54 protein-coding genes (2 of these 54 only partly in view) are annotated in these 55,346 nt (G+C 74.8%); 29 read left to right on the plus strand and 25 right to left on the minus strand.

Annotated elements, in window-relative coordinates; genetic code table 11:
• Window positions 1-661, plus strand: partial view of an SDR family NAD(P)-dependent oxidoreductase gene (locus tag ACF08D_RS05055; RefSeq protein WP_392221110.1) — the 3' end only. 806 nt of this gene lie to the left of the window's left edge; 661 of the gene's 1,467 nt are visible here — the last part of the coding sequence; the start codon falls outside the window, past its left edge; it ends in the stop codon at window positions 659-661.
• 271 nt (window positions 662-932) lie between these two features.
• On the plus strand, window positions 933-1,103 hold the full coding sequence (locus ACF08D_RS05060) for a hypothetical protein (protein WP_392221111.1): 171 nt from the start codon (window positions 933-935) through the stop codon (window positions 1,101-1,103).
• A gap of 162 nt (window positions 1,104-1,265) precedes the next feature.
• Here ACF08D_RS05060 and ACF08D_RS05065 read toward each other — a convergent pair whose 3' ends face one another.
• Genes ACF08D_RS05065 through ACF08D_RS05075 form a run of 3 tightly spaced genes read right to left on the minus strand, consistent with a single transcriptional unit; the run spans window position 1,266 to window position 4,190 of the window.
• The gene (locus ACF08D_RS05065; RefSeq protein WP_392221112.1) at window positions 1,266-2,678 is read right to left on the minus strand and encodes a lipase maturation factor family protein; all 1,413 of its coding nucleotides are present in this window, start codon (window positions 2,676-2,678) and stop codon (window positions 1,266-1,268) included.
• Between the two features lie 22 nt (window positions 2,679-2,700).
• Window positions 2,701-3,234, minus strand: coding sequence for a DUF1990 family protein (locus ACF08D_RS05070; protein WP_392221113.1), 534 nt, complete (start codon window positions 3,232-3,234; stop codon window positions 2,701-2,703).
• A complete protein-coding gene (locus ACF08D_RS05075; RefSeq protein WP_392221114.1) occupies window positions 3,231-4,190 on the minus strand; it encodes a YndJ family protein in 960 nt (319 codons plus the stop codon). The genes ACF08D_RS05070 and ACF08D_RS05075 overlap by 4 nt, the downstream gene beginning before the upstream one ends.
• Before the next feature lie 154 nt (window positions 4,191-4,344).
• On the opposite strand from ACF08D_RS05075, the gene ACF08D_RS05080 reads away from it, so the two are divergent.
• The 4 genes from ACF08D_RS05080 (at window position 4,345) to ACF08D_RS05095 (ending at window position 10,448) form a co-directional block, all read left to right on the plus strand.
• A complete protein-coding gene (locus tag ACF08D_RS05080) occupies window positions 4,345-5,688 on the plus strand; it encodes a DUF6777 domain-containing protein (RefSeq protein WP_392221115.1) in 1,344 nt (447 codons plus the stop codon).
• Between the two features lie 50 nt (window positions 5,689-5,738).
• On the plus strand, window positions 5,739-7,898 hold the full coding sequence (locus ACF08D_RS05085) for a SpoIIE family protein phosphatase (RefSeq protein WP_392221116.1): 2,160 nt from the start codon (window positions 5,739-5,741) through the stop codon (window positions 7,896-7,898).
• A 234-nt stretch (window positions 7,899-8,132) separates the two neighbouring features.
• Complete coding sequence (locus tag ACF08D_RS05090; protein WP_392221117.1) at window positions 8,133-9,512, plus strand: wax ester/triacylglycerol synthase family O-acyltransferase; 1,380 nt, start codon at window positions 8,133-8,135, stop codon at window positions 9,510-9,512.
• A 57-nt stretch (window positions 9,513-9,569) separates the two neighbouring features.
• On the plus strand, window positions 9,570-10,448 hold the full coding sequence (locus tag ACF08D_RS05095; protein ID WP_392221118.1) for an Fpg/Nei family DNA glycosylase: 879 nt from the start codon (window positions 9,570-9,572) through the stop codon (window positions 10,446-10,448).
• Between the two features lie 29 nt (window positions 10,449-10,477).
• On the opposite strand, the gene ACF08D_RS05100 is transcribed toward ACF08D_RS05095, so the two are convergent.
• Window positions 10,478-11,134, minus strand: a complete 657-nt coding sequence (locus ACF08D_RS05100) for an anti-sigma factor family protein (protein ID WP_392221119.1) — start codon at window positions 11,132-11,134, stop codon at window positions 10,478-10,480.
• Window positions 11,135-11,280: 146 nt separating this feature from the next.
• Between ACF08D_RS05100 and ACF08D_RS05105 the strand changes: the two genes are divergently transcribed.
• The 5 genes from ACF08D_RS05105 to ACF08D_RS05125 all read left to right on the plus strand — a co-directional run bounded on the left by ACF08D_RS05105 (window position 11,281) and on the right by ACF08D_RS05125 (window position 15,865).
• On the plus strand, window positions 11,281-12,024 hold the full coding sequence (locus ACF08D_RS05105) for a LytR/AlgR family response regulator transcription factor (protein WP_392221120.1): 744 nt from the start codon (window positions 11,281-11,283) through the stop codon (window positions 12,022-12,024).
• Window positions 12,025-12,205: 181 nt separating this feature from the next.
• Complete coding sequence (locus tag ACF08D_RS05110) at window positions 12,206-12,592, plus strand: hypothetical protein (RefSeq protein ID WP_392221121.1); 387 nt, start codon at window positions 12,206-12,208, stop codon at window positions 12,590-12,592.
• A gap of 15 nt (window positions 12,593-12,607) precedes the next feature.
• Window positions 12,608-14,368, plus strand: a complete 1,761-nt coding sequence (locus ACF08D_RS05115; RefSeq protein ID WP_392221122.1) for a cation acetate symporter — start codon at window positions 12,608-12,610, stop codon at window positions 14,366-14,368.
• Window positions 14,365-15,588 (plus strand): sensor histidine kinase, encoded by a 1,224-nt coding sequence (locus ACF08D_RS05120; protein WP_392221123.1) that lies wholly within the window; start codon window positions 14,365-14,367, stop codon window positions 15,586-15,588. The genes ACF08D_RS05115 and ACF08D_RS05120 overlap by 4 nt, the downstream gene beginning before the upstream one ends.
• A 55-nt stretch (window positions 15,589-15,643) precedes the next feature.
• The gene (locus tag ACF08D_RS05125) at window positions 15,644-15,865 is read left to right on the plus strand and encodes a DUF6296 family protein (protein WP_392221124.1); all 222 of its coding nucleotides are present in this window, start codon (window positions 15,644-15,646) and stop codon (window positions 15,863-15,865) included.
• Between the two features lie 18 nt (window positions 15,866-15,883).
• On the opposite strand, the gene ACF08D_RS05130 is transcribed toward ACF08D_RS05125, so the two are convergent.
• Both ACF08D_RS05130 and ACF08D_RS05135 read right to left on the minus strand, forming a co-directional pair.
• Window positions 15,884-16,384 (minus strand): hypothetical protein, encoded by a 501-nt coding sequence (locus ACF08D_RS05130; RefSeq protein WP_392221218.1) that lies wholly within the window; start codon window positions 16,382-16,384, stop codon window positions 15,884-15,886.
• Between the two features lie 204 nt (window positions 16,385-16,588).
• Window positions 16,589-17,128 carry a sigma-70 family RNA polymerase sigma factor gene (locus tag ACF08D_RS05135; RefSeq protein ID WP_392221125.1) on the minus strand — a complete coding sequence of 180 codons (540 nt, stop codon included), beginning with the start codon at window positions 17,126-17,128 and terminating at the stop codon, window positions 16,589-16,591.
• A 285-nt stretch (window positions 17,129-17,413) separates the two neighbouring features.
• On the opposite strand from ACF08D_RS05135, the gene ACF08D_RS05140 reads away from it, so the two are divergent.
• Complete coding sequence (locus ACF08D_RS05140; protein ID WP_392221126.1) at window positions 17,414-18,628, plus strand: CapA family protein; 1,215 nt, start codon at window positions 17,414-17,416, stop codon at window positions 18,626-18,628.
• 18 nt (window positions 18,629-18,646) lie between these two features.
• On the opposite strand, the gene ACF08D_RS05145 is transcribed toward ACF08D_RS05140, so the two are convergent.
• A complete protein-coding gene (locus ACF08D_RS05145) occupies window positions 18,647-20,107 on the minus strand; it encodes an amino acid permease (protein WP_392221127.1) in 1,461 nt (486 codons plus the stop codon).
• 174 nt (window positions 20,108-20,281) lie between these two features.
• Between ACF08D_RS05145 and ACF08D_RS05150 the strand changes: the two genes are divergently transcribed.
• On the plus strand, window positions 20,282-21,145 hold the full coding sequence (locus tag ACF08D_RS05150) for a polysaccharide deacetylase family protein (RefSeq protein WP_392221128.1): 864 nt from the start codon (window positions 20,282-20,284) through the stop codon (window positions 21,143-21,145).
• 30 nt (window positions 21,146-21,175) lie between these two features.
• On the opposite strand, the gene ACF08D_RS05155 is transcribed toward ACF08D_RS05150, so the two are convergent.
• Window positions 21,176-21,838, minus strand: a complete 663-nt coding sequence (locus ACF08D_RS05155; RefSeq protein WP_392221129.1) for a class F sortase — start codon at window positions 21,836-21,838, stop codon at window positions 21,176-21,178.
• Between the two features lie 321 nt (window positions 21,839-22,159).
• Here ACF08D_RS05155 and ACF08D_RS05160 point away from each other — a divergent pair, with 321 nt between their 5' ends.
• Complete coding sequence (locus ACF08D_RS05160) at window positions 22,160-22,645, plus strand: hypothetical protein (RefSeq protein WP_392221130.1); 486 nt, start codon at window positions 22,160-22,162, stop codon at window positions 22,643-22,645.
• A gap of 130 nt (window positions 22,646-22,775) precedes the next feature.
• Here the strand turns inward: ACF08D_RS05160 and ACF08D_RS05165 are convergent, their stop codons facing one another.
• The 3 genes from ACF08D_RS05165 to ACF08D_RS05175 form a co-directional block, all read right to left on the minus strand.
• Complete coding sequence (locus tag ACF08D_RS05165; protein ID WP_392221131.1) at window positions 22,776-23,336, minus strand: hypothetical protein; 561 nt, start codon at window positions 23,334-23,336, stop codon at window positions 22,776-22,778.
• A gap of 180 nt (window positions 23,337-23,516) precedes the next feature.
• Entirely contained in the window at window positions 23,517-24,287 is a 771-nt protein-coding gene (locus ACF08D_RS05170) for a hypothetical protein (protein ID WP_392221132.1), read from the minus strand.
• 65 nt (window positions 24,288-24,352) lie between these two features.
• Entirely contained in the window at window positions 24,353-24,925 is a 573-nt protein-coding gene (locus ACF08D_RS05175) for a hypothetical protein (protein WP_392221133.1), read from the minus strand.
• A 207-nt stretch (window positions 24,926-25,132) separates the two neighbouring features.
• Here ACF08D_RS05175 and ACF08D_RS05180 point away from each other — a divergent pair, with 207 nt between their 5' ends.
• From ACF08D_RS05180 to ACF08D_RS05190, 3 genes are all read left to right on the plus strand, one after another.
• Window positions 25,133-26,185, plus strand: a complete 1,053-nt coding sequence (locus tag ACF08D_RS05180) for an SCO0930 family lipoprotein (RefSeq protein ID WP_392221134.1) — start codon at window positions 25,133-25,135, stop codon at window positions 26,183-26,185.
• A 424-nt stretch (window positions 26,186-26,609) separates the two neighbouring features.
• The gene (locus tag ACF08D_RS05185; RefSeq protein ID WP_392221135.1) at window positions 26,610-27,422 is read left to right on the plus strand and encodes an SAM-dependent methyltransferase; all 813 of its coding nucleotides are present in this window, start codon (window positions 26,610-26,612) and stop codon (window positions 27,420-27,422) included.
• Window positions 27,419-29,587 carry a putative bifunctional diguanylate cyclase/phosphodiesterase gene (locus ACF08D_RS05190; RefSeq protein WP_392221136.1) on the plus strand — a complete coding sequence of 723 codons (2,169 nt, stop codon included), beginning with the start codon at window positions 27,419-27,421 and terminating at the stop codon, window positions 29,585-29,587. The genes ACF08D_RS05185 and ACF08D_RS05190 overlap by 4 nt, the downstream gene beginning before the upstream one ends.
• Before the next feature lie 51 nt (window positions 29,588-29,638).
• Here the strand turns inward: ACF08D_RS05190 and ACF08D_RS05195 are convergent, their stop codons facing one another.
• A complete protein-coding gene (locus tag ACF08D_RS05195) occupies window positions 29,639-30,550 on the minus strand; it encodes a LysR family transcriptional regulator (RefSeq protein WP_392221137.1) in 912 nt (303 codons plus the stop codon).
• Between the two features lie 93 nt (window positions 30,551-30,643).
• Between ACF08D_RS05195 and ACF08D_RS05200 the strand changes: the two genes are divergently transcribed.
• From ACF08D_RS05200 to ACF08D_RS05220, 5 genes are all read left to right on the plus strand, one after another.
• A complete protein-coding gene (locus tag ACF08D_RS05200) occupies window positions 30,644-31,348 on the plus strand; it encodes a succinate dehydrogenase (protein WP_392221138.1) in 705 nt (234 codons plus the stop codon).
• Window position 31,349: 1 nt separating this feature from the next.
• The gene (locus ACF08D_RS05205) at window positions 31,350-33,296 is read left to right on the plus strand and encodes a fumarate reductase/succinate dehydrogenase flavoprotein subunit (RefSeq protein ID WP_392221139.1); all 1,947 of its coding nucleotides are present in this window, start codon (window positions 31,350-31,352) and stop codon (window positions 33,294-33,296) included.
• Complete coding sequence (locus ACF08D_RS05210; protein ID WP_392221140.1) at window positions 33,293-34,045, plus strand: succinate dehydrogenase/fumarate reductase iron-sulfur subunit; 753 nt, start codon at window positions 33,293-33,295, stop codon at window positions 34,043-34,045. Before ACF08D_RS05205 ends, ACF08D_RS05210 begins: the two co-directional genes overlap by 4 nt.
• A gap of 311 nt (window positions 34,046-34,356) precedes the next feature.
• Complete coding sequence (locus ACF08D_RS05215; RefSeq protein ID WP_392221141.1) at window positions 34,357-34,770, plus strand: tyrosinase cofactor; 414 nt, start codon at window positions 34,357-34,359, stop codon at window positions 34,768-34,770.
• Window positions 34,771-34,799: 29 nt separating this feature from the next.
• Complete coding sequence (locus tag ACF08D_RS05220; protein WP_392221142.1) at window positions 34,800-35,627, plus strand: tyrosinase family protein; 828 nt, start codon at window positions 34,800-34,802, stop codon at window positions 35,625-35,627.
• Here the strand turns inward: ACF08D_RS05220 and ACF08D_RS05225 are convergent.
• Both ACF08D_RS05225 and ACF08D_RS05230 read right to left on the minus strand, forming a co-directional pair.
• Window positions 35,609-37,993 (minus strand): ATP-binding cassette domain-containing protein, encoded by a 2,385-nt coding sequence (locus ACF08D_RS05225; RefSeq protein WP_392221143.1) that lies wholly within the window; start codon window positions 37,991-37,993, stop codon window positions 35,609-35,611. The two genes, ACF08D_RS05220 and ACF08D_RS05225, sit on opposite strands and share 19 nt — an antisense overlap.
• Before the next feature lie 10 nt (window positions 37,994-38,003).
• Window positions 38,004-39,095: an MsnO8 family LLM class oxidoreductase gene (locus ACF08D_RS05230; protein WP_392221144.1), complete on the minus strand. Its 1,092-nt coding sequence runs from the start codon at window positions 39,093-39,095 to the stop codon at window positions 38,004-38,006.
• 62 nt (window positions 39,096-39,157) lie between these two features.
• Between ACF08D_RS05230 and ACF08D_RS05235 the strand changes: the two genes are divergently transcribed.
• Window positions 39,158-39,646, plus strand: a complete 489-nt coding sequence (locus ACF08D_RS05235; RefSeq protein ID WP_392221145.1) for a hypothetical protein — start codon at window positions 39,158-39,160, stop codon at window positions 39,644-39,646.
• 89 nt (window positions 39,647-39,735) lie between these two features.
• On the opposite strand, the gene ACF08D_RS05240 is transcribed toward ACF08D_RS05235, so the two are convergent.
• Entirely contained in the window at window positions 39,736-39,960 is a 225-nt protein-coding gene (locus ACF08D_RS05240; RefSeq protein ID WP_392221146.1) for a dodecin, read from the minus strand.
• Between the two features lie 250 nt (window positions 39,961-40,210).
• Between ACF08D_RS05240 and ACF08D_RS05245 the strand changes: the two genes are divergently transcribed.
• Window positions 40,211-41,482 carry an extracellular solute-binding protein gene (locus ACF08D_RS05245; protein WP_392221219.1) on the plus strand — a complete coding sequence of 424 codons (1,272 nt, stop codon included), beginning with the start codon at window positions 40,211-40,213 and terminating at the stop codon, window positions 41,480-41,482.
• A gap of 93 nt (window positions 41,483-41,575) precedes the next feature.
• Here the strand turns inward: ACF08D_RS05245 and egtD are convergent, their stop codons facing one another.
• Genes egtD through egtA form a run of 4 tightly spaced genes read right to left on the minus strand, consistent with a single transcriptional unit; the run spans window position 41,576 to window position 45,922 of the window.
• Window positions 41,576-42,541 (minus strand): L-histidine N(alpha)-methyltransferase, encoded by a 966-nt coding sequence (gene egtD / locus ACF08D_RS05250; RefSeq protein WP_392221147.1) that lies wholly within the window; start codon window positions 42,539-42,541, stop codon window positions 41,576-41,578.
• Entirely contained in the window at window positions 42,538-43,296 is a 759-nt protein-coding gene (gene egtC / locus ACF08D_RS05255) for an ergothioneine biosynthesis protein EgtC (protein ID WP_392221148.1), read from the minus strand. Before egtC ends, egtD begins: the two co-directional genes overlap by 4 nt.
• A complete protein-coding gene (gene egtB / locus ACF08D_RS05260; protein WP_392221149.1) occupies window positions 43,296-44,609 on the minus strand; it encodes an ergothioneine biosynthesis protein EgtB in 1,314 nt (437 codons plus the stop codon). The genes egtC and egtB overlap by 1 nt, the downstream gene beginning before the upstream one ends.
• Window positions 44,606-45,922 (minus strand): ergothioneine biosynthesis glutamate--cysteine ligase EgtA, encoded by a 1,317-nt coding sequence (gene egtA / locus ACF08D_RS05265; RefSeq protein ID WP_392221150.1) that lies wholly within the window; start codon window positions 45,920-45,922, stop codon window positions 44,606-44,608. The genes egtB and egtA overlap by 4 nt, the downstream gene beginning before the upstream one ends.
• 124 nt (window positions 45,923-46,046) lie before the next feature.
• On the opposite strand from egtA, the gene ACF08D_RS05270 reads away from it, so the two are divergent.
• The gene (locus tag ACF08D_RS05270) at window positions 46,047-46,943 is read left to right on the plus strand and encodes a TIGR02452 family protein (RefSeq protein ID WP_392221151.1); all 897 of its coding nucleotides are present in this window, start codon (window positions 46,047-46,049) and stop codon (window positions 46,941-46,943) included.
• Between the two features lie 33 nt (window positions 46,944-46,976).
• Here ACF08D_RS05270 and ACF08D_RS05275 read toward each other — a convergent pair whose 3' ends face one another.
• Window positions 46,977-47,675, minus strand: a complete 699-nt coding sequence (locus tag ACF08D_RS05275; protein ID WP_392221152.1) for an alpha/beta fold hydrolase — start codon at window positions 47,673-47,675, stop codon at window positions 46,977-46,979.
• A gap of 158 nt (window positions 47,676-47,833) precedes the next feature.
• Here ACF08D_RS05275 and ACF08D_RS05280 point away from each other — a divergent pair, with 158 nt between their 5' ends.
• The 3 genes from ACF08D_RS05280 (at window position 47,834) to ACF08D_RS05290 (ending at window position 50,519) form a co-directional block, all read left to right on the plus strand.
• Window positions 47,834-48,871, plus strand: coding sequence for a LacI family DNA-binding transcriptional regulator (locus tag ACF08D_RS05280; protein ID WP_392221153.1), 1,038 nt, complete (start codon window positions 47,834-47,836; stop codon window positions 48,869-48,871).
• A gap of 37 nt (window positions 48,872-48,908) precedes the next feature.
• The gene (locus ACF08D_RS05285) at window positions 48,909-49,163 is read left to right on the plus strand and encodes a hypothetical protein (protein ID WP_392221154.1); all 255 of its coding nucleotides are present in this window, start codon (window positions 48,909-48,911) and stop codon (window positions 49,161-49,163) included.
• A 165-nt stretch (window positions 49,164-49,328) separates the two neighbouring features.
• Window positions 49,329-50,519 carry a thiolase family protein gene (locus ACF08D_RS05290; RefSeq protein ID WP_392221155.1) on the plus strand — a complete coding sequence of 397 codons (1,191 nt, stop codon included), beginning with the start codon at window positions 49,329-49,331 and terminating at the stop codon, window positions 50,517-50,519.
• Between the two features lie 45 nt (window positions 50,520-50,564).
• Here the strand turns inward: ACF08D_RS05290 and trxA are convergent, their stop codons facing one another.
• Window positions 50,565-50,939 carry a thioredoxin gene (gene trxA, locus ACF08D_RS05295; RefSeq protein WP_392221156.1) on the minus strand — a complete coding sequence of 125 codons (375 nt, stop codon included), beginning with the start codon at window positions 50,937-50,939 and terminating at the stop codon, window positions 50,565-50,567.
• A gap of 118 nt (window positions 50,940-51,057) precedes the next feature.
• Between trxA and ACF08D_RS05300 the strand changes: the two genes are divergently transcribed.
• Window positions 51,058-52,488 (plus strand): dihydrolipoyl dehydrogenase family protein, encoded by a 1,431-nt coding sequence (locus ACF08D_RS05300; RefSeq protein ID WP_392221157.1) that lies wholly within the window; start codon window positions 51,058-51,060, stop codon window positions 52,486-52,488.
• Window position 52,489: 1 nt separating this feature from the next.
• On the opposite strand, the gene ACF08D_RS05305 is transcribed toward ACF08D_RS05300, so the two are convergent.
• The 4 genes from ACF08D_RS05305 to ACF08D_RS05320 all read right to left on the minus strand — a co-directional run.
• A complete protein-coding gene (locus tag ACF08D_RS05305; protein WP_392221158.1) occupies window positions 52,490-53,032 on the minus strand; it encodes a potassium channel family protein in 543 nt (180 codons plus the stop codon).
• Complete coding sequence (locus tag ACF08D_RS05310; RefSeq protein WP_392221159.1) at window positions 53,029-54,450, minus strand: chloride channel protein; 1,422 nt, start codon at window positions 54,448-54,450, stop codon at window positions 53,029-53,031. Before ACF08D_RS05310 ends, ACF08D_RS05305 begins: the two co-directional genes overlap by 4 nt.
• A 34-nt stretch (window positions 54,451-54,484) precedes the next feature.
• Window positions 54,485-54,952: a hypothetical protein gene (locus ACF08D_RS05315; protein ID WP_392221160.1), complete on the minus strand. Its 468-nt coding sequence runs from the start codon at window positions 54,950-54,952 to the stop codon at window positions 54,485-54,487.
• 78 nt (window positions 54,953-55,030) lie between these two features.
• Window positions 55,031-55,346, minus strand: the end of a protein-coding gene (locus ACF08D_RS05320) for an alkaline phosphatase D family protein (protein ID WP_392221161.1). 1,310 nt of this gene lie beyond the right edge of the window; the window shows 316 of its 1,626 coding nt (coding positions 1,311-1,626); its start codon lies beyond the right edge, outside the window; its stop codon occupies window positions 55,031-55,033.

Genomic DNA, 55,346 nt, shown 5'->3' on the forward strand with positions numbered 1-55,346 from the left:
CACCTTCGGCAGCGGCGCGGTGGAGACGATGGCCGCGCTGCCCTCGCCGCGCGGCGGGGACACGCTGACCGCCCAGGACGTCACGGACCTCGCCCTGGTGAGCGGCTCGGCCACCCCGGCGCGGATCGCGGCCGGCACGGCGATCGACGCCGGCGGTCTGGTGCCCGACCTGCACGACACCAACAGCTGGATCCAGACCGTCTCCGAGGTCGACCCGGTCGAGCTGCTGGAGGTGCAGCTCTGCAACTCCACCGCGCCGTTCATCCTCATCAGCCGGCTCCGCCGGTCCATGGCCGCCTCCCCGGCCCGGCGCACCTACGTGGTGAACGTCTCCGCGATGGAAGGCGTCTTCAGCCGCGGCTACAAGGGCGCCGGGCACCCGCACACCAACATGGCCAAGGCCGCGCTCAACATGCTGACGCGCACCAGCGCCCAGGAGATGTTCGAGGCCGACCGCATCCTGATGACCGCCGTCGACACCGGCTGGATCACCGACGAGCGCCCGCACCCGGACAAGATGCGGCTCGCCGAGGCGGGGTTCCACGCCCCGCTCGACCTGGTCGACGGCGCGGCCCGGGTGTACGACCCGATCGTCCGCGGCGAGATGGGCGAGGACCTCTACGGCTGCTTCCTGAAGGACTACGCGCCCTCCAAGTGGTGACACCGCGGCCGGCACGGAGATCACCCGCCGCCTGACCGGAAGCGGGTGACGTGTCCGGAATCAGACTGTGTGACGCGTTCCATCGAGCGGAAAACCGCTCATTTGGTTAACCTGGGGCGAACGGTCCGCCGTCAGGGATTCACAAATTCCCTGCGGGCGGACCTCGGGGACAAGCCTGCCACCAAGGCTGCGTTTCCGCCCGAGTACCGGCGCCACCGCGACCGAACGGCAGTCCATGTCCTTACAGGTTCGCGACACGAAGGAGTGCGCGGTGACACCAGAACTCATGCAGCAGGAAGAGCGTCCGTCCGATACCGGGGAGCGGCCCGCCGGCCCCGAGACCCTCGGCAGCCTCGACGTGTGGGCCCGCTCCGCCCCGATCCGCCTGGCCGGTTACGAGGACGACCTCGCCGAGCCGCACATCCTGCCCGGTATCGACTGATCCCGTCCCGGAAGCGATCGACGGCGCCGTCCTCGCGACCCCGCGCGCGCTCCGTGCCCTCCGCCCGCCGGCGGGGGGCACGCGCCGTTCCGGACACGCGACACTCCACACGCGATCCGCGATCCGCGACACACGGCACGCGATCCGCGGCCCGCGGCCGGATCAGGTCAGACGGGTGGGCGGCAGGAACTCCCGGACGTAGGTCCGGTGCCACCAGGCGCCCGTCTCCCGCAGCTCGCCCGGGGTGGTGAAGCGGTAGCGGTACAGCCGGGCCCGGACGTGCCGGGGCGGGGCGTCCGGGAAGGGGTTGTGCCGCAGCAGCCGCAGCGTGTTCCGGTCGCCTTCGAGCAGCCGCTCCACGAAGGGCGCGAACCAGCCGCGGGCGTACGCCGGTGAGAGCGCAGCGAACCACATCATCCAGTCCAGCCGCAGGTGGTACGGGGCGAACTGGCGGGGCAGCCGCCGTACGTCGCCGGGCTTGCCCCGGAACTCGTACTCCCGCCACACCGTGCCCGGGTGGACGGCCGGCTCGTCGGTGCCCTCGATCACGATCTCGTGCCGGACGCGGCCGACCGAGCCGAAGGCCCCGTAGGTGTTGACCAGGTGCAGCGGGTCGAAGGACCGGTTCATCGCCTGGTGCCGGGAGAACAGGTTGAGCACGGGCCGCCGGCTGAGGACCAGGACCAGCGCGGTGACGGCGATCACCAGCACGCCGTACCAGAGCGGGGGAGCGGGCAGGTCGGGCGGGGTGGCGACGAGGGAGCCGTCCACGGCCGGCAGCGCGAGGACGATGGTGATCCAGTTCAGCCAGGAGAAGTTGCCCGACAGCACCAGCCAGAGCTGCGTCAGCACGACGAGGCCCGCCGCCGCGCTCGCCACCGGCTGCGGGGTGAAGAGGAGGACCGGGACCACCAGTTGCGTCACATGGTTGGCCGCGGCCTCCACCCGGTGCAGCGGCCGGGGCAGGTGGTGGAAGAACCAGCTGAGCGGCCCGGGCATCGGCTGGGTCTCGTGGTGGTAGTACAGGCAGGTCAGATCGCGCCAGCAGGCGTCCCCGCGCAGCTTGATCAGCCCCGCCCCGAACTCCACCCGGAACAGCAGCCAGCGCAGCAGGAAGAGGATCAGTACGGGCGGCGCGGTGTCGTCGTTGCCGAGGAAGACGGCGAGGAAGCCGGTCTCCAGAAGCAGCGATTCCCAGCCGAAGCCGTACCACGTCTGCCCGACGTTGACGATCGACAGGTACAGCGCCCAGAGCACCGCCCACAGCAGCATGGCCACCGCCAGCGGCACCGCGTCGCCCGCGCCGGCGGCCAGGGCGAGCGCCAGTGCCGCCCCGGTCCAGGCGCACAGGGCGAAGAACCGGTCCGAGTAGTGCAGGCGGAAGACGCCGGGCGCCGCCCGGGCCGGGACGCGCCGCAGATGGTCCGGGACCGGGAGCATCCCCCGCTCGCCGATCAGCGCCCGGAACTGCAGGGCGGCGCAGACGAAGGCGACGAGATAGACCCCGGCGAGAGCCCGCTGGAAGACCAGCCGGCTCAGCCAGTAGTCGGACGAGGTGAACCAGAACCACTCCATCGGTCCCAGTATCGGCCCGTGATCACCCCGTGGCGATCTTTCGCAGCACCCGGCCCAGCCATCGGGCGTAACAGCGCTGGAGGACCGGGACGACCGGGCCGGCGAGCCGGGTGTACCAGCGGCCGGGGCGGCTGAAGGCCGTCACCGTGAACCACACGCTCCCGTCCGCCCGCAGGTCCACCACGAACGACTCCTCGCCGCACTCCGGGTGCCCGGGCAGGGTCCCGTAGGCGAAGCCGGTCCGGTCCGCCTCGTACGCCGTCCACACCACCTCGCAGGGGACGGCGATCGTGAAGGGCCCGAGCCCGGCGGCGACCTCGACCCGCGCGCCGGGCTCCGCCCGTACCGCCCCGGTCCGGATCCGCGCGCCGGACCTCCGGTGCAGCGCCCAGGTGGTGACCGCCGCGCCTGCCGCCTCGAAGGCGTCCCGGCCGTGGCCGACCGGGGTCGAGTGGCGCAGGTGGTGGTAGCCGGCCGGGAGCGGCGCGGTCCGGGTGGCGCCGACCTCCGGGTAGGTGAAGCGGCCGTGCGGGGCGGGGGCCGGTCCTGTCGTCATGCCGGGGTCTCCTTCAGTCGTCGCCAGGCCAGCACCGAGCAGAGCGCGAAGCCGAGGGCGTTGCCGAGGCCGTGGGTCGCGGCCATCCAGGTCAGGGTGGGGTGGGGCAGTCCGGTCGCCTCGCCGAGCGCCCAGCTCACGGCGAGCAGCATGGTCGCCACCAGGACGGCGGCCGAGACGGCGAGCAGGGCGCGGGTGGCCGGGTCGTCCTGGGCGCGGGCGATCTCGCGCCAGGTGAGCCGGGCGACGGTCCACATGCCCGCCGTCAGGACCAGTGTCCCGGCCAGCTCCACCCAGTCGTCCAGGAAGTAGCCGAGGAGGACGAGGAGCGTTCCGGCGGGCACGCTGTACGCGGCGAACCGGGCGGCGGGCCGGTCCACCGTGCGGCAGACCAGGCCGGCGACCAGTGCGGCGGCGAATCCGGCGAAGTGGAAGTGCGGCACGGTCAGCGCCAGGATCTCCAGGTCGAAGCCGAACAGCCCGTGCCCGAGCCGCTCGGCGACCAGCGCGAGGGCGGCGATCGCGGGCCCGGCCAGCGCGGTCAGCACGGCGACGTCAGCGGCCGGCGGGACGGCGGGCGGCGGCGCGGCGGGCGAAAGGGTGGCGGCCGGCGGGACGGCAGGCGCTGGGGCGGCGGCGGGCGGCAGGGCGGAGGCCGGCGGCTCGGCCGGGTGCCGCCGGTCCCGGCCGCCGGGGGAGGAGCGCCCGGCCCCCGCCGTACGGAGCAGCCGGCGCGGGATGTGCAGGGCGAGCAGCACGGTGCCCAGCGCGTAGCACCCGGCGAGCGCCCCGGCCGGGAGCCCGCGCGGCAGCCAGAGACAGACGGCGCCCGGTACGGCGAACAGCGGCCACATCCGGCTCAGCCGGGCGAGTCCGGGCAGGTCCATCAGCCGGAGCCCCATCGGGACGATCACCAGCATGCCCAGCGTGACGATCACGCCGACCAGTACCGACATCGGTGTCCCTCCCCCTCGTTCGAACGTGTTCAATTCTTCGTGCGGCTGAGCCTAGACGCTTTTTTGAACGTGTTCAAGCAGGGTGTCGGGCGCCGCCTCCGGTTGCGGGGCCGAGCAAGATCCGGCAGACAGGAACCACCGGAAGGAGGACCGCGTGCGCTCACCGACAGCCCGCCGCCGCCCGGGTGCCGCCGCCCTCGCGGCGCCGGTCGCGCTGCTGCTGGCCGCCTGGCTCCTGACCGGCTGCGGCGGCGAGGACGACGCCGGCCGCGGCGAGGCCGGGGCGCGCGCGGTGACCGACCTGGGCGAGGCCCGCCTCGAACCGGCGGGGGCACGCGGCGCCCACCCCTTCACCGAGTCCACCGTCCGCCGGGCCCAGGGCACCCGCGCGGCGCCGCCGCCGGCCGTACTGCCCGGATCGGAGGGCCCGTACGCCGTCGTCGGCTCGGCGCCCGGCCTCTACGGCGGCACCCGCTCCGTCCCCAGCTGCGACGTCGAGCGGCAGATCCGCCTCCTCACCGAGAACGACACCCTGGCGCGCGCCTTCGCCCGGGCGGCGGGCATCGGCCCGGCCGCCATCGCGCCCTGGCTGCGCGGCCTCACCACGGCGGAGCTGCGCGCCGACACCCGGGTCACCTCGCACGACTACCGCGACGGCGGCGCCGAGCCGCACCAGGCCGTCCTCCAGGCGGGCACCGCCGTACTGGTCGACCCGTACGGCGCGCCCCGGGTCCGCTGCCGCTCCGGCAGCCCGCTGCGCACCCCGGTCCTCGACCGGCCGTCCGGCGGCGACCGGGGCGCGGGAGGAGCCGCCCCCGCCGCCGGGGGCGCCGGTGCCGCCGTTGCCGCGAAGCCCTGGGCGGGGCACCACCCCGGCCGGGTCGTGATCGTCACGCCCACCGAGCAGGTGGTCACCGGCCTGCTGATCGTGGACCTCCGCGACAACACCTGGATCGAGCGCCTGATGGGTGGCGGAGGCGCCCGCGACCGGCGGCCCGCCTCGCCGCCCCGCTACGCCCCCGGCGACCGCCCCCTGGCCGTCGCGGCCGTGCCCCGGGCGCCGAGCGCGGCCGGGACGGTGGACCCGGCCGACTGCCCCACCTCGCTCGACGGCGGCGGTACGGTCCCGCCCGGCTGCCCCACACCGCCCCCGTCCCCGCCGCCCCCGGCCGACCCCGCGACCGACGCGCCCGTCGTGCCGGACGCGCCCGAGCCCCGTACGCCCGAGGGCCCCGCCGAACCCGCCGAACCCGCGCAGCCCGCCGAGCCGGCGGTCCCGGACGGGCCGGGCGCCGCCGACGGCAGCGGCCTCCCGGACGCCGCCGGGGAGGCGGAGGGCGCGCCGTCCGGAGCCGTGCCCGAGGTCGTCCCGGAAACCGTGCCCGAGCCCGAGCCTGCACCGGATGCCGTGCCCGAGGGTGCCCCGGAGACGGTGCCCGACGCCCTGCCCGAGATCGTCGCCGAGGCGGGCCCCGAGTCCGCGTTCTCCGACGGCTGACGGTCCGGCGCACGGTCGAAAAAGCGGACAAATGATGACAGAGTGGCTCCATGGTTGATCCGGCGGCGGATGCCCTGTCGCTCCCCGAGGACTGGCCCGTCCACCCGGATCAGAGCCTCGCCCTCAACCGCATGGGCAGCTTCGACTGGGACCTCGACACAGGGCTCATGCACATGGACCGGACCGCCCTCGACGTGTTCGGGATGGACGTCACCGAGTACGACGGGCGGCCCGAGAGCCTCGCCTCCCGCGTCCCGCCCAGCGAGTCGGTCCGGCTCGACGGGATGGTGGCGCAGGCCCTCAAGAGTGGGGGAGCGCACTACGGCGCGTACTTCCGCGTCCGCACCCGCGACGGCGACCTGCGCTGGACCCACACCCAGGGCTTCATCCGGCGCGACGAGACCGGCCGCCCCCGCCGCATCATCGGCATCGTCCGCGACGCCACCATGGAGCTGGCCGAGTCCAGCGCCCGGCGCGAGGTCGACGAGGAGCGCCGCCGCCAGACGAGCGTCGTGGAGTCCACCACCGCCGCCCTCGCCCACGCCCGCACCGTCCAGGACGTGATCGACGTCCTGAAGGACTCCCGCGGCCTGGAACACCTCGGCGCCACCAGCCTGGTCATGGGTCTCCTGGAGGCCGGCCGCATCCACCTCGTCGCCGACGGGCCCCGGGGCTCCTTCGTCCCCGGCACCCGCTACACCCGGGTGGACGAGCAGTACCCGATGAGCGAGGTGGTGCGCACCCTCGCCCCCCGCTTCATCGAGTCCCCCGAGGACTTCGCCGCCTCCTACCCCGTCCTCTGGCCCCACATCAGCGGGCTCGGCATCACCGCGGCGGCCTACCTGCCGCTGATCGCCCAGGCCCGGCCGATCGGCGCCCTCGGCCTGCTCTACAGCGGCAAGGACGGTTTCCCGCCCGAGGATCGCAACGTCCTGGTCGCCCTCGGCAGCAGCATCGCCCAGAGCCTCCAGCGGGCCATGCTCTTCGACCAGGAGCACGACCTCGCCGAGAGCCTCCAGCAGGCCATGCTGCCGCGCCGCATCCCCGAGGTGCCCGGCGCGCAGATCGCCGTCCGCTACCGCTCCGCCCGCCTCGGCCGCGACATCGGCGGCGACTGGTACGACGTCATCCCCCTGCCCGGCGGCCGGGTCGGCGCCGTCATCGGGGACGTCCAGGGCCACGACACCCACGCCGCCGCCGTGATGGGCCAGCTCCGCATCGTGCTGCGCGCGTACGCGGCCGAGGGCCACACCCCCGGCACCGTGATGGCGCGCGCCTCCTCCTTCCTGTACGAACTGGACACCGACCGCTTCGCCACCTGCACCTACCTGGAGGCCGACCTGGCGACCGGTGTGGTGCAGGTCGTCCGGGCCGGCCATGTCGACCCGCTGCTGCGCGACACCGACGGGAGCTGCCGCCCGGTGCCGGTGCAGGGCGGGATGCCGCTGGGCCTGTCCGCCGAGTTCGGGCAGCTCGACTACCCGGTGGGCCTGCTGGAGCTGGAACCGGGACAGGCCCTCCTGCTCTACACCGACGGCCTCGTCGAACAGCCGGGCGCCGACCTCGACGACGGGACGCGCCGGGTCGCGGAGCTGGTGCGCACCGGTCCGCAGGACCTCCAGCGCCTCGCCGAGCACCTGTGCGACGTGGTCGACGAGCGCGGCGGGGACGACGACGTGGCCGTCCTGCTGCTGCGCCGCCGGGGCGGCCGGGTCCCGGCCGGCGGGACCCGGCTCCAGCAGCACGTCGCCCAGAGCGATCCCGAGGCGCTGCGCTCGGCCCGCCACATGATCAGGGCGGCGGTACGGTCCTGGGGCGCGGCCGACCGGGCCGACGAGATCGAGCTGGCCGCCGACGAACTGGTGACCAACGCGCTGCTGCACACCGACGGCGGGGCCATCGTCACCCTGCGGATGCCCGACGGGCGGGGGCGGCGGCTGCGGGTCGAGGTCGAGGACCGCTCCAGCGCCCTGCCGCGCCGCCGGGAGGCGGGCCTGTCCGGCGTCACCGGCCGCGGCCTGCTGCTGGTCGACCGGCTGGCCGACGCCTGGGGCGTGGAGTCACGGGGCGCCGGGAAGTGCGTCTGGTGCGAGTTCACCGTCCCCGGGCCGGACGGCGACCCCGCCGCCGACCGCCGCGAGAGCCACGGCCGCGACCGCCGCCGGGGCCGCGACCGGCGCCGGACCCAGCGCCGCGACCCCGGGCCCTGACCCCGGGCCCTGACCGGGACACCCGGCGCCCGGACACCTCCCCGCAACCAGAAGTTGACCATCCGTGCACAAGCCGTGCTTGACCGTGACCGACCGGCGGCGATTGACTGCCCGTACCGCCGCCCTTCCCGGTGCGCGCCGCGCCCACCGCCGTACACCCCCCGATCCCGGACGCCCGTACCCTCCGGACGCCCGAGCACCCTTCCGAACCACTCCGCACGACATGGGGACCCCGTGAGCAGTGAGCTGCTGGCACCTCTCGACCTGGCCTTCTGGCACCTGGAGACGGCCGACCACCCCATGCACCTGGGGGCCCTGGCCCGCTTCGACCCCGGGCCCGGCCGCTCCGGCGGCCCCGGCGGGCCCGAGGAGATCCTCGCCCTGCTCGCCGGGCGCGCCGCGGCCGTCCCGCGCCTGCGGATGCGGGTGCGCGACGTCCTCCTCCCGGTCGGCGGCGCCGCCTGGCGCGCCGACCCGGACTTCGACGTGGACCGGCACGTCCGGCACATCCCGCTCACCGGCGGCGGCCACCCCGGCGGTTTCGCCGCCGAAGCCACCCGGACCGCCGCCGAACTGATGGAACGCCCCCTCGAACGCGGGCTCCCGCCCTGGGAGATGTACCTGCTCACCGGAGAGCCCGGCGGGCCGTTCGCGGTGCTCGTCAAACTGCACCACGCCCTCGCCGACGGGATGCGGGCGGTCGCCATCGGGGCCGGGATCTTCGACGAGATCGCCGGCGCCCGTCCGGCCGGCCGCCGCCCCCGCCCGGTGCCGCCCCGCTCCTGGCTGCCCGGCCCCGCGCGGGTCGCCGGACTGGCGGACGCCGCCCGCGACCGGATCGAGGAGCTGGGCCGCGCGCTGGGCGTCGGCGCCTCCGTCGTCCGGGCCGGCCGCCTCGACCCGCCCGGCACCCCCGCGCTCACCGCCGGGTCCAGCGGAACGCGCCGCCTGGCCACCGCCGACCTGGACCTGGAGGAGGTCCGCCGGGTCCGCCGGACCACGGGCGGCACCGCCAACGACGTCCTCCTCGCGGTCGTCGCCGGAGCGCTGCGCCAGTGGATGCTGGAGCGCGGCGACCACCTGCCGGCCGACGACCCGCGCGCGCTCGTCCCGGTCTCCCGGCGCCGCCCCGGAGGCGCGCCCGGCCCCGGCAACACCTTCTCCGCGTACCTCCTGGACCTGCCCGTCTCCGACCCCGACCCGCTGAACCGGCTGGTCGCCGTACGCCGGGCCATGGACCGCAACAAGGCGGCGGGCCCCACCCGGGGCGCCGGCGCCCTCACCGTGCTCGCCGACCAGCTGCCGCCGCTCGCCCACCGGTTCGGCGCGCCGCTCGCCCAGGGCGCGGCCCGGATGCTGTTCGACGTGCTGGTCACCAATGTGCCGCTGCCGCGCTCCAGCCTCTCCCTGGGCGGTCACCCGCTGCGCGCCCTCCACCCCATGGCCCCGCTCGCCCGCGGCCAGGCGCTGGCCGTGGCGATGTCCCCGTACGACGGACGCGTCCACATCGGGCTCGTCGCCGACGGCGAGGCGCTGCCGGACGTGGACCGGCTCGCCACCGCGATCGGCGACGAACTCGCCGGGCTGGTCAAGCTCACCGGCGACCCGGACTGACCGTACGGCGGGCCCCGCCCCCGCGCGTTCCGGGCGGCCCTGCGGCAGGCTGGAGGCATGCCCGAACTGCCCGAGGTCGAGGCCCTGCGCGCGTTCCTCGACGAGAACCTGACCGGCAAGGAGATCGCCCGCGTCCTGCCGGTCGCCATCAGCGTCCTCAAGACGTACGACCCGCCGCTGGCCGCGCTCGACGGCGGCACCGTCACCGCCGTCGGCCGGCACGGCAAGTTCCTCGACATCGAGACCGGCGGCCGGGGCGGCGAGCCGCTCCACCTGCTGATCCACCTCGCCCGGGCGGGCTGGCTCCAGTGGCGTGACGTCCTGCCCTCGGGGCCGCCGCGCCCCGGCAAGGGGCCGCTCGCGCTGCGCGTCGCGCTCACCGGCGGGGACGGCTTCGACCTCACCGAGGCCGGCACCACCAAACGCCTCGCCGTCCACCTCGTCCGTGACCCCGCCGACGTCCCCGGCGTCGCCCGCCTCGGCCCCGACCCGCTCGCCGGTGACTTCGACCGCGACGCCTTCGCCGCCCTCCTCGCCGGCGCGAAGGGGCGCCAGGTCAAGGGCGCCCTGCGCGACCAGAGCCTGATCGCGGGCATCGGCAACGCCTACAGCGACGAGATCCTGCACGCCGCCCGGATGTCCCCCTTCAAGCCGGTGGGCAACCTCACCGACGACGAGACGACCCTGCTGTACGAGGCGACGCGCACCACCCTCACCGACGCCGTGGAGCGCTCGCACGGGGTCGCCGCCGGACGGCTCAAGGCCGAGAAGAAGAGCGGGCTGCGCGTCCACGGCCGCACCGGCGAGGCGTGCCCCGTCTGCGGCGACACCGTCCGGGAGGTGTCCTTCAGCGACTCCTCGCTCCAGTACTGCCCCACCTGCCAGACCGGCGGCAAGCCGCTGGCCGACCGCCGCCTCTCCCGGCTCCTGAAGTAGCTCCCGCGGCGGCGGTCACGGCGCGGGCGTCAGGGCCGTACCGCCACCAGCCGCTCGCCTTCCACCGACCGCACCTCCAGCCGGTCGATCTCGCCCGGCCGCAGCGCCGTGCCGCCCTCCATGAACGGCTCGTCGCCCGGGTCCGTCGCCCAGGTCATGACCGGCCACGACCGGCCGTCCTTGCCCACCACCACCAGCTCGCACACGTGCGGGCCCTTCACCCCGGCCACCCGCAGCGCCACTTCGGTGCCCCACTCCCGCTCCCGCAGCGACACCGAGGCCGACGCCCCGGTGCCCGCGTCCGTCGCCGCCGCCCGCAGCACGCCCGGCTCGCCGCCGCCCGGCGAGGGCGCCGTCAGCAGCACGGCACCCGGCACCGCCACCGCCAGCGCCGCGGCCACCCCGACGGCCCGCACCCGCCACCGCCGCGCCGGCACCCCCGCCGCCCGCCGCCGGCCGCGCCGCCGCCCCACCGGGCCGCCCGGCACCCGCGCCGGGCCCGGGGGCCGCAGCGGTTCCCGGTCCGTGAGCTGGGCCAGCGCCGACGCGGTGAACGCGAAGTCCGCGAGACCGGCCGCGCAGGCGGCGCACCGTGCCAGGTGCTCCTCGCACGCCAGGGCGTCCGCGGGCTCCAGCACACCCAGCGCATAAGCGGCGACATGGTGATGCCGCTCCCGCAGACTCATGGGGTCGTCCTCATTCCCGCGCGGCGCGTGCGCGTCCGTGTGCCGGGCGCTTCCCCGAAGCCCCGGCGCTGCCTGGTGTCCCTGTGACCACCAGTACGCATCCGAGCTGTTTCTCGCTCAATCGCCGCGCCCCTACACTCCGCTCCATGGTGCGCGTACTGGCCGTCGACGACGAGAAGCCCGCCCTCGAGGAGCTGCTCTACCTGCTGCGCGCCGACCCCCGGGTGCGCAGCGCCGAGGGGGCCACCGACGGGACCGAGGCACTGCGCCGCATCGCCCGCGCGCTGGAGGCCGGACCGGACGGCGAGGACGCCATCGACGTCGTCTTCCTCGACATCCACATGGCCGGGCTGACCGGACTGGACATCGCCCGGCTGATCGCCGGCTTCGCCCGGCCGCCGCTCATCGTGTTCGTCACCGCCCACGAGGGCTTCGCGCTGCAGGCGTTCGACCTCAAGGCCGTCGACTACGTCCTCAAACCGGTCCGCAGGGAGCGCCTGGCGGAGGCGGTACGCCGCGTCCGCGACCTCGCCGAACCCGCCGCCCCGCCCCGGGCGGCCGAGCAGATCCCGGTCGAACTCGGCGGCGTCACCCGGTTCGTGTCCATCGACGACATCGCGTACGTCGAGGCGCGCGGCGACTACGCCCGGCTGCACACCGACGAGGGCAGCCACCTGGTCCGCGTCCCGCTGTCCACGCTCGAGGAGCGGTGGGCCCCGCGCGGCTTCGTCCGCATCCACCGCAGCCACCTCGTCGCCCTGCGCCGCATCGACGAGATCCGCCTCGACGCGGGCACCACCACCGTGCGGGTCGGCAGCGCCGAGCTGGCCGTGAGCCGGCGCCACGCCCGCCAGCTGCGCGAGCTGCTGATGCGCCAGGCGCGCGGCTGACCCGCCGGCCGGCCACCCGGCGCGCGGTACGGGCCGTCCCCGCGCACCCACGCCCCGGCCGGGGAGCCGCCCCCCGGGGCCCGGCCGCCGGGGGCTACCCCCGGAAAACGGTTCTGCGTAGACTCCACCCTCCGGACCGGCCGTCCCGCCGGCCCCTCCCGCCCGCCGACCCCGGACGCCGATGCCCGCAGAGCCCCCCGCCGCCCGCCGGCCGCGCCGCGAGACGGTCACCGGAGTGCCGCGCGCCACCCGCCGCCCGCCCGGCCACGCGCCCGCCCGCTCCGAGATCACCGAGCAGACCACCCTCGGGCACACCTACGTCCGGTCCCTGATGCGCAGTCAGCTGCGGGCCGCCCTCCGGGCACTCGCCGCCCTGGCCCTGCTCATCGGCTCGCTGCCGCTGCTGCTCACCCTCCCCGCCGCCCTCGGCCGCGGCGACGCCGGGCCCCTCGTCTGGGTGGCCCTGGGCGTCGGCGCGTACCCCGTGCTCTGGCTCATCGCCCGCCGCTACGTCCGCCGCGCCGAACGCAACGAGCGCGACTTCACCGGCCTGGTGGAAGGCCGCTGACCCGGTGGGCCGCACGTGAACCAGACCTACGCGGTGGCCGCCGTCGGCGCGGTCGTCGCCGCCACCGTGCTCATCGGCGCGCTCGGGCTGCGCGTCTCACGGACGACGTCCGACTTCTACGTCGCCTCCCGCACCGTGGGGCCGCGCCTCAACGCCGCCGCCATCAGCGGCGAGTACCTCTCGGCCGCCTCCTTCCTCGGCATCGCGGGACTGGTCCTCCTCCAGGGCCCCGAGATGCTCTGGTACCCGGTCGGCTACACCGCCGGATACCTGGTCCTGCTGGTGCTGGTGGCCGCGCCGCTGCGCCGCTCCGGCGCGTACACCCTCCCCGACTTCGCCGAGGCCCGGCTCGCGTCGCCCGCCGCGCGCCGGCTGGCCGGGCTGTTCGTCCTCGGCATCGGCTGGCTGTACCTCCTGCCGCAGCTCCAGGGCGCCGGGCTGACCCTGGAGATCCTCACCGGCGCGCCCGAGTGGGTGGGCGGGCTGGTGGTGGCGGTGGTGGTGACGGGGGCGGTCGCCGCGGGCGGCATGCGCAGCGTCACCTTCGTCCAGGCGTTCCAGTACTGGCTGAAGCTCACCGCCCTGCTGGTGCCGGCGCTGTTCCTGGTCGCCGCCTGGTGGGGCGACGGCACCCCGCGCGCCCGGTTCGACGCCCCGGCCGTGCTGCGGGAGCACACCACCGTCCGGGTCGACGACACCGTACGCGTCGACGTCGCCGCCCCGCTCACGCTCACCGTCACCGGCCGGGTGGACTCCACCGCGTACGACGGGGACCGGGTCACCCTCGCCGAGGGCGCGCACCGGGTCGAGGCCGGCACCACCCTGGGCCTGCCGGAGGGCGCGCACGTCCCGGAGCGGGCGCCCGGCGGCGACGACCCGCTCGGCTGGTCGCAGCCGCTGGCGGGCGGGGGCGACGGCCACCGGCTCTACGCCACCTACGGGCTGATCCTCGCCACCTTCCTCGGCACCATGGGCCTCCCGCACGTCGCCGTGCGCTTCTACACCAGCCCCGACGGGCGCACCGCCCGCCGCACCACCCTCGCCGTGCTGGGCCTGGTCGGCGCCTTCTACCTGCTGCCCCCGGTGTACGGGGCGCTCGGCCGCGTCTACGCGCCCGAACTCACCCTGACCGGCGCGGCCGACGCCGCCGTGCTGGTGCTGCCCGACCGGGTGGTGGGCGGCACGGCGGGCGAGCTGCTGGGCGCGCTGCTCGCGGGCGGGGCGTTCGCCGCGTTCCTGTCCACCGCGTCGGGGCTGACCATGTCGGTCGCGGGGGTGCTCAGCCAGGACGTGCTGCCCTCGCGGGGGCTGCGGCACTTCCGGCTGGCCGCCGTGCTCGCCGTGGCCGTCCCGCTGGCGGCCGGCACGGTGGCCACCGACGTGCCGGTCGCCGACGCGGTGGGCCTGGCGTTCGCGGTCTCGGCGTCCTCGTTCTGCCCCCTGCTGGTGCTGGGCATCTGGTGGCGGCGGCTCACCCCGCCCGGCGCGATGGCCGGGCTGGTGGCGGGCGGCGGGGCGGCGCTCACGGCCGTGATGGCGACCCGCGCCGGGCTCGCCCCGGAGGGCTGGCCGCACACCCTGATGGCCTGGCCCGCCGTGTGGTCGGTGCCGCTGGGCTTCCTCACCATGGTGGGCGTCTCGCTCGCCACACCGCGCCGGGTGCCGCCCGGCACCGCGGCCGTCCTCGCCAGGCTGCACCTGCCCGAGGACCTGGCGGCCGGCCGGCCCGCCGCGGCGCCCCCGGTGCCGGGCCGGCGCGAGGGGGCCGGCCGGTGAACGGGGCGCTGCTCGCCGCGGCGGCCGTCCTGCTCGCCGCCGCCGTGCTCACCGCCGGGTTCGCGCTCGGGCGGCTCACCGCGCGCCGCGCCGGGCGGGACGCCGCGGACCTGGGCACCCCCGTGGAGCGCGCCACCTTCCACACCCTGCACACCGCGTCCCTCGCGGCCCCGCCGCTGCGCGCCGGGCTCACCGAGGACACCGCCCGCAAGGCCGCCCGCGGGCTGCGCCCGCTGCTGGGCACCGAGGCGCTCTGCCTCACCGGCCGGACCGGGGTGCTCGCCTGGGACGGTCCCGGCGGCGACCACCACCGGGCGCAGGTGATGGAGCGGGTCGCCGAGCTGCTGGACTCCGGGCGGGGCCAGAGCGTGCGGGCCGTGTGCGACGAGCCGGGCTGCCCCCTGCGCTGGGCGGTGATCGCCCCGCTGACCGGCGAGGAAGGGGTGCTCGGCGCCCTGGTGGCGTACGGCTCGCGCGAGTCCGCGGTCCTCGCGCGGGCCGCGACGGAGGTCGCCCGCTGGGTCTCCGTCCAGCTCGAACTGGCCGAGCTGGACCGGTCCCGCACCCGGCTCATCGAGGCGGAGATCCGCGCCCTGCGCGCCCAGATCTCCCCACACTTCATCTTCAACTCGCTCGCCGCGATCGCCTCCTTCGTCCGCACCGACCCCGGGCGGGCGCGTGAGCTGCTGCTGGAGTTCGCCGACTTCACGCGCTACTCATTCCGGCGGCACGGCGAGTTCACCCAGCTCGCCGACGAGCTGCGGTCCATCGAGCAGTACCTGGCGCTGGCGGGCGCGCGGTTCGGCGACCGGCTCCAGGTGACGCTCCGGGTGGCGCCCGAGGTGCTGCCGGTGACGCTGCCGTTCCTGTGCCTCCAGCCGCTGGTGGAGAACGCCGTCAAGCACGGCCTGGAGGACTCCCGCACCACCTGCCGGGTGGTGATCACCGCCGAGGACGCGGGCGCGGAGGCGGTCGTGACCATCGAGGACGACGGCGTCGGCATGGAGCCGGACGCCCTGCGCGCCCTGCTGTCCGGCCGGCGCCCCGCGTCGTCCGGCATCGGCCTGTCCAACGTCGACGAGCGGCTGCGCCAGGTGTACGGGGACGACTACGGCCTGGTCGCCGAGACCGGCGTGGGCGCGGGCATGAAGGTCACCGTCCGTGTTCCCAAGTATCGCGCGGGTGTGCACCGCGATCCGCCCGCGCCCGTGAAGGAATGAAATCTCCCGGTATGGCTACGCGGGTGCGTGGCGGAGAACCTACCGGGAGGCAGCCATGCGGATACACGAGCACTACGAGCTGGACTTCGGGCGCGAGGACGTGGTGCGGGTGCACCGCACCCAGCGCACCGGGGCGGGCGGCCACCCGGTGTACGCGGACGACACCGGCATCGTCCTCGCGGAGATCAGCGACCGGGGCGAGGTGCGGATGCTCGCCAGCGGCGGGCACCAGGACCTGCCGCCGAGGGTCCGCGCCCGGCCCGTCCAGCCGCACTGAGCGCCCGCCGGGGGCGGCTCAGTACAGCCGGAGCGCCAGGTGCCCCAGCGGGAGCCCCAGCCGCCAGGACGGCATCCAGACCGCCTCCGACTCGTCGACCACCACACCGGACGCCGGCCCCGCCGACAGCGCGCCCAGGTCGGTGGCGAGCAGATGGGTCCCCTCCAGCCGCTCCCAGGTCTCCCGGGCGAGCGCCAGGCCCTCGTCCCCGTCGCCGTCGCGCGCGCTGCGCCCGGCCAGCCGCTCGCGCACCCAGTCCTCCCAGGGGTGGCCGTGCGAGGTGCGGGTCAGCCACTCCTCCAGCCGGTCCCCGGTGCCGGCGGCCGGCGAGCCGTCGGTGCCGTCGCCGAGGTAGACGGTCAGGGCGAGCGTCCGGCGGCCCGCCAGGTACTCCAGCGAGCCGGGTTCGACCAGGCCGCCGGCTCTCAGCAGTTCGTCCGCGACGTACTCGGCGCACAGCCACGCCATGGGGACGGCCAGCCCCCCGCCGCCGGTGCCGTTCGTGCTCTCGGGCCGCAACGTTCCCACCTTCTCCCGGACGTCCTGCGTGTGCGTGCGGTACGCGACGGCGCGCCCGCCGTCGTCAGGCACGAGCCTCTACCGTCAGGCACGGCCCGGGACCGCTGTTTGCTCAACTCGGCGGTGTGGTGTCGCCAACATTCCGGCCCGGACCGTGACACGGGTGCGGCGGCGCGCCGGGTGGGGGCGCTGGGGCGGGTGGGGTCAGGCCGGGACCCGGCGGGGGAGCGGCCTGCTGTACCCCGGCAGGCGGTGGCCGAGGGCCCGCAGCGCGTAGTGCGAGCGCGACTTGACCGTGCCGGGCGGTATGCCCAGGTCGGCGGCGGCCTCCTTCACGGACAGGCCGTCGAAGTAGATCCGCACCAGCACCGCGCGGTGCTCCGGGCTGAGCGCGCGCACCGCCGCCCGGACGTCCACGGCGGCGACGGCGCTCTCCGTGGCGTCGGAGGGGTCGGGCGTGCCGGCGAGGGCGCCGTCCCCGATCTCGGCGGGGCGCGCCAGCCGGGACCGCTGGGCGTCGATGGCGAGCCGCCGGCCCACCGTGAACAGCCAGGGCCGCATCGACGCGTACGGGGCCTCGAAGGCCTCGGGGTGCTGCCAGGCCCGTACCAGCGTCTCCTGGAGCAGGTCCTCGGCGCGCTGCCGGTCGCCGTAGGTCAGACCGAGCAGGAAGCTCAGCAGCGCGGGCCCGTGGTCCCGCTGGAGCTCCTCCAGGGCTCTCTCGTCGGTGGTCGCCGTCCTCATCGTCACACCTTCCCCGTGCCGTGCTTCCGCCCTCGACGCGTATCCGAACGCATCGGCCCCCGGAGGGACAGGCAGCGCACCGGAGTGTGCGACGAGCGGTCGCACCGAGCGGCGAGTGGTGCGGTGAGCGGTCACCGGACGGACGCCCGCGGGACCACCCGCCCCGTATGCCCGCATGCGGATGATTTTGCATATTTAAGGATTGACTGATCCTCATTTCCCGTAGGGATGCAGGGGAGCACCCCCGCTCCGCCCATGCCCCCGAAGCCCCACGGAGCCCGGCCGATGAGCACCACACCCCTGAGTCGGACCGCGCTGGCGGCGGCCACCGTCCTCCTCGCCGCCGCGGCGGGCTGTGCCGGTGCGCCGTCCGGCCCGCGCACCGCGACCGCCCCGGCCGGACAGGCCCGGCCGGCCGACCCGCCCGCGGCCACCTCGGCGGGCGGCCCGGCCGCCGCCGCGCCCCCGCGCGGCTTCACGCTCGTCGCCACCGGCGACGTCCTGCCGCACGCCTCGATCATCCGGCAGGCACAGGCCGACGCCGGCGGCACCGGCTACGACTTCCGCCCGATGCTCTCCGGCGTCAAGCCCGTCATCTCGCGGGCCGACCTGGCCATCTGCCACATGGAGACGGTGTACGGCAAGGACGGCGGCCCCTACACCGGCTACCCGGCCTTCAAGTCGCCGCCCGAGGTCGCCACCGCCCTCGCCGTCACCGGCTACGACTCCTGCTCCACCGCCTCGAACCACACCCTGGACGACGGCGCCGCCGGACTCGGCCGCACCCTGGACGCCCTCGACAAGGCGGGTGTCCGGCACGCCGGTTCGGCCCGCACCGCCACCGAGGCCGCCCGCCCCACCCTGCTCAAGGCCGGCGGCGCCACCGTGGGCCACCTGGCGTACACCTACGGCACCAACGGCTTCCCGCTGCCCGAGGGGCGGCCCTGGGCGGTCAACCTCATCGACGAGAACAAGATCCTGGCCGACGCGCGCGCGGCCCGTGCGGCGGGCGCCGACGTCGTGGTGGTCAGCCTGCACTGGGGCACCGAATGGCAGACCGCCCCCGACCAGCGGCAGCTCTCCCTGGGCCGGAGCCTCACCGCCGCCCGCACCGGGAACCGCCCCGACGTCGACCTGATCATCGGCACCCACGCCCATGTCCCGCAGGCGTACGAGAAGGTCAACGGCACCTGGATCGTCTACGGCATGGGCGACCAGATCGCCGGCGACATGATCAACTACAACGGAGCCTTCGACCCCCGGGGCAACGAGGGCACCATCGGGCGCTTCACCTTCGCACCGCCCGCCGAGGCCGGCGGGCGGTGGGACGTGACGAAGGCGGAGTTCCTCCCGCAGTGGTTCAACACCGGGACCGGCCGGGTGGTCGACCTCAACGCCGCCATCAAGGGCGGCCAGAACCTCACCGCCGTCCGCGACCGCATCCGGGAGGTCGCCCTCGGCCGGGGCGCGGCCAAGGACGGCCTGGTGATGGGGGAGTAGCGGACCGCCGCCCCGGCGTCAGGGCGCCGGCGGCCCGTCCTTCCGCGCCGGCCCGCCGCCGTCCGCCGCGGCCCCGGCCCTCGCCAGGTTCGACCGCCGGTACGAGTAGGCGAAGTAGACCACCAGCCCGAGCGCGAACCACACGGCGAACCGCGCCCACGTCTGCCACTGCAGGAAAGTGATCAGCCAGAGCGAGAACACCACGCCGATCGCCGGGACCACCGGCATCCCCGGCGTACGGAAGGTGCGCGGCAGGTCCGGGCGCCGGTAGCGGAGCACGATCACCGCCACGCACACCACCACGAACGCCAGCAGGATGCCGATGTTCGTCAGCTCGGCCGCCTCACCGATCGGCAGGAACCCGGCGATCACCGCCGACGCCACACCCGCGATCCACGTCACCCGGGTCGGCACGTGCCGGGTGGGGTGGGTCTTGGCGAACCAGCGCGGCAGCAGCCCGTCCCGCGACATGCTGAACCAGACCCGTGTGACACCCAGCATGAACGTGAACATCACGGTGAGGATGCCGATGATCGCGCCCACCGCGATGACGTCCGCGAGCGCGTCCAGCCCCACCGACTTGAACGCCGTGGAGAAGCCGCTCTCCGGGTCGACCTCCGTGTAGTTCTGCATGCCCGTCAGGACCAGGCACGCCAGGACGTACAGCACCATCGAGATGGCGAGGGAGTACAGGATCGCCTTCGGCATGTGCCGCTGCGCGTCCCGGGACTCCTCGGCCGCCGTCGACATGGCGTCGTAGCCGAACACCGCGAAGAACACCGTCGCCGCACCGGTGAAGGCGCCGCCCACGCCATAGGGGAAGAACGGCGTGTAGTTGTCGGAGGTGATGTGGAAGAAGCCCACCACGATCACCAGCAGCACCACCGCCACCTTCAGGATCACCACCACGGTCTCGAAGCGCGCCGCGTTCCTGATGCCGAGCGTGAGCAGATACGCGATCAGCAGGCACAGCACCGCCGCGAACAGGTCGACCCGGTGCCCCTCGCCGGTCCCCGGCGCCCCCAGCATCCAGGCCGGCAGCTCCGCCCCGAACTCGCCCAGCAGGAAGTTGAAGTAGCCCGAGATCCCGATGGCGACCACCGCCACGATCGCGGTGTACTCCAGCAGCAGGTCCCAGCCGATCAGCCAGCCGACCAGCTCGCCCAGCACCGCGTACCCGTAGGTGTACGCCGACCCCGCCTTCGGGATCAGCCCGGCGAACTCCGCGTAGCTGAACGCCGCGGCGGCGCTGGCCACCCCCGCGATCAGGAACGACACCAGCACCGCGGGCCCGGCCGTGCCGTTGGCGACCGTACCGGCCAGGGTGAAGATGCCGGCCCCGATGATGCCGCCGACCCCGATGGCGGTGAGCTGCCACAGCCCCAGCGTCCGGGTGAGGCGCTCCTCCTCGCCGCCCTCGTCGATCAAAGCGATGGGTTTGCGGCGCAGGATTCCCTGCCCCGCGCGGATCCTTGCCATGGACGTCACCTCTTCGCAGACGGCACCGGCTGACGGCGGATCATGATGGCCTCTCGCGGGGCCCGGGGGAAGACGACACACACCCCGCCGGGCGCGTAGTCCCATCGGGTGCAATCCGCCCGCCGGCCGGTGTGGGGAGGGGGCGCCCGGCATCCGCCGTGCGAGGTGTCAGTCATGAAAAACGATGAGATGCCCACCGGTCGGCGGATGGTGCTGCGCATCGCCGCCGCCCTGGGCGCCACCACCACCGCCGGGCTCTTCGCCCTCGACCGGACCGGATCACCGCCCCGGCCCGCCGTCCCCCGCCCGTCCGGCGCCCCCGGCGCCCCCGCCGCGCCCCCGGCCGCCGCGCCCGCCGGGCCGCGCCTGGCGCCCTCCTCGTACCGGCTGCGGCCCATGACCGCCCACGCGCCGTCCCGCGGCCGGCGCGGCCTGCCCCCGGTACGGCAGCGGCCCTTCCTGCGGGTCTCCGGCGCCGGCCGGTCGATGGTCCTCTCCTTCGACGACGGCCCCGACCCCCGCTACACCCCCGCCATCCTGAGCACCCTGCGCCAACACGGCGTCCGCGCCATGTTCTTCGTCTGCGGCGAGACCGCGGCCGTCAACCCCGACCTTCTGCGGGAGATGGCCGACGACGGGCACGTGGTCGGCAACCACTCCTGGTCCCACCCGCTGATCCCCAAGCTCCGGCCCTCCCGCATCCGCGACGAGCTGGGCACGACCAGCGACCTCATCGAACGGACCCTGGGAACGCCGCCGCTGTGGTACCGGGCCCCCTACGGCGCCTGGAACCGGCACTCGTTCGAGATCGGCGCCGAGCTGGGCATGGAGCCCTTCGCCTGGACCGTCGACACCCTGGACTGGAAGGAGCCCGGTACGGGAACGATCGTGCGCCGCGTCCTGGACGGCGCCGCCCCCGGCGTGGTCGTGCTCTCCCACGACGCGGGCGGCGACCGCTCCCAGAGCGTCGCCGCCCTCCGCTCCTACCTGCCGCGGCTGCTCGCCGACGGGTACCACCTCACCGTCCCGCGCCGGTGAGACGCGGCCCCCGGCCGTGGTGGCCCCCGCTCAGCGGGTGGCCACCAGCCGGGCGAAGGCGACCACGTTGCCGTCGTAGCCCCGGGTCCTGGAGTAGCCGCCGCCGCAGGTGATCACCCGCAGCTCGGCCCGCCCGGTGTCGCCGTACACCCGCACGCCGGGGAAGTCCTCCTTGGAGAACACCTCCACGCCGTACACCTCGAAGACGGCCACCCGCCCGTCGTAGCGCGTCACCTCCACGCGCTCCCCCCGCTTGAGCGAGCCGAGGCCGTAGAAGACCGCCGGGCCCGCCTCGTTGTCGACATGGCCCACGATCACCGACGTACCGCGCTGCCCGGGGGAGATGCCGTTCTGGTACCAGCCGGCCATGTTGGGGTCCTGCGCCGGAGGGGCGTCGATCCAGCCCTCCCGGTCCAGCCCGACGTCCATGACCGGGGCGTCGACGTCGATGGAGTCGATACGGATCCGGGACGCCGGAGCGTACGCGAGCGGGCGCAGCCCCGGCGGCGCGAGCGGCGCCGCACCGACCCGGCTGCCCTCGGCGACGGCGGCCGGGGCCGGCTGGGGCGGCCCGGGCTCGGTGTCGACGCCGTTGCGCATCATCGCGAGACCGCTCAGCATGACGAGAGCCACCGCGCCCCACGGTGAACGTCTCCTCATGTCGAAGCCACTGCGGTCCAGGCCCCTGCCCATGCTTCTCCCTTCGCGGCGTACCAGCACGCTAAGGGCGCGTCCGCGCACCGGCGATCAGAAGAGGGCGAACGGGTGGCGCGCGCCAGGGGTGATGACCCATCCGAGTCATCGTCCCGCGAAAGCCCCCTCACCGGCCCTGACGGTCCGTGACCTGCGACTCCGTCAGATATGGGCCCGTGGTGACGGCGTGTCGGCTCACCGGGGTGGACGAGTGCCGAAATGCGGTAATCCGACCGGCTTGTGAAGGTTCGTCGTGGAAGGCGTACTCGTCGAATCCTCCCGGAGCGCCGCTTCGGGGCGTCTTCCACTGGAGGTTCAACGATGCGTGCTTCACGCGTTCTCGCGGTGGCCGCCACCGCCGGAGCGGCCCTCGGGCTCTGCGCCCCGCTCGCCGCCGCCAACAACGGTCCGACCAACGTCACGGTCTCCCCGAGCCGGGTGCACCAGGGCGGTCAGCTCGCCGTCAGCGCCATGGGATGCGGCCACGGCGGCACCGTCACGTCCAACGCCTTCCCCAAGACGGCCCTCACGGTCAACTCCTCCGGCCACTCGGCCGCCACGCCCCGGATCTACGACCACGCCACCCCCGGGCAGTACAACCTGGCCGTCAAGTGCAGCGACAACCGGATGGTCGTCACCCGCACCTTCACGGTCGTCCGCGGCCAGGGCGCGGAGGGCGGCATCGGCGGCTCGATGGCGCCCAGCTCCACCGAGATGGCCGTCGGCGGCGCCCTGGTCGCCACGGCGGCCGTCGGCGGCGGGCTGTTCCTCAGCCGTCGCCGCCGTCTGAGCGGCGGAAAGGTCTGACCGGCCGAACCTCCCGGTCGGCCGCACACGCCCGTCGCCCCGAGTCCTGGTCGCTCAGGACTCGGGGCGACGGGCATGTCTCCGCGTGCCGGTGTGTCCGCGGGGTTCGCGGGTCCCGCGCGGCGTGGGGTCAGTGGCGGCGGCCCTCGGTGCGGCGGCGCAGCAGGTAGACGATCCCGGTGGCGGCGGCCACCACCAGGCCGGTGCCGGCCGCGATCTCGCCGGCGTTCAGCCCGCCGACGCTGCCGCCCACACCGCCGCGGACACCCTGGCTGGGCGCCGACGGGGACACCGTCCGGGTCGCGGTCACCGTGGGCACGGCGGTCGAGCTGGTGGCCGGGGAGCTGCTGGCCGGGGCGGCGATGGTGAGGTCCACCGTGCCCGGCGTACCCCCGGCACAGGTGAAGGACACCGTGTAGACCGCGCCCCGCCGGGCGTCCCAGTCCACGGTCGCGGTGGCCGAACGGCCCGCCGGGATGGTGACCGTGTCGAAGACGCCCGAGGAGGCCATCGCGGTGCCGGAGCAGCCCGGCGCCGAGAGCACCACCCTGCCCCCCGGCTGGACGGTCGACGGGCTGATGGCGAAGTCACCGGGGGCGAACTTGCCGGAAGCCACCGCCGGGGCGGGGGCGGTCAGGGCGAGAGCGGCCGCTCCGAGGAGAGCGGCGGAGGCGGCACCTATCGCGCGCATCGTCAATCCTCCGGGTCCCGAGGAGCAGCTGCGGAACGGATATCCACAAAGCGTCTGATATGCACCTCGATGCCGGAAACGCTAGGAGCGCTTTACCACAGCCGCGATCTCAGACGGTCGAATGGGGCACCGGGGTCACCCGTACGGCCGACAGGCCGTACGGGCCGGGTGCGCGGTGCGTCAGCCGAGGGCCTCGATGTTCGGGAAGAGGTTCAGGAAGGGGTCCGGCGTGGCCGAGATCCCCCGGCCGAACGGCGCGTCGAACGCCCAGATGAGGAACAGCAGGAAGGCGATCAGCGCGCTGAACAGACCGGCGAGCAGCAGCTCCCGGAACGTCCGCCGGATCTGCAGCGTGAAGATCAGCCCCACGGTGATCAGCGCACCGGTGATCAGCCCGAACCACACCACACCGGGCATCGTGGCGCCCGCGTTCTCGGCCCGGGCGCTGCGCGCGTCGTCGGCGACCGCCACCTGGTCCACCATCGGCTGGTACGCCTCGCCCTCGTGGGCGTCGGCCGGCCGGTAGTCCGACACGCTGCGGCGGACCTTCTCCAGCAGCTCGGTGCCCTCGGCGGTCAGCTCGCCCCGGTCGGCCATCGCGTCCCACTCGGCGTCCACCACGTGCGTGACGTACGCCTCCACGTCGGCGCGGATCCGCGTCCGCACCTCGGCCGGCCAGACCTCGGCCCGGGCGGACACCTCGTGCAGCGCCTGGGCCTCCTGGCGGACGCTCTCCTGGGCGGCGCTGCGGCCCTCCCAGACGCCGGCGATGGCCAGGCCCAGCACGATGGCGTACACCACGCCGATCATCATCGTCATGTACTCGAGGACGTCCGGGGTCTCGGACGGGTCGTCGTCGTCGCCGATCCGGCGGTTGTTGATGACGACGATGGTCAGGACGACCGCGCACGCGGCGGCCATCGCGAGGGACAGGACGAGCCATGGCGACACTGGGTTCTCCGGGCGGTTGAGGGGGTGGGGCGCCGGGGCGCCGGGCGGGACGGTGAAGACACGACCTAGCGGGACGAGCGGGGGCGCAGGAGGGCGGCGGCGAACACGGCCGGCGCCATGATCAGGAGCATCACGGTGACCGTGGACGGGCCGCCCGCCGGCTCGGCGCGCTGCGCGCGGCGGTAGGCGGGCAGCGGCACCGGGGCCGGGGGTGCCGGCGCGGGCCGTGCCGACGGGCCGGGCGCCGGGGGAGGGGCGGGCGCCGCCGGGGGCGGGGCGGCCGGCTCCGGTGCGGCGGGCCGGGGGGCCGCCGGTGCCGGGCGGGCCGGTGCCGGCGGCGGGACGGCCGGGCGCGGGGGCGCCGCGTCGTCCGGCGGCGGCTCCGGCGCGGGCGCGGGCGGTGGCGGCGGCTCGGGGGCGGGGGCCGGAGGGGTCGGGACCGGCTTCGGCGGCGGCGGGGGCTCCGGCGCGGGGGGCCGGCGCGGCGGGCAGGTCGCGTCACCGGCGACCGCGACCACCGGGTCGCCGGGGCCGACGTGGGCGACCGCGCACGCGTCGGCCGCCGCGGGCAGCGGGACGGCCAGCAGCCAGCCGAGGGCGAGGGCCGCGACGAGGCGGGCGGCGAGGGATCCGTACACGCCGACGATCATGATCGCCCGGACGCCCCCGGACGGTGCCGAACCGGCCGGATTCCCCTGATGGAAGGGTTTTGCGTAACCTCCGCCGCACCCGGACGAGAAGTTTTTCGGCACGCGTTGAACGCGCCCGGCCTCCCCACCCGTACATAGGGCCATGAACGGCGCACCTGGGCGTCGCCAAAGTACCTCAATACAACGGGAGTTGACATGAAGACCTGGCGGAACGCCTCGCTCGCGCTGTCCGCGGCGGCCGTGCTCGCGCTGACGACGGCGTGCGGTCAGGAGAAGGGCGGCCAGGCTCCCGCCGGTTCGGTCGGCGCCGCCGCCCCGGCGGGCGCCCCCGCGGAGAACGGCGCCGGCTACGGCTCGGGCACCGGCTACGGGTCGGGTGCCGGCTCCGGGAGTCAGGAGGCCGCCGCGGCCAAGCCGGCCGGGCAGCTCGCCGTGTGGGACAGCAAGGAACTGGGCAAGGTCGTCACCGACAGCGAGGGCCTCACGCTGTACCGCTTCGACAAGGACACCCCCGAGCCGCCCAAGTCCAACTGCGAGGGCGACTGCGCCAAGGCGTGGCCCGTGGTGACCGCCGACGGCGCGAAGCCCCCGGCCGGGGTCGACGCCTCCCTGATGGGCGAGGTGACCCGGGCGGACGGCACCAAGCAACTCACCATCGACGGCTGGCCGATGTACCGGTACGCCAAGGACACCAAGCCCGGCGACACCAACGGCCAGGGCGTGGGCGGCACCTGGTTCGCCGCCGCCCCGGACGGCAAGAAGGCGGCCCTCGCGGGCGGCGGCTCCGCCGAGGGCGAGGGCGCCGCCGAGGACGAGGGCGAGGCCGAGCCCGCCGGGGAGGCCGGCGCCGGGGACGGCGGCGAGGACGCGAGCGCCCCCGCCGACCTGGCCGGCCTGTCGGTCCGCAAGGACCCCAAGCTCGGCGAGATCGTGGTGGACAAGAACGGCATGACGGTCTACCGCTTCGAGAAGGACTCGGCGTGGCCCATGAAGACCGCCTGCACCGGCGAGTGCCTGGAGAAGTGGCCGGTCGTCGCGCCCGTCGACAAGAACGACACCGAGGGCATCAACCTCAAGGGCTACACCGTCTTCAACCGCCCCGACGGCATCAAGCAGCAGACCATCGACTGCTGGCCCCTCTACACCTTCGCCGGCGACAAGAAGCCCGGCGACACCAACGGTCAGGGCGTGGGCGGCACCTGGTTCGCCATCTCGCCCGCCGGAAAGATGGTCGGGGCGGCCAAGTAACGTCCCCCCTCGGGCGCCCCGACCCGGGAGCCGGGCCCCCACCGGCCCGCCCTCCCCGCCGGCCCGCCGGTCCACGCCCCCCGCGTGGCCGGCGGGCCGGTCGTCCGCGTACCGGGGGCCCCGCCCGTACCGCTCCCGGGGCCGTGTTGTAAGGTGCCCCAGCACCGGACCGGCCCCACCCCGCCGCACCCTCCCGGACCCCTGCCGTCACCCACACCCGCGGCGAACAGGGCGCCGGTTCCCGGCAGTCGGGCCACCCGCCCGCCCGGGCCGCATGTGCCGACGGCCCATGCCGGGACATGTGACCAAGAACGGATCGATAATTTCCGTTTCCTCTCGCCCTCCCGGCGGGCGATCAGTAGCCTCGGCTCGAACACTGGCCATGAACATGGCCGCATCCCGTGGCGACTTGTTGGAGACATCGATGGAGCGTCCCGCCTGGGCCCCGCCGGGCATCGACATTTCGGTGCCGAGCGTGTCCCGCATCTACGACTTCTACCTGGGCGGCTCGCACAACTTCGAAGTGGACCGGCAAGCGGCGCGCAGGGCCATGGAGTTCCTGCCGGGCCTGCCCAAGATCATGCAGGCCAACCGGGCGTTCATGCGCCGGGCGGTGCGCCACGCCGTGGACGAGGGCGTCACCCAGTTCCTCGACATCGGCTCCGGGATCCCCACCTTCGGCAACGTCCACGAGGTCGCCCGGGCGGCCTGCCCCGACGCCCGTGTGGTGTACGTCGACCACGACCCCGTGGCGGTCGCGCACAGCGAGGCCGTGCTGGAGGGCGACGAGCTGACCGGTGTCGTCTCCGCCGACCTGCGCAAGCCGCAGGACATCCTCACCTCGCCCACCACGACCGCCCTGCTCGACCTCGGCAAGCCGGTCGCCCTCCTCCTCGTCGCCGTCCTGCACTTCCTCCCCGACGACGACGAACCCCACCGGGCGCTCGCCGAGCTGCGCGACGCCCTCGCGCCCGGCAGCCTCCTGGTCCTCACCCACGCCTCGTACGAGGGCATCCCGCTGCCCCAGGAGCGGGCCAGCGGCACCGTCGGCGTCTACAACGACATCCGCAGCCCGCTGATCATGCGCACCCGCGACGAGGTGACGCGCTTCTTCGACGGCTTCGAGATCGTCGAACCGGGGCTGGTCGCCATGCCGGAGTGGCGGCCCGAGAACCCGGTCGACCAGGAGGATCCATACGCCTTCTCGGGCTTCGCAGGGGTGGGGCGCAAGGCGTGAGCATGCCGGCGCGGGCCCCCGGTCCCCAGGTGGAACCGGACGGCCCCGAAGACAGACTCCAGCGGTTCGCGACGATCTGGAGCCGGGCCGTCTTCCCCGTCACGGCCACGTCGCTGACGCGCCCGGAGATAGAGCGGCACCTCCTGCCGCTCGCCCGGGCCCTGAGCGACGCCCTGCACGCCCGCCCCTTCGACGCGGCGCCCGCGCACCGCGTGGGCGCCGCGCTGGTGGCCGCCCACTGCACCGACCCCGACGCCCTCAGCCGCACCCTCGGGGTCGTCGACTCCTACCTGGTGCTGTACTGCGGCGGCGACGGGGAGGGCGCCGCCGCGGAGGAGCTGCGCGCCCGCTGCGCCCGGCTCCAGCACGCCCTGGCGGCCGGTTTCGCCCAGGCGCTGCGCGAGCGCACCCTCGCCGAGCAGGAGGCCATCGCCCGCTCCGCCCTCGCCGCCCGCAGCTTCGCCGAGCAGGCCCTGCACGCCACGGAGGCCCGCTTCCGCGCCGTCTTCGAGGGCGCCGCCCTCGGCATCGGCATCGCCGACCTGGACGGCAACATCCTGGAGGTCAACGGGGCCCTCACCCGGATGTTCGGCGGCCTGGAGCACCATGTGCGCGGCCGGAGGGTCAGCGAGTGGGTCCACCCGGAGGACGCCCCGCACGTCTGGAAGCTCTACGCGGAACTGGTGCGCGGCGAACGGGACGACTTCCGGGTGGAGAAGCCCTTCTACCGGGGCGACGGCACCGTGCTCTGGACCAATCTGACGGTCTCCCTGCTGCGGGACGCCGAGGGCCGCCCGCAGTACCAGCTCGCCCTGATCGAGGACACCACCGAGCGCCGGCTGCTCAACCTGCGGCTGCGCTACGAGGCGACGCACGACGCGCTGACCGGGCTGCCCAACCGGACGCTGTTCTTCGAGCGGCTCGACAAGGTCCTCTCGGCGGGCGACGGCACCCGCTTCGGCCTCTGCTACCTGGACCTGGACGGCTTCAAGGCCATCAACGACAGCCTCGGCCACGCGGCCGGCGACCGGCTGCTGGTGGAGGTCGCCGACCGGCTGCAGTCCGTCGCCACCCGGCCGGGCGAGATGGTCGCCCGGCTGGGCGGGGACGAGTTCGTGGCGCTCACCACCGGCACCGGCACCGAGGAGCAGGCCGACGAGCTGGCCCACCGCATCCTCGCCGCCCTGGCCACCCCTGTACGGCTGGACGGCCGCGAGCTGACCGTGCGCGGCAGCGTCGGCGTCGTCGAGGGCCCCTCCGGCGAACGCGGCCCGGCCGATGTGCTGCGCAGCGCCGACATCACCATGTACCGGGCCAAGTCGGCGGGCGGGAACCGCTTCGAGCGGGCCGACCCGGAGGCCGACGCCCGCGCCATCACCCGGCACGGCCTGACCACGGCGCTGCCCGCCGCCCTGGACCGGGGCGAGTTCTTCATCGAGTACCAGCCCCTGGTCCACCTCGGCGACGGCAGTGTGCACGGCGCCGAGGCGCTGGTGCGCTGGTGCCACCCGCAGCACGGGGTGCTGGGGCCCGACCGGTTCATCCCGCTCGCCGAGCACACCGGGCTGATCGTCCCGCTGGGCCGCTGGGTGCTCCAGGAGGCCGTACGCCAGGCCCGGTTCTGGAACCGCAACCACGCCGACGGCGGGCCGCTGCGCATCAACGTCAACCTGTCGCCGACCCAGCTGCACCACCCGAACCTGGTCGCCGACACCGTCGACGTCCTCGAACGCTCCGGGCTCGACCCCGGCGCCCTCTGCCTGGAGGTCACCGAGTCCGCGCTGATCGGCGCCGACGAGGACCTGCTCAAGCCGCTGCGCCAGCTGGCGGAGATGGGCGTGGACATAGCCCTGGACGACTTCGGCACCGGCTACTCCAACCTGGCCAACCTGCGCCGGCTCCCGGTCAGCGTGCTGAAGCTGGACCGCTCCTTCACCCAGAGCATGCAGCAGCACCCGGTCGACCCGGTGGACCTGAAGATCGTCGAGGGGATCGTCTCGCTGGCCCACAGCCTGGAGCTCGCCGTGACCGTGGAGGGCGTCGAGACCGGCGCCCAGGCCGAGCAGCTGCGCGAGCTGGGCTGCGACACCGCCCAGGGCTGGTACTACGCCCGCCCCGGCGCCCCCGACCGCATCCACTCCCTGGTGCTGGCCGACGCGGTGTAGCCGCGTGCGGCACGAGCGAGGGTCCCGTCCGGGCCGGTGGGCGGCCCCGGGTCAGGCCGCCGGGCCGGCCGGGTGCGCGCCGTCCGGCCGGCGCGCCAGCAGCAGCCGCTGCAGCTCCCGCGCCGCCCTCGGGGGCGCCACGTCGCTGCGGTGGGCCAGGCCGATCGTGCGGCGCAGCCCGGGGCGGGCGAGGGCGGTGACCCGCAGGTCGCGGCCCGCGTGCGCGGCGACCATCGCGGGCACCACCGCCATGCCCAGACCCGCCCGTACGAAGCCGAGCACCGCGTCCATCTCGCCGCCCTCCACCGTGAACGACGGCTCGAAGCCCTCCGCCCGGCACGCCGCCACCGTCAGCTCCCGCAGGTCGTAGCCGTGCCGGAACATCACCAGCGGCTCGCCCTCCAGGTCGGCGATCCGCACCGGCCGCCGGGGCGCCGGCGCCGCCGCCGAAGAGACCACCACCAGGTCCTCGTGGAGCAGCTCGACGGTGGTGAGCGCCGGTGACGGGGTCGGCAGCGGCAGGACCACCAGGGCGAGGTCCAGCGCCCCGCGCGCCAGCTCGCGCACCAGGTCCAGCGAGCCGCTCTCCTCGATCAGCAGCCGCACCCCCGGGTGCAGGTCGTGGAAGGCGCGCAGCACCTCGGGCAGCAGCCCGGTGCACAGGCTGGGCGTCGCCCCCAGCCGCACCCGGCCGCGCCGCAGCTGGGCCAGCTCCTGCACCTCGTGGCGCGCGGTGTCGGCGTCGGCGAGGATGCGGCGGGCCAGTGGCAGCAGGGCCTCGCCCGCGTCGGTGAGCGCGATGTTGCCCCGGGCCCGGCTGAACAGCTCGGCGCCCAGCTCCTTCTCCAGCGCCCGCACCTGCTGGGACAGCGACGGCTGGGAGACGTGGACGCGCTCGGCGGCCCGGGTGAAGTGCCGGGTCTCGGCCACCGCCACGAAGTAGACCAGCTGCTGGAACTGCATGCCGCCAGCCTACGCCTCCATAGATCCTTCCTATGGAGATCAGCCGGACCATGTCTTGGACCTCTGGCCGGGTGGGCGCCTAGCGTCGGTGCCATGGCTCTGGCAACGCGGACGGATCGGAAGCCGTCCCTCCCGCGCACCTTCTGGCGCTCGACCGTCGGCAAGAAGACGGTGATGGCCGTCAGCGGCCTCATCATGATCGCCTACCTCGTCGCGCATGTGATGGGCAACCTGAAGGTCTTCTTCGGCCCCGGCGAGTTCAACGCCTACGGCCACTGGCTGCGCACCATGGGCGAACCGGTCCTGCACCACGAGTGGGGCCTGTGGATCGCCCGCGTGGTGCTGCTGACCGCCGTGATCGCCCACGCCGTCTCCGCGTACCAGCTCAGCCGGCGCGACATCAGGGCCCGGCCCACCCCGTACGTGCACAGGCGGCGCCGCGCGAGCTACGCGACCCGCACCATGCGCTGGGGCGGGGTGATCGTCGCCCTGTTCATCGTCTGGCACATCCTGGACCTGACCACGCTGACCGTGAACCCGAACGCCCAGCCCGGCCACCCCTACGAGAACGTGGTGGCGACCTTCTCGACCTGGTACGGCAACGTCATCTACATCGTCGCCATGCTGGCCGTCGGGCTGCACATCCGGCACGGCTTCTGGTCCGCCGCCCAGACCCTCGGCGCCGGCAGCGCCGCCCGGGACCGGGCCCTCAAGGCCGTGGCCAACCTCCTCGCGCTCGTGCTGACCGCGGGCTTCATCGCCGTACCCGTCGCCGTCATGACCGGAGTGGTGAGCTGACATGAGCTATCAGGACTACGAGACCGGCGCACCGCTCGCCGACACCAAGGCGCCCGGCGGGCCGATCGCCGAACGCTGGGACACCCGCCGCTTCGAGGCGAAGCTGGTCAACCCCGCCAACCGCCGCAAGCACACGGTCATCGTCGTGGGCACCGGCCTCGCGGGCGGCTCCGCCGGAGCGACCCTCGCCGAACAGGGCTACCACGTCGTCCAGTTCTGCTACCAGGACTCCCCGCGCCGCGCCCACTCCATCGCCGCCCAGGGCGGCATCAACGCCGCCAAGAACTACCGCAACGACGGCGACTCCATCCACCGGCTGTTCTACGACACCGTCAAGGGTGGCGACTTCCGCGCCCGCGAGTCCAACGTCCACCGGCTCGCCCAGATCTCCGTGGAGATCATCGACCAGTGCGTCGCCCAGGGCGTCCCCTTCGCCCGCGAGTACGGGGGTCTCCTCGACACCCGGTCCTTCGGCGGCGTCCAGGTCTCCCGCACCTTCTACGCGCGCGGCCAGACGGGCCAGCAGCTCCTGCTGGGCGCCTACCAGGCGCTGTCCCGGCAGATCGCGGCCGGCAACGTCGAGCTGCACGCCCGCACCGAGATGCTGGACCTGATCGTCGTGGACGGGCGGGCGCGCGGCATCGTCGCCCGCGACCTCGTCACCGGGCGGATCTCCACCCACTTCGCGGACGCGGTGGTCCTCGCCTCCGGGGGGTACGGCAACATCTTCTACCTGTCGACCAACGCCATGAACTCCAACGCCACCGCCGTGTGGCGGGCGCACCGGCGCGGCGCGTACTTCGCCAACCCCTGCTTCACCCAGATCCACCCCACCTGCATCCCGCGCACCGGCGACCACCAGTCCAAGCTGACGCTGATGAGCGAGTCGCTGCGCAACGACGGCCGCATCTGGGTGCCGAAGGCGCGGGGCGACCGGCGGCCCGCCCACGAGATCCCCGAGGACGAGCGCGACTACTACCTGGAGCGCATCTACCCGTCCTTCGGCAACCTGGTGCCGCGGGACATCGCCTCCCGCGCCGCCAAGAACGTCTGCGACGAGGGCCGCGGCGTCGGCCCCGGCGGGCAGGGCGTCTACCTGGACTTCGCCGACGCGATCCGCCGGATGGGACGGAAGGCCGTCGAGGCCAGGTACGGCAACCTCTTCGACATGTACCAGCGGATCACCGACGAGGATCCGTACGAGGTGCCCATGCGGATCTACCCCGCCGTGCACTACACGATGGGCGGCCTGTGGGTCGACTACGACCTCCAGACCACCGTGCCCGGTCTCTTCGCCATCGGCGAGGCCAACTTCTCCGACCACGGCGCCAACCGCCTCGGCGCGTCCGCGCTGATGCAGGGCCTGGCCGACGGCTACTTCGTCCTGCCCTCCACCATCAACGACTACCTCGCCCGCCACCCGCACACCGAGCCCGTCGGCGACGACCACGCCGCCGTGCGCGAGGCGGTCGCCGAGACCGGTGACCGGCTCGCCCGGCTGCTGGCCGTCGACGGCGACCGCACCCCCGACTCCTTCCACCGCGAGGTGGGCGAGCTGATGTGGGAGTACTGCGGCATGGCCCGTACCGCCGGCGGGCTGCGCAAGGCCCTCGACCGGCTGCCGCAGATCCGCCAGGAGTTCTGGCGGCGGATCAAAGTGCCGGGCACGGGGGAGGAGTTCAACCAGTCGCTGGAGAAGGCCAACCGCGTCGTCGACTACCTGGAGCTGGCCGAGCTGATGTGCCTCGACGCCCTGCACCGCTCCGAGTCGTGCGGCGGCCACTTCCGCGAGGAGTCCCAGACCCCGGACGGCGAGGCCGCCCGCAGGGACGAGGAGTTCGGCTACGCCGCCGCCTGGGAGTTCACGGGCACCGGCGACGCCCCCGTCCTGCACAAGGAAGACCTCGTCTTCGAGTACGTCCACCCCACCCAGCGGAGCTACGCATGAGGCTCACCCTGCGCGTCTGGCGCCAGAAGAACGCCGGGGCACCCGGCGGCATGGCCACCTACGAGGTGGACGGCATCTCCCGGGACATGTCCTTCCTGGAGATGCTCGACACCCTCAACGAGGAGCTGATCCTCCGGGGCGAGGACCCGGTCGCCTTCGACCACGACTGCCGGGAGGGGATCTGCGGGGCCTGCTCGCTCGTCATCAACGGCGACGCGCACGGGCCGGAGCGGACCACCACCTGCCAGCTGCACATGCGGGCGTTCGAGGACGGCGACACCATCGACATCGAGCCCTGGCGGGCCGCCGCCTTCCCGGTCGTCAAGGACCTGGTGGTGGACCGCTCGGCCTTCGACCGGATCATCCAGGCGGGCGGCTACATCAGCGCCCCGACCGGCTCGGCGCCCGAGGCGCACGCCACGCCCGTGCCCAAGGCGGACGCCGACTTCGCCTTCGAGCACGCCGAGTGCATCGGCTGCGGCGCCTGTGTGGCCGCCTGCCCCAACGGCTCGGCCATGCTCTTCACCTCGGCGAAGGTGAACCACCTCAATGTGCTGCCGCAGGGCGCGCCGGAGCGCGAGACCCGGGTGCTGGACATGGTCCGCGTCATGGACGAGGAGGGGTTCGGCGGCTGCACGCTCACCGGCGAGTGCGCCACCGCGTGCCCCAAGGGCATCCCGCTGCCGTCGATCTCCGCCATGAACAAGGAGTGGCTGCGGGCCAATCGCAAGGCGCCGCGCCGCGGCTGAATCCGGACAGTCTTCGGCGGCGCACCACGCGTGATCACCGCCACCTTCGGCGCCCCGGCGCGGAAGAATCTTCGTGGAATCCTTATGATCTCCGGAAGATTTCCGCTCCGGGGCGTCTTTGTGTCGGTCAACAGGAAGATCACCTCCGGTTCAACCCTGCACTAAAAATGGCGAGTTGCCCGGAACACATCCTCTCCTCACTTACGGAATTCACGGCTCCGAAATGGTCCGGGTAGTCATGGGCCCCGCCGGGGACGCCGACCACGTCCCCGGCGGCGACCAGACCACCACCGCACAGGGGGACCTCTGCCATGTCCACACTCAACCGCCGCCACGCCCTGGGCCTCGCGGCCTCGGCCGCCGCGGGCCTCGCCGCCGGACGCGCCCTGACCGGCACCGACCGGGCCGTCGCCGCGCCCGCTCCCCGCGCCACCGGACCCGCGCCGTTCGACGAGACCTACCTCGGCCGCCGTATACAGGGCCGGCCCACCGGCCACGGCGGGCACGGCACCGGGCACGGCGGGCACGGCACCGGACACGAGGGGCACGGCGCCGGCTACACCGTCCACATCGACGGCGAGGAACTCCACCTCATGCGCAACGCCGACGGCACCTGGATCAGCGTCATCACCCACTACGAGCCGCTCGACACGCCCCACGCCACCGCCCGGGCCGCCGTCCGCGCACTCCAGGGCGCCACGCTCGTCCCCCTCGCCACCGCCTGACCCGCCACCACCTCCGGAGCAGCGCCACCATGACCGTACGCAAGAACCAGGCCCAGCTGACCGCCACCGAGAAGCGGCAGTTCACCGACGCCGTGCTCGAACTCAAGCGCACCGGCCAGTACGACACCTTCGTCACCACGCACAACAGCTTCATCATGAGCGACACCGACAACGGCGACCGGGTCGGCCACCGCTCCCCGTCCTTCCTGCCCTGGCACCGGCAGTTTCTCCTCCGGTTCGAGCGCGCCCTCCAGGCCGTCGACCCGGCCGTCGCCCTGCCCTACTGGGACTGGACCGCCGACCGCACCCCCGGCGCCTCCCTCTGGGCGCCCGACTTCCTCGGCGGCACCGGCCGCACCCGCGACGGCCAGGTCATGGACGGCCCCTTCGCCCGCAGCGGCAACCGCTGGACGGTCTCCGTGCGCGTCGACGGCCGCGACTTCCTGCGCCGCACCCTCGGCGCCGGGGGCCGCCCGCTGCCCACCCGGGCCGAGGTCGACGCGGTCCTCGCCCTCGACACCTACGACACCCCGCCCTGGAACAGCGCCTCCGACGGCTTCCGCAACCACCTCGAAGGCTGGCGCGGCGCCAACCTCCACAACCGCGTCCACGTCTGGGTCGGCGGCCACATGGCCACCGGAGCCTCCCCCAACGACCCCGTCTTCTGGCTGCACCACGCCTTCATCGACAAGCTGTGGGCCGACTGGCAGGCCCGCCACCCGGGCTCCGCCTACCTCCCCGCCGCCGGCACGCCCAACGTGGTCGACCTGCACGACACCATGCGCCCGTGGAACGACGTCACCCCGGCCGACATGCTCGACCACACCGCCCACTACACCTACGACACGGCGGCCTGACGCCCCAGCACCGCCGCGAGGTACGGCGCGGTGCGGCTGCCCGCCGCACCCGCCACCACGGCCGGGGGACCCGCGGCGACGACACGCCCGCCCGCGTCACCGCCCCCCGGCCCCAGGTCGACCACCCAGTCCGCGCCCGCCACCACATCCATGTCGTGCTCCACCACCACGACCGTGTGCCCGGCGTCCACCAGACCGTGCAACTGCCGCATCAGCACCTCGACATCGGCCGGGTGCAGGCCCGTCGTCGGCTCGTCCAGCACGTACAGGGTGTGCCCCCGGCGCGGCCGCTGGAGCTCCGCGGCCAGCTTGATCCGCTGCGCCTCGCCGCCCGACAGCTCCGTCGCCGGCTGCCCCAGCCGCAGATACCCGAGCCCCACGTCCAGCAGCGCGGCAAGGCTCCGCGCGGCGGCCGGCGTCCCGGCGAAGAACTCCGCCGCCGCCTCCACCGTCAGGTCCAGCACCTCGGCGATGCTCCGGCCCCGGTACCGCACCTCCAGCGTCTCCGCGCGGTAGCGGGCCCCACCGCAGTCGGGACAGGGGGCGTACGCCGAGGGGAGGAACAGCAGCTCCACCGAGACGAACCCCTCGCCCTGGCACGTCTCGCACCGCCCGCCCGCCACATTGAACGAGAACCGCCCCGCCCGGTAGCCCCGCGCCCGCGCCTCCTCCGTCCCCGCGAACAGCTTGCGCACCACGTCGAACAGACCCGTGTACGTCGCCAGGTTCGAGCGCGGGGTCCGGCCGATCGGCCGCTGATCGACCGTCACCAGCCTTCGCACACCCGGCAGTTCCTCCGACAGCTCGCCCACCAGGGTCGACTTGCCCGACCCGGACACCCCCGTCACCGCCGTGAGGACGCCCAGCGGCAGCTCCGCCTCCAGGGCCCGCAGATTGTGCCGGGTCACCGGACCCAGCCGCAGCCGGCCCGACGGCTCGCGCACCCGCCGCGCGGGCACCGGCCCCCGGTCGAACAGGAACCGGCGCGTCGCCGACTCCGCGACCCCGCGCAGACCCTCCGGCGGGCCGGAGTGCAGCACCCGCCCGCCGTGCTCACCCGCGCGGGGGCCCACGTCCACCAGCCAGTCCGCGTGCCGCACCACACCCAGATGGTGCTCCACCACGAACACCGAGTTGCCGGCCGCCTTCAGCCGGTCCAGCACCACGAGCAGCGCCTCCGCGTCCGCCGGGTGCAGACCGGCCGAGGGCTCGTCCAGCACGTACACCACCCCGAACAGCCCCGCGCGCAACTGGGTGGCCAGCCGCAGCCGTTGCAGCTCGCCCGCCGACAGCGTCGGGGTGGCCCGGTCCAGGCTCAGATACCCGAGCCCCAGCTCCGTCACCGTGGAGATCCGGGCGCGCAGACCGGCCGTCAGCACCCGCGCGGTCTCCCCGGCCGCCCCGCCCCCGGCCGCCGCGCCACCGCCCTCGTCCAGCACCCCGGCCAGCTCCGTCAGCGGCAGCGCCGCCAGCTCCGCGATCGTCCGGCCCGCGAACGTCACCGCCAGGGACTCCGGCCGCAGCCGGCTCCCGCCGCACACCGCGCACGGCTCACTGGTCAGGAACCGCTCGGCCCTCGCCCGCAGCGCCTGGCTCCTGGAGTCGGCGAACGTGTGCATCACATAGCGCCGCGCGCTCATGTACGTGCCCTGGTACGGGCGCTGGATCCGGCCCGCCTCCCGCACCGGGTGCACCGTGACCACCGGCTGCTCGTCGGTGAAGAGGATCCACTCCCGGTCCTCCGGCGCCAGCTCCCGCCACGGCCGGTCCACGTCGTACCCCAGGGCGTCCAGCACGTCCCGCAGGTTCTTCCCCTGCCACGCGCCCGGCCACGCCGCGATCGCGCCCTCCCGGACCGACAGCCCCGGGTCCGGCACCAGCAGCTCCTCGCTGGTGCCGTGCACCCGCCCCAGCCCCTGGCACCCGGGGCACGCCCCGGCCGCGGTGTTCGGCGAGAAGGCGTCCGAGTCCAGCCGCTCCGCCCCCGGTGGGTAGGTGCCCGCCCGCGAGAACAGCATCCGCAGCGAGTTCGACAGCGTCGTCACCGTACCGACCGAGGACCGCGAACCGGGCGACGACCGGCGCTGCTCCAGCGACACCGCCGGCGGCAGGCCGGTGATCTCCCCGACCTTCGGCGCCCCCACCTGGTGGATCAGCCGCCGGGCGTAGGGCGCGACCGACTCGAAGTAGCGCCGCTGCGCCTCCGCGTAGATCGTGCCGAACGCCAGCGACGACTTCCCCGAACCGGACACCCCGGTGAACACCACCAGCGCGTCCCGGGGGACGTCCACGTCCACCGCCCGCAGATTGTGCTCCCGGGCGCCTCGGACACGGACGTACGGATCATGGTCGTCACGGCCTGACATGCCCGCCAGTCTAGGCGTTTACGCTGGTCAAGCCCGTCAGGCCCGTCAAGCCCGTCAGGCCGGCCCCCGCGTCTCCGGGCGGCGGCGCCAGGCCCACCGCGCGGGCGAGCCGCGCGTACGAGTCCAGCAGCGCCGCGCGGTCGTACGTACTCGTCGTCACCAGCACCTCGTCGGCGCCCGTCTCCTCCACGACCGCCTCCAGCGCGTCCCGCACCTGCTCCTCGGTGCCGTGGACGTGCCCCCGCAGCCCCGAGGCGTAGAACTCGCGCTGCCGGTCCGTCATCGCCAGGCCCTCGATCCGCTCCGGCGGCTCCAGCGGCGGGAACTCGCCACGGGTGCGGGAGTACGCCATCGCCCACGCCTCCGGTACCAGCAGCCGCGCCGCCGCCTCCTCGGTCGCCGCCACCGCGACGGTCCCGGCCACCACGACGTACGGCTCCGCCGACCAGACCGAGGGGCGGAAGTCCGCGCGGTACCGCTCCACCGCGGCCACCACCCTCTCCCGGCTCCGCAGGTCCCCCATCACCAGCGGCAGCCCCGCCGCGGCCGCCACGGCCGCGCCGTCCCCGGTGGCCAGCACGAACGGCGGCACCCGCAGCCCCTCCGCCGGCCGGGCCCGCACCCGCCCGGCCCCCGCGCCCGCCGCGCCCTCCGCCCCCAGGAACCAGCCCAGCAACTCGTCCAGCTGCGCCCCGAAGTCGTCGGCGTCCTCCTTGTCCCGCCCCAGGGCCCGGCGCACCCCGTCGGTGAACCCCACCGAACGGCCCAGCCCCATGTCGATCCGCCCCGGGAACAGCGACTCCAGTACCCCGAACTGCTCGGCCACCACCAGCGGCCGGTGGTTGGGCAGCATCACCCCGCCCGTGCCCACCCGGATCACCCCGGTCGCGGCGGCCACGGCGGCCGCCAGCACCGTGGGGGCCGACCCGGCGACCCCCGGCACGCCGTGGTGCTCCGACACCCAGAAGCGGTGGTAGCCGAGCGCCTCCACGTCCCGCGCGAGGGCGACGGTCGCCCGCAGCGCGGCCGGGCCGTCCTCCCCCTCACGGGTGCGGGAGCGGTCCAGTACGGAGAAGCGCGTCGCGGCGAGCGGAGAAGTCACGCCCTGTTCAACACCGCCGGCCCGGGGAGATTCCCGCGCCGGACCTCCCTACCCTGGAGACCGTGACCCGACAGAGCAGGCCGCTGGCCGTCTTCGACCTGGACAACACCCTGTCCGACACGGCCCACCGGCAGCGGTTCCTGGAGCGCAGGCCGCGCGACTGGGACGCCTTCTTCGCCGCGGCCCCCCACGACCCGCCGCTCGCCACCGGCGTGCGGATGTGCCGGGAGGCGGCCGGGGAGTGCGAGGTCGTCTACCTGACCGGGCGCCCCGAGCGGTGCCGCGAGGACACCGTCGCCTGGCTCGCCGCGCACGGCCTGCCGGACGGGGCGCTCCACATGCGCCGCCCGCAGGACCGGCGCCCGGCCCGGGTGACCAAGCTGGAGATCCTCCGCCGGCTCGCCGCGGGCCGCGAGGTCCGGATGCTCGTGGACGACGACGAGCTGGTGTGCGACGCCGCCGAGCGGGCCGGCTTCCGCGTCGTGCGCGCCCGCTGGGCGGCCCAGTCGCAGGAGCTGGAGCGGGCCCAGGAGCAGCAGGGCCGCACCTGAGCCCCGCCCGCCGGGGCACCCGGGCCTGAGTCCGAGCCACCGGGGCACCCGGATCCGAGTCCGGGCCGCCGGGGCGCCGTGGTGTGCCGTCAGCCGGCCGCGTGGCCCTCCTCCAGCCGGAAGCCCACCTTCATCCCCACCTGGTAGTGGGCGATCCGCCCGTCCTCGATGTGCCCGCGCACCTGCGTCACCTCGAACCAGTCCAGGTTGCGCAGCGTCTCGGCGGCGCGCGCGATGCCGTTGCGGATCGCGGCGTCCACGCCCTCGTGCGAGGTGCCGACAATCTCGGTGACGCGGTAGGTGTGGTGCGACATGGAGGTCTCCTCGTTCGCCCGGCCGTGGCCGCCCGGTGGTACGTCACTCCACGGTGCACCAGCGCGCCGCGCTCCGCACGGCGGCGCGGGGCCGCCCGGGTCACCCCCTTGACCCGCCCGTTGGTCCATACCAAAATCCAGCCAGCACCCCGCGGCGAACCCGTATCGCTTCCCCCCACGTCGGGTCACATCCGTTCCAGGGCTCCGTCCAGGATTCCGTGACAGCAACAAAGGTGACCACGTGACCTCCGTGAAGAAGCGCCTCCTGGCCTGCGCCTGCGCGCTGGTGACCGCGGCCCTGCCCGGCCTCGCCGGGTGCGGCGTCCTGCCCGGGGACGAGGACTCCGGCAGCCGTACGGTGACGGTGTGGCTGATGAAGGGCAGCGTCTCCGACGACTTCCTGACGCGGTTCACCACGGCGTACGAGAAGGAGCACCCCGGCGTCGAGCTGGACGTCACCTTCCAGGAGTGGACCGGCATCGGCAAGAAGGTCACCGCGGCGCTGAAGAGCGACGACGCCCCCGACGTCATCGAGGTCGGCAACACCCAGGTCACCCAGTACGCCGAGACCGGACTGCTCTACGACCTCACCCTGGAGTCCGTGCGGGACCTCGGCTACACCGAATGGCTCCCCGGCCTCGCCGCGCCCGGCAAGGTCGACGGCGCCCAGTACGGCATTCCCTGGTACGCCGCCAACCGGGTCGTCATCTACCACAAGGACCTGTTCGCCCGGGCCGGCATCACCCGCCCGCCCGCCACCCGCGAGCAGTGGCTCCGGGACACCGCGAAGCTCGACGACGGCCCCGGCGGCACCCAGGGCATCTACCTCGCCGGCCAGGACTGGTACACCCTCGCCGGATTCGTCTGGGACGAGGGCGGCGAGCTGGCCGTGGAGCGCGACGGAAAGTGGAGGGGCGCGCTCGACAGCCCCGCCGCCCTGCGCGGCATGGCCGTCTACCAGGAGCTCCAGGCCCTCGGCGACGGCCCGGAGGACGCCGACGAGGAGAACCCGCCGCAGGCCCAGGTGTTCGCCGGCGGCGACGTCGCCCAGATCATCGCCCCGCCCAGCGTCGCGTCCGCCGTCGTGGAGCGGAACCCGGCGCTGAAGGACAAGCTCGGCTTCTTCCCCATCCCCGGCAAGACCGCCGGCGAGCCGTGCGCCGTCTTCACCGGCGGCTCCGACCTGATCATCCCGCGTAAATCGGACGACCGGGCCGCCGCCATGGACGTCGTCGCGGCGCTCGCCGGGGAGAAGTGGCAGAAGGACCTCGCCCGCACCATGAACTACGTCCCCAACAAACCGTCCCTCGCGGACGCCGTCGGGGGCCAGGAGGCCACCGCCGCGATGGCCGCCGGCGCCGCCCGCGGCCGGGCCACCCCCAACTCGCCCCAGTGGGCCGACGTCGAGGCGGCCAACCCCATCAAGCCGTACATGACGGCGGTCCTGCGGGGGGAGTCGCCCGAGAGCGCCGCGAAGACGGCGTCGGCCCGCATCACCGCGCTGCTGCGCACCGACCGGTGAACGCCCGGGCGCCCCGGAGCACACCGCCCCGGGGCGCCCGCCCGCATGAACCCGCTGGACCCGCCCGCAGGACGCGCCCGCCGGGGAGGTGGCTCACACCGCCGTGGCCAGCGACAGCGCGAAGCGGTCCTCCTCGTCCGTCCACCAGTGCGCCAGCTCCAGCCCCGCCGCGGCCAGTTCGGTGCGCACACCCTCCCGGCGGAACTTCGCCGACACCTCGGTGCGCATCTCCTCGCCCGCCGCGAACGGCACCGCCAGATCCAGCTCCGGGATCTTCAGGGTGAGCGCCTCCCGCGCCCGCAGGCGCATCTCGACCCACTCGCGCTCCGGGTCCCACACCGCGACATGGTCGAAGTCGGCCGGGTCGGCGTCCGCGCCCAGCTCACGGGCCAGCACGGACAGCACGTTCTTGTTGAACGCGGCCGTCACCCCCGCCGGGTCGTCGTACGCCGCGACCAGCGTCGCCTCGTCCTTCACCAGGTCGGTACCCATCAGCAGCGCGTCGCCCGGCGCCAGCAGCGCCCGTACCGACCGCAGGAACAGGGCGCGCTCCCCGGGCAGGAGATTGCCGATGGTGCCGCCCAGGAACGCCACCAGCCGGGGCCCCGGCGTGCCGGGCAGCGCCAGGCCCCGGGTGAAGTCGGCGATCAGCGCGTGCACCAGCAGCCCGGGGTGCTCGGCCGTCAGTGCCTCCGCCGCGCCCCGCAGCGCGCTCTCGCTCACGTCCACCGGGACATAGCTCTCCAGCCCCGGCAGCAGCGCGTCGATCAGGTGCCGGGTCTTCTCCGAGGAGCCCGAGCCCAGCTCCACCAGGGTCCGCGCCCCCGTCACGGCGGCGATCTCGGCGGCACGGGCGATCAGGATCTCCCGCTCCGCCCGCGTCGGGTAGTACTCGGGCAGCCGGGTGATCTCCTCGAACAGCTCGCTGCCCCGCGCGTCGTAGAACCACTTCGGCGGCAGGTCCTTGGGCGTGCGGGTCAGGCCGTGCAGGACGTCGGCGCGCAGGTCGGCACCGGTGGCGTCCTCGGGCAGGGTGCGGGTCATCAGGAACGGGCTCACGCGGGGGGCTCCTTGAGCGGGGTGAGAAGGACATCGGTACGGGTGGCCGCGAGCACGGTGCGGTCGGGGACCTCGCGCCAGCCCGGATCGTCGTCATACGGCTCCGACGCCACGACCGTGCGCCGCCGGTGCGGATCGGCGAGGTACCACAGGGTGTCGCCCCAGGCGGTGGCGCAGACGGTGTCGCCGTCGGACAGCAGCAGGTTCAGCCGCGAACCCGGGGCCGCCGCGGCGACCTCCAGCACCGTGTCCGCCAGCGCCTGCCCCGGCTCGTCGCCGTCCCGCAGCCGGTGCAGCACCAGCGCCCACACCAGGGCCGAGTCATTGCGGGCCTCCAGCGACAGCAGCTCGCCGGGCGGCAGCGCCGAGGCCGGACGGGCCAGCGAGCCGGGCCAGCCCCGGACCGCGCCGTTGTGACTGAACAGCCACGGCCCGGCCGCGTACGGGGCGGCGGCCGCCTCCGCGTCCGCCCCCGACAGGGTCGCGTCCCGCACCGCGGCCAGCACGGCCCCGCTGCGCACCACCCGGGCCAGGTCGGCCAGCGACAGGTCGGCCCAGACCGGCCCCGCGCGCCGGTAGCGGGCCGGCACGGGGTCGCCCTCCGCGTACCAGCCGACCCCGAAACCGTCCGCGTTCACCGTGCCGTACCGCTGGTGGCGCGGCTCCCAGGACTGCCGGTACAGGGAGTGCGCCGGCTCCACCAGCACCTCCCCGAGCGGCACCGGAGGCCCCAGATAAGCGAGGTGACGGCACATCAGGCCACCCCCGCGTCCCGGGCCGTGCGGAACCCGGAGAAGATCTGCCGCCGCACCGGAAGGTCCCAGTTGCGGAACGTGCCCCGGCACGCCACCGGGTCCACCGCGAACGAACCGCCCCGCAGCACCTTGTGCCCCGGGCCGAAGAAGACCTCCGAGTACTCCTTGTACGGGAAGGCCCTGAAGCCGGGGTACGGGAGGAAGTCGCTGGACGTCCACTCCCACACGTCACCGATCAGCTGCCGCACCCCGAGGGGCGACCGCCCGGCCGGATAGCTCCCGGCCACCGCCGGCCGCAGATGGCGCTGGCCCAGGTTGGCGTGTTCGGGGGTCGGGTCCTCGTCGCCCCACGGGTAGCGCGCCGACCTGCCGGTGGCCGGGTCGTGGCGGGCCGCCTTCTCCCACTCCTCCTCGGTCGGCAGCCGCCGCCCCGCCCAGCGGGCGTAGGCGTCGGCCTCGTACCAGCTCACATGGAGCACCGGCTCCTCCTCGGGGACCGGCTCGATCACACCGAAGCGCCGCCGCAGCCACTGGCCGCCCTCCCGGCGCCAGAACAGCGGCGCGCCGATGCCGTGCTCCCGGATCTGCGCCCAGCCCTCCGGCGCCCACCACCGCTCGTCGCGGTAGCCGCCGTCCGCGATGAACGCCATGTAGGCCCCGTTGGTGACCGGCACGGTGTCGATGAAGAACTCCGGCACCACGCGCGCGTGCGCGGGCCTTTCGTTGTCCAGCGCCCACGGCTCGTCCGAGGTGCCCATGGTGAACACACCGGCCGGCACCCGCACTTCGGCGGGCAGCCCGGCCGTGCCGGGCCCCGGCGGAGGCTCGGGCGCCTCCAGCACGGCGGGGCCGCGCCGCAGCTGATGGGTGATCAGCATGGTCTCGTCGTGCTGCTGCTCGTGCTGGGCGACCATCCCGAAGGCGAACGCCGCGTCCACCAGCGGCCGGCCGCCGCCGAGCGGGGTGCGCTCCAGCACGTCGAGCACCCGGCCGCGTACGTCCGAGGCGTAGGCACGCGCCTCCGACGGCGCCAGCAGCGGCAGCGAGGGCCGGGCGGCCCTGGGGTGCTCGAACGCGTCGTAGACCGAGTCGATCTCCGGGCGCAGCGCCTCCCGCCCCGCCACCGCCCGCAGCAGCCACTGCTCCTCCTGGTTGGAGATGTGCGCCAGGTCCCACACCAGCGGCGACATCAGCGGCGAGTGCTGGGCGGTCAGCTCGCCGTCCTCCACACAGCCGGTGAGCAGGGTGGTGCGCGCCCGGGCGGTGGTCAGCGCGTCCAGCGCCCGCCTCCTGAGCCGTTCGGGGTCGGTCATGCGCGGCCGTCCTTCCCGGGTGCCCCGGTCGCCGTGGGGGGCGCGGGGGTGGAGTGGTCGTCGGCCGGGCAGCGGCCCGGCACCACATGGCGCTCGCGGAACGCGGCCACCGCGGCCCGTACGGCGGCGGGGGCGCCCCTGCGGGGCAGCGCCTCCAGCGCGAGGCGGAAACAGGTGTCGGCGGCCTCGCGCAGCTCGGGCGAGGCCAGCCCGTCACGGGCGGCGCCGCGCCACAGCGCGTCCCGGGGCGGGGCCTCGGCCCCGTCGTCGCGCGCGGCGGCCTCCAGCGGCGCGAGCACCTCGTACGCGGCGCCGGCCGCCTCCGGGTCGTCGAACAGCGCGGCCGTGACGGCGAGCGGCACGATCCAGCCGTCCTCGCCGGGCTGCGCGTCGATCATGCGCAGCTCCAGGTGACCGCGCGGCCGGACCGGCGGGAACAGCGTGGTCACGTGGTAGTCCACGTCCGCCCGGGTGGCCGGCCGGGGCCCGCCGGAGCGCAGCCACTCCCGCAGGGTCAGCGCCTCCGGCACCAGCCAGGGCCCGCCGCCCCCGTCCGGCTCCCGGACGCACATCACCGGGGTGTCCAGCACATGCCGCGCCCACGCCTCGCGCGGCTCCAGCGCCGGATCGGGGGCCGTGGTGCGCACGGGGTCGAGGTCGGCCCACAGCCCCTGCCGCGCGGAGCGCATCCCGGCCGGCTTGCCGTGCAGGGTGGGGGAGTTGGCGAACGCGGCGACCAGGACCGGGCCCAGCAGGTGCGCCAGCCGCCAGCGCCGCTCGTGGCCCAGCGGACCGGGCCCCTCGTGACCGGCGTCCAGGCAGACCTGCACGGACGCGGAGTCCCGCATCATGGCCCGGCCCGCCGGGCCCGTACGGTCGAGGTAGGTCTCCATCGCGTCGTACCGGGGCTCGCGCAGCAGCCGGTCGCGCGGCGGGTGCCACGGGTCGGTGCCGGAGCCGGTGAGGGTGAGACCGTGGGCGGCCAGTGCGCCCCGTACGGCCGCCAGGTCGGCGGACACGGCGGCGACGCACTCCGCGAGGGAGGCGGCGGGCCGCGAGCTGAGCTCCAGCTGCCCGCCGGGTTCGACGGTGAGTGCCGAGGTCAGGGGCAGGCCGCGCAGGACGCCGAAGGCGGTGCGCAGGCGGCCCGGGGTGACGGGGAGCTGCGGGACGTGCAGATCGTGGACGAACCATTCCAGCTCGACCCCGACCAGCCGCGGAGGACCGTTCTTGAAGCAGATGCAGCGCAGCAGGTCCTCCGCCTCGCCCTCGGCGAGCGGACCGCCGCCGTCCGGTACGTCGCTCAGTGGCATGTGGGCTCCTCCTGTCGAAGGCGTTCCGTCCCACCTAAGCCACCGCCCGTTGATCCCACAAGGGCGCCCCGGGGGGCGGAAATCCGCTTGCTCCGCATGGGAATGATTGTCGACGATGCCGGGTATGAGTGCACGTCTGCGCGAGATCGCGAAGCGAACCGAGGAGATCGTCGCCCGGGGCCGGTACGAGGGCCCCGACGGCCGCCCGGTCGATCTCGCCCCCCTGATCGCCGGGGCCCTCGCCGGCACCGCCCTGTACGGCCCGGAGCCCGTCCCGGTGACCCCGGACACCGGCCGGACCACCCGCTTCGAGGTCACCGGCGAGTCCAGCCTGGAAGCGGCGCACCGGCTGGTCACCACGTCCACCGCGCCGCCAGCCGCCGCGCCCCCGGCCCCCGCCGAGCCGCTCCCCGCCGCGCTCCCGGACCCCGGGCCCGTCGCGGTGCTCAACTTCTCCTCCGCCCGCAATCCCGGCGGCGGCTACCTCAACGGGGCGCAGGCGCAGGAGGAGGCCCTGTGCCGCGCCTCGGCGCTGTACGCCACCCTGCTGCGCGTCCCGGAGTTCTACGCCCACCACCGCACCCACCGCAGCCCCTTCTACACCGACCGGGTCATCCACTCCCCGGCGGTACCGGTGTTCCGCGACGACCGCGGCCGGCTCCTCAACTCCCCGTACACAGTGGGATTTCTCACGTCCCCCGCTCCCAACGCCGGGGTGATCGCCCGGCAGCTGCCCGAGGAGGCCGGGCGGGTGCCCGCGGCACTGGCCTCCCGGGCGGAGCGGGTGCTGGAGACGGCCGTCGCGTGCGGCTACCGCCGGCTCGTGCTGGGCGCCTGGGGCTGCGGGGTGTTCCGCAACGACCCCCGGCACGTCGCGGCCGCGTTCCGGGACCTGCTGACCGGGCAGGGGCGGTTCGCCGGCCACTTCGACGAGGTCGTCTTCGCCGTCCTGGACCGTACGGCGGGAGCGGCGACCCTGGGCGCGTTCCGCGACACCTTCGCCCCTGTCGCGGCCCGCTGAGCCGACCGGGTGATCCGGGGGCCCGGGCCACCGTCACACCCAGCCCTCCAGGGCCGCCATGAAGCCGCCGAAGTCGTCCCGGTGGATCGTGTGCCCGGCGCCCCGCACCGTACGGACCTCGAAGCCCCGCTCCCTCAGCAGCGCGGCCCGCTCCGCCGACACCAGCCGGCTCGGGTCGGCGAGCACCACCAGCGACGGGACCACCGGCTCCGGCGGCAGCAGGTCCGTCCCGGCCAGCGGCTCCAGCCCGAAGGCCGTGGTCTCGTCCCAGACCTTCAGCGTCTCCAGCTCGATGCCGACGTCCTCCGCGTCCCAGCGCGGGTTCATCGCCGCCACCGCCTCCCGGGTCGCCGCCTTGAATCCGGCGAACAGCTCGCCCCGGTACCCGTCCTCGCCGGCCGGGAGGTTCCAGGCCGGGTCCGCGTACACCGCACGGCGCGGGGCGAGCCGGGCGGCGGCCAGCGAGAGCGCCAGCCCGCCGAGCGAGTGCCCCACCGCCAGATCGGCGCCCCCGGGCAGCGTCTCCACCAGGTCGTCCGCGAAGTCGTGCGCGGTGTACGCCCCGGCTCGCGCGCTGGCGCCGTGGCCGCGCAGGTCCACGGCCACGACCCGGTAGCCGCGCCCCGCGAGGGCGGGCCCGACCCGCCGCCAGGTGCGGTGGTCGGCCATGATGCCGTGGACCAGCAGCGCGATCCGGTCGCCCTCGCCCCAGGTGGTGGTGTGCAGCAACATGCGAGGCTCCTTCGCTGGATGACGTTGCGTCAGAACGAGTGGGAAGGTTACGCCACAGGCAGTGACACGTGTCAATGAAAGGGGAGGACTATGTAGCACCCCTTTCCCGCCATCCGCCAGACCCGGGCGCCGAGCGGTCTGGAAAGATGCCGAGGGCGATGACCCAGACACCTCCCCGGCCGTCCGCCGGGTCCCCGGCCCCTCGCCCCGTGCCGACCAGCGCCGACGTCGCGCGGCTGGCCGGCGTGTCCCGGGCCACCGTCTCCTACGTGCTCAACAACACCGCGGCCGTACGGATCAGCGAACCGACCCGGCTGCGCGTCCGGCAGGCCGCCGAGGAACTGGGCTACGTCCCGCACGCCGCCGCCCGAAGCCTGCGCGCCGGCCGCACCAGGATCGTGCTGCTGCCCACCGCCCCCATCCCCGTCGGCCCGCTCTACGGTCACTTCCTCAACGAGCTCCAGTGGGCCCTGCGGCGGCTCGACTACACGGTCGTGCAGTACGCCGGGATGGGCCTGGACGGTGACGAACTGGCCCGCGCCTGGGCCGAGTTGCGTCCGGTGGCCGTGGTGTCGTTCGGCGCCGTGGAGCTGACCCCGCACGGCGTGGACGTCCTCAAGCGCTCGGGCGCCCGGGCGGTGATCACCCTCGGGCAGCGCCCGGTGGAGGGCGCGCTCTCCCTGGCCATGGACCAGAGCCGGGTGGGGGAGTGCGCCGGGGCGCACCTGCTGGAGCGCGGGCACCGCCGCATCGGCGTGGTGATGCCCGAGGAGCCCGGGCTGGAGTTCTTCTCCGGGCCCCGCCTCGACGGGGTGCGCCGCGCCGCCTCCGGCACCGGCGCCGAGGTCGTCCCGCTGCCGCTCGCCCGCACGGAGGAGGCCGCCGGCGCGCTGGCCGCCCGGCTGTCCGGCTCGGACCTGGACGCGGTCTTCGCGTACAACGACGAGTACGCCATGCTGCTGATGCGCGCCCTGCTGGACGCCGGGGTGTCCGTGCCCGGCGACACCGCCGTGATGGGCGCGGACGACCTGCTGCTCGGCAGGCTGCTGCGGCCCCGGCTCAGTACCGTCCAGATCGACATGGAGACCGGCCGCCACCTGGCGGACCTGGTCGACCGGGCCGTCGCCGACCCGGACACGGCCCCGGAGGGCGGCGACCTGATGGCCGTCCGGGCCGTCCACCGCGAGTCCACCTGACGTGCGGGGCGCACGGATCCTCCTTAGCGTCGCCTGCATGAGCACACGACCGCAGCGCTTCGAGATCCTGCTGGTGCCCGCGCACGTGGAGGGCCGCGACGCGGCGCACCCCGCGGACCGGCCCGTCCGCTCGGCCGTCGTCGAGGCGACCGGCGAGACCGGCGCCTCGGGCTACCCCCACTACGTCGGCCAGGGCGTCGAGGCCGACATCGACCCCGAGACCCGCACCGTGGAGGCGCTGCTGGTCGACGGGGCGGAACTGGACTACGGCCTCACCGTCCGGATCCGCTGACCGCCGACCCCCTCCGGGTCCGGCCCGGCCCCCGCCTCCGTTGACACGGCCGGGGCGCCGGACGGACACTCGGCGGGGCCGGAAGGGGATCACCCTCCCCCGGGACCGGCCCACGGGCGACCCGGCGACGAGGCCGGGGCACGAGGTCATGTGGGAGAGCACCCGATGAGCATCCGCGACGTGTACATCGTCGACGCCGTCCGCACGCCGATCGGCAAGTTCGGCGGCGCCCTGTCCTCCGTACGGCCGGACGACCTCGCCGCGCACGTCGTCAGGGCGCTCGTCGCCCGTACGCCCGGACTCGACCCCGCCCGCGTCGACGACGTCTACTTCGGCGACGCCAACGGCGCCGGCGAGGACAACCGCGACGTGGCCCGCATGGCCGTACTGCTCGCCGGACTCCCCGTCACCGTCCCCGGCGTCACCGTCAACCGGCTGTGCGGATCCGGCCTCGAAGCCGTCATCCAGGCGGCCCGCGCCATCGCCGTCGGGGACGCCTCCGTCGTCCTCGCGGGCGGCGTGGAGTCGATGTCCCGGGCCCCCTGGGTCCTCCAGAAGCCCGAGCGCGCCTTCCCCGCCGGGCACCAGCAGCTCCACTCGACCACGCTGGGCTGGCGGATGACCAACCCGCGCATGCCCGCCGAGTGGACCGTCTCCCTCGGCGAGGGCGCCGAACTGATCGCGGACAAGCACGCCATCGGCCGCGAGCAGCAGGACGCGTTCGCGCTGAGCAGCCATCAGAAGGCCGCCGCGGCCTGGGAGCAGGGGCTGTACGACGGTGAGGTCGTGGCCGTCGAGGGCGTGGACCTCACCCGGGACGAGAGCATCCGGGTCGGCACCTCGATGGAGGCGCTGGCGAAGCTGAAGCCGTCCTTCCGGACCGATGGCACCGGCACGGTGACCGCCGGGAACGCCTCGCCGCTCAACGACGGCGCCGCCGCCCTGCTGCTGGTCGACGAGGAGGGCCTGCGGGCCTGCGGGCGGGAGCCGCTCGCCCGGATCCGCGCCTCGGCCGTCACCGGTGTCGAGCCCCAGCTCTTCGGCCTCGGGCCGGTCGAGGCCGTCCAGCGCGCCCTGGCCCGGGCGGGCCGGGGCTTCGCCGACCTGACCACCGTCGAGCTGAACGAGGCGTTCGCCGCCCAGGCGCTGGGCTGCCTGGCCGAGTGGCCCGAACTGGACCCGGCCCTGGTCAACCCGCGCGGCGGCGCCATCGCCCTCGGCCACCCGCTGGGCGCCTCCGGGGCCCGGCTCGCCGGGGCGGTGGCCCACCAGCTCGCCGCCGCGGGCTCCGGGACCGGCCTGGCCGCCCTGTGCATCGGGGTCGGCCAGGGCCTCGCCCTCGTCCTGGAGCGCTGAGGCCGGCCCGGCCGCCCAGGGCTCCTACGGGGCTCGGGTCCGGGATCAGGCCCCGGCGTCGCCCTGGGCCTTCTCGATGGACCTGCGCACCTCGTCCATGTCCAGCTTGCGGGCCTGGCCGATCAGGTCCTCCAGCGCCGGCTCCGGCAGCGCTCCCGGCTGCGAGAACACGGCGACGTTGTCCCGCACGATCATCAGCGTGGGGATGGACTGGATCTCGAAGGCCGCGGCCAGCTCCGGCTGCGCCTCCGTGTCCACCTTGGCGAACACCAGGTCCGGGTGGCGCTCCGAGGCACCCTCGAAGACCGGGGCGAACTGGCGGCACGGCCCGCACCAGGCAGCCCAGAAGTCGATCAGGACGAAGCCGTTGTCCGACACCACCTGGTCGAAGTTTTCCTTGGTCAGCTCCACGGTGCTCATGCTGTCTGCCTTCCCGGTCTGTTCGTAGGGGGTCCGGACCCCGCACAACCGAGCCCGGAGCCGCGCTATTCCGACTGCCCATGTGGCCACCGGCCACACGTACCACCAGACTGTCCCCATGACGCGATCAGTGGAATACGACGTGGTGGTGGTGGGTGCCGGACCGGTCGGCGAGAACGTGGCGGACAGGGCCGCGGCCGCCGGGCTGAGCGTCGCCGTCGTCGAGAGCGAACTCGTCGGCGGCGAATGCTCCTACTGGGCGTGCATGCCCAGCAAGGCACTGCTGCGCCCCGCCATCGCCCGCTCCGACGCCCGCAAGGTCCCCGGGCTGAGCGGGGCGGTCCAAGGCCCCCTGGACGCCGCCGCGGTGCTCGCCCGCCGCGACGAGCAGACCTCGCACTGGAAGGACGACGGCCAGGTCGGCTGGCTGGACTCCGTCGGCATCGGCCTGCACCGCGGCCACGGCCGCCTCGACGGCACCCGCAGGGTCACCGTCGAGGGCCCCGGCGGCGAGCGCACGGTCCTCACCGCCCGGCACGCCGTCGCCCTGTGCACCGGCAGCCGCGCCCTCCTGCCCGACCTGCCGGGCCTGGCCGCCGCCCGCCCCTGGACCAGCCGCGAGGCCACCAGCGCCAAGGAGGTGCCCGGCCGGCTCGTGGTGGTGGGCGGGGGAGTGGTCGGCACCGAGATGGCCACCGCCTGGCAGGCGCTCGGCTCCCGCGTCACCGTGCTCGTACGCGGCGGAGGGCTGCTGCCCCGGATGGAGCCCTTCGTCGGCGCGTTCGTCACGGAGGCCCTCACCGAGGCGGGCGCGGACGTCCGCGACGGCGTCTCCGTCACCGCCGTCGAGCGCCCCGACCCCACCGGGCCGGTCACGGTGGTCCTCGACGACGGCGGCCGGATCGAGGCCGACGAGATCCTCTTCGCCACCGGCCGCGCCCCGCGCACCGACGACCTCGGCCTGGAGACCGTGGGCCTGAAGCCGGGCTCCTGGCTGTCCGTCGACGACACCTGCCTGGTCGAGGGGAGCGACTGGCTGTACGCCGTCGGCGACGTCAACCGCCGTGCGCTCCTCACCCACCAGGGCAAGTACCAGGCCCGGGTCGCCGGCGCCGCCATCGGCGTACGGGCGGACGGCGCGGCGCCCCTGGACACCGGGGAGTGGGGCGCGCACGCCGCCACCGCCGACCACGCCGCCGTCCCGCAGGTCGTGTTCACCGACCCGGAGGTCGCCTCCGTCGGCCTCACCCTCGCGGAGGCGGAGGCGACGGGCCGCCGCGTCCGTGCGGTGGACCAGGACCTCGGCGCGGTCGCGGGCGCCGGGCTCTACGCGGACGGCTACCGGGGCCGCGCCCGGATGGTCGTCGACCTGGAACGGGAGATCCTCCTCGGCGTCACCTTCGTGGGCCCCGGGGTCGGCGAACTGCTCCACGCGGCCACCGTCGCGGTCACCGGCGAGGTCCCGATCGCCCGCCTGTGGCACGCCGTCCCCGCGTACCCCACCATCAGCGAGGTCTGGCTCCGGCTGCTGGAGGGCTACCGGGGCTGACTCACCCGCCGGCCGCCCCGCGGTCCGGCCGCCGCCCGCGGCGCTCGCCGACCCGGCCCCGTACATGCTGGGCCAGCGCGGTCGCCGCGGCGGTGAGGAAGACGAAGTTGTACAGGATCTGAAGCATCGTCACCAGCCGGGCCGCCTGCCCGCGCGGGGTGATGTCGCCGAATCCCAGGGTCGCCAGCGTGACGAGCGTGAAGTAGAGCGCGTCGAGCCGGGTGACCAGGCCGGCGAACTCGCCCGGCTGCTTGGCCAGGCTGTAGTACGCGGCGGCGAACACCAGCACGGACAGGCACATCAGCAGCGGGATCACCAGGGCCGGGCGCGAGCCCGGCCGGGCGACCACCACATCCGTCACCTGCCGCAGCAGGAGCAGGGCGATCAGGACCAGGGTGACGGCGAACAGCGACCAGCTCAGCACCGGGCGGTGCGGCCCCAGATGGTCCAGCGGCAGCAGGAAGAAGCCCGTCACCATCACCGCCGCCGGCAGCACCGGCCACACCCGCCCCTCGGGCACCCGCCGCCGCACCCGCCCGGTCATCGCGCCCCCGCCCCCTCCGCCTCGGCCGGACCGGCCTTCACCCCGACCGGACCGGCCTTCACCGCGACCAGCCGCCCGGTGAGGAAGCCCACCACCGCGCAGACCACCACCAGCGACATCTGGTCGCGGCCGTCCTGCCCCAGCAGCAGCACCACCAGCACGGCACTCGCCAGCGGCAGCCGGGTGACCGCCGCGGTGGCCGTCGCCATCCCGGCCGCCAGCGCCGGCGCCGCGCCGAACCCCGGAAGCCCCGCGCACGCCAGCCCGGCCGCCGCGCCGATCATCACCGACGGGAAGATCGGCCCCCCGCGCATACTGCCCAGGCACACACCCCACGCCAGCGTCTTGCACACCACCAGCACCAGCAGGGCCCCCACGGACCAGGCATGCGGATCGGCGGCCAGGGTTCCCAGCGTGGCCTGGCCGGACAGCGCCGCCTCCGCCGGGGAACGCCCGCTGATCAGCGCGTACGCCGTGATGCACACCCCCACCGCCACGGCGCACACCACCGTCCGCACCGCCGTGCGGCGCGCCGTCCAGAGGGCCGTGCGCTCACCGAGCCGGTGCCCCGCCGACACCACCACCGCGACCAGCACCGCCAACGGCAGGCCCCACAGGAAGTCACCCGCGTCGGGATTCTGCGCCGCCGGCACCTCGGGCAGCGCCAGCGCCCCGGTGTCCCAGCCGGTCCAGCGGCCGAAGCCGGTGAAGACCAGGGCGCCCGCCGAGCTCGCCAGCAGGCACGGCAGCAGCAGCGCCACCAGCCGGGGCCCGGCCAGCGCCGCCGCCTCGATCACCAGGACGGCGGCGACGAGCGGACCGCCCAGGATGGTCGAGATGGCGGCGGTGGAACCGGCCGTTCCCAGCACCCTCGCCGCCGCCGGGTCCGCCGCGCGCCGCGCCGGCCGCAGCGCCAGCAGGGCGAGCCCGCTGCCCAGCGCCATCAACGGGGCCTCCGGCCCCAGCACCACTCCCAGCGGCAGCGTCGCCAGCGCGGCGAACACCACGCCCGGCACCGCCACCGGCTCGCTGGGCGACTTCGCCAGCCCATGGGCCGCGAGGTGCCCCCCTCGGCCCGGCACCCGGGTGACGACCGGCGCCAGCAGCAGCCCCGCCAGCAGCAGCGCGGGCAGCCCCCACCACCACGGCGGCTCGGCGTAGCCGGCCGCCTCGGGCAGCGAGGTCCACACGGCGTGCTGAAGCTCGTGCTGGAGGGCGACGAAGAGGAAGCAGGCCAGCGCGATGGGGATGCCCACCAGGACCGACACCAGCAGCAGCCGGGCGTAACCCCGCTGGAGCAGCGGCTCGGGCGCCCCACCGGTCCCGCCGGTCCCACTGGCCCCACTGGTCCCGCCGGCCCCGGCGGCCCCGCTGCCCCCGCCCGTCCCGTCGGCCCCGTCGTCGGTCGGTGAGGTCACCGGGCGCCCTCCCCGTGCGGCACGTCGTCCGGCTTCAGCACTTCACAGACGCCTGCGAGGCGGCGACGGCCCGGTCCAGGGCCTCCAGATGCGGCCGGACCAGCAGGGCCGCCTGGGCGCCCGTCGCGCTGCCGGGCAGGTCGTCGATCGCCCGGACGACCCTGTCGTACGCGTCCGACACCGCCCGCGTCCGCGCCGCGCGCACCCCCTTCGCACCGCGCGTCACCAGGTCCAGGTCGTGGGCCACCTCCTCGCGCAGGTCCCGCATCTCCTCCCGGCCCTCGGAGCGCGGACCGACCGAGAGCAGCCGGCCGGCGTCCATCCGCAGCGCCCCCAGGTCCTCGCACAGGGAACCGGCCGCCGCCCGCTCCCGCTCCCGGGGGGACGGCGCGTCGGCGGAGCACCCCGTCAGCCAGACCGGCACCGACGCCAGGACCAGGACGAGAGCCACGCGGGGCGGCCGGCGCCGCCATTGCCGTATCGGAGAGGTGAGGTCGCCCATGGCCCCATGCAAAGCCGGGCGGCGCCGGTCTGCCCGTGGATGGTGCCGAACGGGTGAACCGCGCGCCGCCGGACCCCGTCACGCCGGCTGGAGGCCGGGCGCGCCCGTACCGGTCGTGAACGAGGCGGCCGTGCTGATCGTCCCGCCGAGGGTGGTGACGGAGGAGACCGTCCGGAAGTCGATCTCGGCCACGCTCTGGCCCAGCCGGACCACGGTGTAGCCCCGGCGCCCGTCGTAGAACTTCAGGTGCGGGTTGGCCTGGGTGAGGCTGATCCAGTTGCCGGGCTTCTGGGCGCCGTCCCGGCCGCTGGTGACCGACGTCGTGGAGATCTCCGTGCCGACCACCCGGGAGGCCGGGTCGTCGAAGTCGGCCTTGAGGTCGAAGCCGTAGCCG

The sequence above is a fragment of the Streptomyces sp. NPDC015131 genome, from assembly GCF_043079975.1.
In the GTDB taxonomy this organism is placed as follows: Bacteria; Actinomycetota; Actinomycetes; order Streptomycetales; family Streptomycetaceae; genus Streptomyces.

Bases quoted from the DNA above. Each gene is read 5' to 3' on its own strand.
- ACF08D_RS05065 (WP_392221112.1), bottom strand. From the start codon at position 2,678: ATGGAGTGGTTCTGGTTCACCTCGTCCGACTACTGGCTGAGCCGGCTG.
- ACF08D_RS05070 (WP_392221113.1), bottom strand. From the start codon at position 3,234: ATGACGACAGGACCGGCCCCCGCCCCGCACGGCCGCTTCACCTACCCG.
- ACF08D_RS05075 (WP_392221114.1), bottom strand. From the start codon at position 4,190: ATGTCGGTACTGGTCGGCGTGATCGTCACGCTGGGCATGCTGGTGATC.
- ACF08D_RS05085 (WP_392221116.1), top strand. From the start codon at position 5,739: ATGGTTGATCCGGCGGCGGATGCCCTGTCGCTCCCCGAGGACTGGCCC.
- ACF08D_RS05095 (WP_392221118.1), top strand. From the start codon at position 9,570: ATGCCCGAACTGCCCGAGGTCGAGGCCCTGCGCGCGTTCCTCGACGAG.
- ACF08D_RS05100 (WP_392221119.1), bottom strand. From the start codon at position 11,134: ATGAGTCTGCGGGAGCGGCATCACCATGTCGCCGCTTATGCGCTGGGT.
- ACF08D_RS05105 (WP_392221120.1), top strand. From the start codon at position 11,281: ATGGTGCGCGTACTGGCCGTCGACGACGAGAAGCCCGCCCTCGAGGAG.
- ACF08D_RS05110 (WP_392221121.1), top strand. From the start codon at position 12,206: ATGCCCGCAGAGCCCCCCGCCGCCCGCCGGCCGCGCCGCGAGACGGTC.
- ACF08D_RS05125 (WP_392221124.1), top strand. From the start codon at position 15,644: ATGCGGATACACGAGCACTACGAGCTGGACTTCGGGCGCGAGGACGTG.
- ACF08D_RS05135 (WP_392221125.1), bottom strand. From the start codon at position 17,128: ATGAGGACGGCGACCACCGACGAGAGAGCCCTGGAGGAGCTCCAGCGG.
- ACF08D_RS05140 (WP_392221126.1), top strand. From the start codon at position 17,414: ATGAGCACCACACCCCTGAGTCGGACCGCGCTGGCGGCGGCCACCGTC.
- ACF08D_RS05145 (WP_392221127.1), bottom strand. From the start codon at position 20,107: ATGGCAAGGATCCGCGCGGGGCAGGGAATCCTGCGCCGCAAACCCATC.
- ACF08D_RS05150 (WP_392221128.1), top strand. From the start codon at position 20,282: ATGAAAAACGATGAGATGCCCACCGGTCGGCGGATGGTGCTGCGCATC.
- ACF08D_RS05155 (WP_392221129.1), bottom strand. From the start codon at position 21,838: ATGGGCAGGGGCCTGGACCGCAGTGGCTTCGACATGAGGAGACGTTCA.
- ACF08D_RS05160 (WP_392221130.1), top strand. From the start codon at position 22,160: ATGCGTGCTTCACGCGTTCTCGCGGTGGCCGCCACCGCCGGAGCGGCC.
- ACF08D_RS05165 (WP_392221131.1), bottom strand. From the start codon at position 23,336: ATGCGCGCGATAGGTGCCGCCTCCGCCGCTCTCCTCGGAGCGGCCGCT.
- ACF08D_RS05180 (WP_392221134.1), top strand. From the start codon at position 25,133: ATGAAGACCTGGCGGAACGCCTCGCTCGCGCTGTCCGCGGCGGCCGTG.
- ACF08D_RS05185 (WP_392221135.1), top strand. From the start codon at position 26,610: ATGGAGCGTCCCGCCTGGGCCCCGCCGGGCATCGACATTTCGGTGCCG.
- ACF08D_RS05195 (WP_392221137.1), bottom strand. From the start codon at position 30,550: ATGCAGTTCCAGCAGCTGGTCTACTTCGTGGCGGTGGCCGAGACCCGG.
- ACF08D_RS05200 (WP_392221138.1), top strand. From the start codon at position 30,644: ATGGCTCTGGCAACGCGGACGGATCGGAAGCCGTCCCTCCCGCGCACC.
- ACF08D_RS05205 (WP_392221139.1), top strand. From the start codon at position 31,350: ATGAGCTATCAGGACTACGAGACCGGCGCACCGCTCGCCGACACCAAG.
- ACF08D_RS05210 (WP_392221140.1), top strand. From the start codon at position 33,293: ATGAGGCTCACCCTGCGCGTCTGGCGCCAGAAGAACGCCGGGGCACCC.
- ACF08D_RS05215 (WP_392221141.1), top strand. From the start codon at position 34,357: ATGTCCACACTCAACCGCCGCCACGCCCTGGGCCTCGCGGCCTCGGCC.
- ACF08D_RS05220 (WP_392221142.1), top strand. From the start codon at position 34,800: ATGACCGTACGCAAGAACCAGGCCCAGCTGACCGCCACCGAGAAGCGG.
- ACF08D_RS05225 (WP_392221143.1), bottom strand. From the start codon at position 37,993: ATGTCAGGCCGTGACGACCATGATCCGTACGTCCGTGTCCGAGGCGCC.
- ACF08D_RS05240 (WP_392221146.1), bottom strand. From the start codon at position 39,960: ATGTCGCACCACACCTACCGCGTCACCGAGATTGTCGGCACCTCGCAC.
- egtC (WP_392221148.1), bottom strand. From the start codon at position 43,296: ATGTGCCGTCACCTCGCTTATCTGGGGCCTCCGGTGCCGCTCGGGGAG.
- egtB (WP_392221149.1), bottom strand. From the start codon at position 44,609: ATGACCGACCCCGAACGGCTCAGGAGGCGGGCGCTGGACGCGCTGACC.
- egtA (WP_392221150.1), bottom strand. From the start codon at position 45,922: ATGCCACTGAGCGACGTACCGGACGGCGGCGGTCCGCTCGCCGAGGGC.
- ACF08D_RS05270 (WP_392221151.1), top strand. From the start codon at position 46,047: ATGAGTGCACGTCTGCGCGAGATCGCGAAGCGAACCGAGGAGATCGTC.
- ACF08D_RS05275 (WP_392221152.1), bottom strand. From the start codon at position 47,675: ATGTTGCTGCACACCACCACCTGGGGCGAGGGCGACCGGATCGCGCTG.
- ACF08D_RS05280 (WP_392221153.1), top strand. From the start codon at position 47,834: ATGACCCAGACACCTCCCCGGCCGTCCGCCGGGTCCCCGGCCCCTCGC.
- ACF08D_RS05285 (WP_392221154.1), top strand. From the start codon at position 48,909: ATGAGCACACGACCGCAGCGCTTCGAGATCCTGCTGGTGCCCGCGCAC.
- ACF08D_RS05290 (WP_392221155.1), top strand. From the start codon at position 49,329: ATGAGCATCCGCGACGTGTACATCGTCGACGCCGTCCGCACGCCGATC.
- trxA (WP_392221156.1), bottom strand. From the start codon at position 50,939: ATGAGCACCGTGGAGCTGACCAAGGAAAACTTCGACCAGGTGGTGTCG.
- ACF08D_RS05300 (WP_392221157.1), top strand. From the start codon at position 51,058: ATGACGCGATCAGTGGAATACGACGTGGTGGTGGTGGGTGCCGGACCG.
- ACF08D_RS05305 (WP_392221158.1), bottom strand. From the start codon at position 53,032: ATGACCGGGCGGGTGCGGCGGCGGGTGCCCGAGGGGCGGGTGTGGCCG.
- ACF08D_RS05315 (WP_392221160.1), bottom strand. From the start codon at position 54,952: ATGGGCGACCTCACCTCTCCGATACGGCAATGGCGGCGCCGGCCGCCC.